The organism is Limnohabitans sp. 15K, from assembly GCF_002778285.1.
GTDB lineage: Bacteria > Pseudomonadota > Gammaproteobacteria > Burkholderiales > Burkholderiaceae_C > Limnohabitans_A.
Genome location: NZ_NESM01000005.1, coordinates 109194 through 165103, shown reverse-complemented (window position 1 = coordinate 165103; position 55910 = coordinate 109194). Strand labels below are relative to the sequence as shown.

Genomic DNA, 55910 nt, shown 5'->3' with positions numbered 1-55910 from the left:
AGGTGCAATACAGCAGGCGGCCACCTGGCTTGAGCAAGGGCCACAGGGCCTTGAGCAACATGGCCTGTGTTTGGGCCAACTGGCCACTGTCGGTCGGTCGGCGCAACCAACGCACATCGGGGTGCCGACGCACAATACCCGATGCCGTGCAAGGCGCGTCCAACAAGATGGCATCCAACAGCTGGCCATCCCACCATGCAGCGGGCTGCCCCGCATCGGCGGCTTTCACTTGGGCTTGCAAGCCTAGGCGCTGCAAATTTTGATGGATACGCTCGCAACGCGAAGCATCCACATCCAAAGCCAGCACATGGGCTTGGGGATACAACTCCAGCAAATGGCCCGTTTTTCCACCCGGCGCGGCACACGCATCCAGAATTCGCCATGCCTTTTGGGTGTCCATCTCCTGCATCAACAGGGGCGCAGCCAATTGCGCAGCAGCATCTTGAACCGACACATGGCCTGCGGCAAAACCGGGCAATTGGTTCACGGGCAAGGCTTTGCTCAACTGCAAACCTTGCGCGCCCACGGCTTTGGATGACACCCCTAGGGCGGTCAACTGGTTTTGGTAAGCAGCCACACTGTGGTGCCGGGTGTTGACCCGCAGCGTCATGGGTGCAGGTGTTTGGGCGAGCGACAAGAGCGTCTGCCAATGCAAAGGGTGGTCTGCCTGCAAACGTTCCACCCACCACCGTGGATGGTTCCATTGCGCTTGGGGGTCTGCGTCTGTGCTTTGCACCAAGGCCTCACGTTCACGCATAAAACGACGCAAACAGGCATTGACGAAACCGCTTTGTGCTTGTGTGGTGCGTTGTTGGCGTGCGGCCTCGACGGCTTGGTTGACCAAGGTATGGATGGGGTAGAGCGCCAGTTCATCGTTCCAGCAAAGTGCCAGCGCACTGCAGAGCAAGGCATCGACCGCGGGCGGTGGTGTTTTGCTGGCCAGCAGTTGACGCAAGGCCGTGGCTCGGCCCAGCTGCCGCAGGACCTGAAAACTCAGCGCTTGCACACCGGGTCGCAGCTCAGCAGGCACAGTGTCCAGCTGCGCCGTGAGCGAGCGCCCTTGGCGCATGGCTTGCACAGCAGCTGCAGTGCCTTGGAGCAATCGCCACAGCGGTGGCGACTGCCCTTGCACGGCTTGGGCATGAATGGCATCGTGTTGTTTCATGGTTGATCTCAGAGCGGTCTCAGCTGGCACTCACCGACAAATCCATTTTGGTGGCGGGCTGAAGCCCTAGACGCTTTGCCAGCCAAGCGGCGGGCTGCATGGCCAAGGCGTCGTTGTAAGTGGCCACGGCAACATGGTAAGGAATCAAGGCGGCAGGCAGTGTTTGGCGCATCCGGCTCAAAGCAATCTCCAGATCGGGCTTGACCGCTTCGTTGTCTGTCTGCAGCAATGCGCGAATTTCTAGCACCACTTTTTGGTGCAAAGCCAGTAATTGCTTTTGCCCATCAACAGCCAAAGGTTGCAAACGGGCTTGCAGCAAGGCTTCTATCAACTCGTCACAAGCCGACTGCAAGGCTTGAAGCTCGCCCTCACCTTCAGCCACACCTTCGCCCACAGGTGGGGCGACCAGCGATTGGCGCGCAGCAATGCCGCCTTGCAACCGAACCAGCAAACGCAACCAAACGGCATCGACACTGTCCCACTGCCGAACCACTTCGGCACGCAATCGCACCAAGCGGTTGTGCGCCCCGACAGCCCAAAACAAGGCGATGGCCATTAGCAAGCCAAAGATCAACGCTTCCATGCTTTCACCTTTGTTGAACCTTCACCATAAAAACAGCCCCTGACCGCGAAACGGTGCAGGGGCTGTTCACATCGTTCACCGTGCGAAGGGTGAACGCGTCACTCAGACGGCTTCGCCGGCGTCGGTGACGGTGTCTTCAGTCGACTCGCCAGCCAAGTCCGCAGCTTCCGCGTCGGCAATGGCTTTGCGTTCGGCGTCGTCCATGGCGTCCTTGACAGCACGGGCTTTGTGATAAGCCAAACCCGTACCGGCAGGGATCAAACGACCCACGATCACGTTCTCTTTCAAGCCACGGAGCTCGTCGCGCTTGCCCATGATGGCCGCTTCGGTCAACACACGGGTCGTTTCCTGGAAGGAAGCGGCCGAGATGAACGAGTCGGTCGACAAAGAAGCCTTGGTGATACCCAGCAACAAGTTGCTGAATGTCGCAGGAATCTTGCCTTCGGCTTGCAATGCGTCGTTGGTGTTGAGCATTTCGGAACGCTCCACTTGTTCACCCGAGATGTAGGTGGACTCACCAATGTTCTCGACCACCACGCGGCGCAGCATCTGACGAACAATCACTTCGATGTGCTTGTCGTTGATCTTCACGCCTTGCAAGCGGTAAACGTCCTGCACTTCATCGACGATGTAGCGGGCCAGCTCTTCGATGCCCAACAAACGCAAGATGTCTTGTGGATCGGCTGGGCCGTCCACAATGCTCTCGCCCTTATTGACCACTTGGCCTTCGTGCACCAGGATGTTCTTCTCTTTGGGGATCAGTTCATCCCAGACCTTGCCTTCAGGGTCGGTGATCTGCAAGCGGACCTTGCCTTTGGTCTCTTTACCAAACGACACCGTACCGGTGATCTCGGCCAGCATGCCTTTGTCTTTGGGCGTACGGGCTTCGAACAGTTCGGCCACACGGGGCAAACCGCCGGTAATGTCTCGGGTCTTTTGACCTTCGACCGGAATACGGGCCAGCACTTCGCCTGGGCCCACGTCCATGCCGTCGCGCACCTGGATCAGCGAGCCGATCTGGAAGCCGATGGTCACCGAATGGTCGGTACCGGGGATCTTGACTTCTTTGCCAGCGGCGTCGATCAGTTTGACCTGAGGACGGATGACCTTGGCAGCGCCACGGCGCTTGGGGTCAATGACCACCAGGGTAGACAAACCAGTCACTTCGTCCAGCTGCTTGGCCACTGTCAGGCCTTCTTCGACGTTCTCGAACTTCACCTGGCCGGCGAATTCCGTGATGATCGGGCGTGTCAATGGATCCCAATTGGCAAGAATAGTGCCGGCCTTGATGGTCTGGTCGGCTTTGATCGACAAGATCGCACCGTAAGGCACTTTGTGACGCTCGCGCTCACGGCCGTGTTCACTGATGACGATTTCGCCGGAACGGGAAATCACCACCAACTCACCCTTGGTGTTGGTCACGTAGCGCATGGTGGCATTGAAGCCGATGGTGCCGTTGGACTTGGCGTCCACACTGGAAGCCACCGCTGCACGCGAAGCCGCGCCACCAATGTGGAACGTGCGCATGGTCAGCTGAGTACCAGGCTCGCCAATCGACTGCGCAGCGATCACACCGACGGCTTCGCCGTTGTTGACCAAGCCACCACGGCCCAGATCGCGGCCGTAGCACTTGGCGCACAAACCAAAACGTGTTTCGCAAGTCAGCGCTGTGCGCACTTTGACTTCGTCCACGCCTGCAGCTTCGATTTCGTCGAGCAAGTCTTCGTCGAGCAAGACACCCGCTTCGACCAGCACAGCGCGGTTCTCTGGGTGCAACACGTCTTCGACGACGGTACGGCCCAAGATACGGTCGCGCAGCGATTCGATCACTTCACCACCTTCAACGATGGCGCGCATCAGCGAGCCGTCGGAGGTGCCGCAATCGAGCTCGGTCACGACCAAGTCTTGGGTCACGTCGACCAGACGACGGGTCAGGTAACCCGAGTTGGCTGTCTTCAAGGCCGTATCGGCCAGACCCTTACGTGCACCGTGTGTCGAGATGAAGTACTGCAACACGTTCAGGCCTTCACGGAAGTTCGCCGTGATAGGGGTCTCAATGATCGAGCCATCAGGCTTGGCCATCAGACCACGCATACCGGCCAACTGGCGAATCTGCGCTGCAGAGCCGCGGGCACCGGAGTCGGCCATCATGTAAATCGAGTTGAACGATTCCTGATCGACTTCATTGCCATGGCGGTCAATGGTGCGCTCTTTGCGGAGCTGATCCATCATCACCTTGGACACGACGTCGCCGGCTTTGCCCCAGATGTCCACCACCTTGTTGTAGCGCTCGCCAGAGGTCACGAGACCCGAGACGTATTGCTGCTCGATGTCTTTGACTTCTTTTTCGGCGGCTTCAATGATGGCTGGCTTCTCAGGTGGCACCAACATGTCGTCGATACCGATCGAGATACCGGCGCGGGTGGCCAGACGGAAACCGTTTTGCAACAGCTTGTCAGCGAACACCACAGTCTCTTTCAGACCGCACTTGCGGAAAGACGTATTGATCAGCTTGGAAATTTCTTTCTTCTTCAGCGCCTTGTTCAGGTTGGAGAAAGGCAGGCCCTTGGGCAAGATTTCCGACAACAAAGCGCGGCCCACGGTGGTTTCGACCATGGACACCGATGAAGTGAATTCACCCGTGACTTTGTCTTTGGTCCACTCGGTCATGCGCACGTTGATCTTGGCAGCCAACTCGACAGCATTGGCGTCGAGGGCGCGCTGCACTTCACCGATGTCGGAGAAGATCAGGCCTTCGCCTTTGGCGTTGATGCGGTCACGGGTCGCGTAATACAGACCCAGCACCACGTCTTGAGAAGGCACGATAGATGGCTCGCCGGAGGCAGGGAACAAGATGTTGTTCGAAGCCAGCATCAAGGTGCGGGCTTCCATCTGGGCTTCCACCGACAAAGGCACGTGAACGGCCATCTGGTCACCGTCGAAGTCGGCGTTGAAAGCCGCGCAAACGAGGGGGTGCAACTGAATGGCTTTGCCTTCAATCAGCAAGGGCTCAAACGCCTGGATACCCAAACGGTGCAGCGTAGGCGCACGGTTGAGCATCACGGGGTGCTCTTTGATGACCTCTTCCAGAATGTCCCACACCACCGGTGTACCGGCTTCAACTTCTTTCTTGGCGGCCTTGATGGTGGTCGCGATGCCCATGGCTTCGAGACGCGCAAAGATGAAAGGCTTGAACAACTCGATGGCCATCAACTTGGGCAGACCGCACTGGTGCAGCTTGAGGGTTGGGCCCACGGTAATGACGGAACGACCGGAGTAGTCGACGCGTTTGCCCAGCAAGTTCTGACGGAAACGACCGCTCTTGCCTTTGATCATGTCGGCCAAAGACTTGAGGGCACGCTTGTTGGCGCCGGTCATGGCCTTGCCGCGACGGCCGTTGTCCAGCAAGCTGTCCACGGCTTCTTGCAGCATCCGCTTTTCGTTGCGGGCAATGATTTCAGGCGCTTTCAATTCCAGCAAACGGCGCAGACGGCTGTTGCGGTTGATCACGCGGCGGTACAAGTCGTTCAGGTCGGAGGTCGCAAAGCGGCCGCCGTCCAGTGGCACCAAAGGACGCAGGTCCGGTGGCAACACGGGCAACACTTCAAGCACCATCCAGCCGGGCTTGATGCCCGACTTCTTGAAAGCTTCCAACACTTTGAGGCGCTTGGAATTCTTCTTGACCTTGAGTTCGGAGCCCGTCAAGTCACCACGCAGGCGCTCGATTTCGCTTTCGATGTCAATGCTTTCGAGCAATTCACGAATGCCCTCAGCGCCCATTTTGGCCACGAATTCGTCGCCGTACTCTTTGACTTTGGCGTCGTAGTCGTCTTCGGACATGATGCCGAATTTCTTCAGCGGGGTCATGCCGGGATCGGTCACGACATACGCTTCAAAGTACAGCACGCGTTCGATGTCGCGCAGGGTCATGTCGAGCACCAGGCCCAAACGCGATGGCAGCGATTTCAGGAACCAGATGTGGGCGCAAGGCGCGGCCAAATCGATGTGGCCCATGCGCTCGCGACGCACTTTGGTCTGTGTGACTTCAACGCCGCACTTCTCGCAGATCACGCCGCGGTGCTTGAGACGCTTGTACTTGCCGCACAGGCATTCGTAGTCTTTGATGGGGCCAAAGATCTTGGCGCAAAACAGACCATCGCGCTCGGGCTTGAAGGTGCGGTAGTTGATGGTTTCCGGCTTTTTCACTTCACCGAAAGACCACGAACGGATCTTCTCGGGCGATGCCAGACCGATGCGGATCGCATCGAAGTGGTCATCGGGCGTGAACTGTTTGAACAGGTCGAGTAGTGATTTCATGGTTTAAATCCTTTGCCTGTGAATTAAGAACGCTCGAGCTCGATGTCAAGGCCCAGCGAACGGATTTCCTTGACCAGCACGTTGAACGACTCGGGCATGCCCGCTTCGATGGAGTGTTCGCCTTTGACGATGCTCTCGTACACCTTGGTACGGCCTTGCACGTCATCGGACTTCACGGTGAGCATCTCTTGCAGAACGTAAGAGGCGCCATACGCTTCCAGCGCCCACACTTCCATCTCACCGAAACGCTGACCACCGAACTGTGCTTTACCACCCAGCGGCTGCTGCGTGACCAAGCTGTAAGGACCGGTCGAACGGGCGTGCATCTTGTCGTCCACCAAGTGGTGCAGCTTCAAGAAGTGCATGTAGCCAATGGTGGTTGGACGGTCAAAGGCATCGCCTGTGCGGCCGTCAAACAAGTTGGCTTGTGTGCGTGTGGCTGTCAGGCCCTTGGCCTTTGCCAAGTCTTCTGGGTAAGCCAGGTGCAGCATGGCGCGGATTTCTTCTTCAGCAGCACCGTCGAAGACGGGCGTGGCGAATGGGAAACCTTCTTTGAGGTTGCCAGCCATGGACAAAATTTCGTCGTCGCTCAGTTGCGACAAGTCTTCTTTGCGGCCCATGCTGTTGTACAACTGCTCGAACAACTTGCGCAGATCGGCAATCTTTTCCAGGCGCTGGGTTTCGGCTTGCAACATGTTGCCAATGCGCTGGCCAATGCCTTTGCCGGCCCAACCCAAGTGGACTTCCAGCACCTGACCCACGTTCATACGTGAAGGAACGCCCAAGGGGTTCAACACGATGTCCGCAGGGGTGCCGTCGGCCATGTAAGGCATGTCTTCAACAGGGACGATCTTGGAGACCACACCCTTGTTGCCGTGACGGCCGGCCATCTTGTCACCGGGCTGCAAGCGACGCTTGACGGCCAGATAAACCTTGACCATTTTGAGCACGCCAGCAGGCAACTCGTCGCCTTGGGTCAACTTCTTGCGCTTTTCTTCAAAAGACAAATCGAAGCTGTGACGGGTTTGCTCCAGCGAGTTCTTGATGGACTCGAGTTGCATGGCCACTTCGTCTTCCGCAGGGCGGATGTCGAACCAGTGGAACTTCTCGACCGAATCCATGTAGGCCTTGTCGAGCTTGGTGCCTTTGGCCAGTTTCTGAGGGCCGCCGTTGGCCACGCGGCCAATCAGCAATTTCTCGATACGGTCAAATGCATCGGCTTCCACAATGCGCAGCTGGTCGTTCAGGTCCAAGCGGAAACGCTTGAGTTCATCGTCGATGATCTGCTGAGCACGCTTGTCGCGCACGATGCCTTCGCGGGTGAAGACCTGCACGTCGATCACGGTGCCTTGCGAGCCCTGGTCCACGCGCAGCGAGGTGTCTTTCACATCGCTGGCTTTTTCGCCGAAGATGGCGCGCAGCAGTTTCTCTTCAGGCGTGAGGGTGGTCTCGCCCTTGGGCGTGACCTTGCCGACCAAGACATCGCCAGGTTGCACTTCTGCACCCACGTAGATGATGCCGGAGTCGTCCAGACGGCCCAGTTGCTGCTCGGACAAGTTGGGGATGTCGCGCGAAATTTCTTCGGCACCCAACTTGGTGTCACGGGCCATGACCACGAGTTCTTCGATGTGGATCGAGGTGTAGCGGTCTTCCGACACCACACGCTCAGAGATCAAGATCGAGTCTTCGAAGTTGTAGCCGTTCCAAGGCATGAAGGCGATCAGCATGTTCTGACCAATGGCGATTTCGCCCAGGTCGGTGGATGCGCCGTCGGCAATCACGTCACCCTTGGCCAGCTTGTCGCCACGCTTGACGATGGGGCGCTGGTGGATGTTGGTGTTCTGGTTGGAACGCTGGTACTTGATCAGGTTGTAGATGTCCACACCCACTTCGCCAGCCAAAGCTTCAGCGTCGTTCACGCGGATCACGATGCGGGTCGCATCGACGTAATCCACGATACCGCCACGGGTGGCTGTGACCACGGTGCCGGAGTCGACCGCTGCGACGCGCTCGATACCGGTACCGACCATGGGCTTTTCAGGGCGAAGCACAGGCACGGCCTGACGCGACATGTTCGCACCCATCAAAGCGCGGTTGGCGTCGTCGTGCTCGAGGAATGGCACCAGAGATGCCGCAACCGACACGATCTGGGCAGGCGACACGTCCATGTACTGAATGCGCTCGGCACCGCACAGGATGGATTCACCTTTTTCACGGGCAGACACCAAGTCGCCCGTCAGCTTGCCGTCTTTGTCCAAAGCCGCGTTGGCCTGGGCAATGACGTACTTGCCTTCTTCGATGGCCGACAGGTAATCGATGTTCATTGTGACTTTGCCGTCGATCACTTGACGGTACGGGGTTTCAATGAAACCGTACTCGTTCAAGCGGGCGTACAAAGCCAGCGAGTTGATCAAACCGATGTTTGGACCTTCAGGTGTCTCGATAGGGCAAACACGACCGTAGTGGGTCACGTGCACGTCACGCACTTCAAAGCCTGCACGTTCGCGGGTCAAACCACCTGGGCCAAGGGCCGAAACACGGCGCTTGTGGGTGATCTCGGCCAGAGGGTTGGTCTGGTCCATGAACTGAGACAACTGCGATGCGCCAAAGAACTCTTTCAACGCAGCCGAGATGGGCTTGGAGTTGATCAGGTCATGCGGCATGAGTGGCTCTTGCTCAGCTTGACCCAAACGCTCTTTCACAGCTTTTTCGATACGTGCCAAACCTGTGCGGTATTGGTTTTCAGCCAATTCGCCCACGCAACGCACGCGGCGGTTGCCCAAGTGGTCGATGTCATCGACTTCGCCGTTGCCGTTGCGCAGGTCCACCAAGATCTTGACCACAGCCAAGATGTCTTCGTTGGTCAAGACCATGGGGCCTGTGGAGTCTGGACGACCCACACGGGCGTTGAACTTCATGCGGCCAACGCGGGACAGATCGTATGTATCGGGGTTGTAGAACAAGCGCTGGAACAGGGCTTGCACAGCGTCTTCAGTTGGCGGCTCGCCAGGACGCATCATGCGGTAGATGGCCACGCGTGCAGCGAATTCGTCAACGGTTTCGTCGATACGCAGGGTTTGCGAAATGTACGCGCCCTGGTCGAGTTCGTTGGTATAGATGCAAGGCAAGTCTTGAATGCCTGAAGTGCGCAGCTTTTTCAGCAGCGCTTCGGTCAACTCTTCGTTGGCCTTGGCAATGATCTCGCCGGTGTCGGCTTCGACAATGCTGCGTGCGACCACACGGCCGAGCAAGTAGTCTTCTGGCACGCTGATGTGTGTGGTGCCCGATTGCTCGAGTTCACGGGTGTGACGAACGGTGATGCGCTTGTCTTTGGCCACCACCACTTTGCCGGACTTGTCGGTGATGTCAAAACGTGCCACTTCGCCGCGCAGACGCTCGGCCACAAATTCCATTTGTGCACCGCTGTCCATCAGACGGAAATTGTCGTTGACGAAGAAGTTCGCCAGGATCGACTCAGGGTTCAAGCCAATGGCCTTGAGCAGAATCGACACAGGCATCTTGCGACGACGGTCGACGCGGAAATACAAGATGTCTTTGGGGTCGAATTCGAAGTCGAGCCACGAACCGCGGTAAGGGATGATGCGGGCAGAAAACAGCAATTTGCCAGAGCTGTGGGTCTTGCCCTTGTCGTGCTCAAAGAACACGCCTGGCGAACGGTGCAACTGAGACACGATCACGCGCTCTGTACCGTTGATGATGAAAGAGCCTTTGTCGGTCATCAGGGGCACTTCGCCCATGTAGACCTCTTGCTCTTTCACTTCTTTGACCACTTTGTTTTGTGAGGTCGAGGAATCGCGGTCGTAAATGATGAGCTGAACACGCGCACGCACAGCCGACGAGAAGGTCAGACCACGGGTCTGGCATTCGCGCACGTCAAACGCTGGCTTGGCGAGGTTGTACTCGACGAATTTCATCTCCACAAAACCGTTGTGGGACACGATCGGGAAAGCAGACTCAAATGCGGCTTGTAAACCCTCGTGTGTGCGTTTGGATGAAACAACACCTGCTTGCAAGAAGGACGTGTAAGCGTCTTTTTGCATTTGCAGCAGGTAAGGAACTTCGAGCACGCTTTCGCGGCTGCCGAAACTTTTGCGGATTCGCTTGCGTTCGGTGTATGAATAGGCCATGAGATCTCCGGGCTTGATCTTTCAGAACTGATTGCTGAGCGAGTTTTTGGCTCGTTCAGCGGTCTTGGCGGCTGGCCTCTACCAGCGTTGGCGGACGATTGCGCATTGCACGCAACCCGTACCAAGGGTTTTCTGCAGTCGGGTCAGAAAACACTGGAAAGAAGACTGAGATCAATCTACTTTTCGGTGTGCTCTTCAAGCACCAAAGGCTGGAGGCCCTTTCGGGCACTCCAGCCTTGGAACAAAACCCAATTACTTGAGTTCGGCCTTGGCGCCAGCTTCTTCCAGCTTCTTCTTAGCAGCTTCAGCGTCTGCTTTAGGCAGGGCTTCTTTGACTGCTTTAGGAGCGCCGTCGACCAAGTCTTTGGCTTCTTTCAAGCCCAGACCGGTGATTTCGCGCACAGCTTTAATCACGGACACTTTGTTCGCGCCAGCTTCCAACAAGACAACGTTGAATTCTGTCTTCTCTTCAGCAGCAGCAGCACCGCCACCACCCGCTGCAGCAGGAGCTGCCATAGCGGCAGCGCTCACGCCAAACTTCTCTTCGATGGCTTTCACCAGGTCGTTGAGTTCCATGACCGTCATGCTGTCCAGCGCGGTCAAAAATGCGTCTTTATCGAATGCCATTTTTATTTCCTAACAATTGGTTAAAACACGAATGCTGGCCTTAAGCGGCAACAGCTTCGCCTTCGCCTTTTTTGGCCGCCAACGCACCCAGCACAACGGCTGTACGCGACATAGGCGACATCAACAAGCCACACAACTGGGCCAACAAAACTTCTTTCGAAGGGATGTTTGCCAATTGCTTAACGCCGTTCACGTCCAAAGCTTTGCCTGCAAATGCACCTGCACGAATGACCAACTTGTCGTTGGTTTTCGCGAAGTCAGCCACCACCTTAGCGGCAGCCACTGCATCTTCAGAGAAGCCATAGATCAGCGGACCGGTCATCTGGTCGGCGACAACTTCAAACTGCGTACCTGTCACAGCACGGCGAGCCAAGGTGTTTTTCAACACCGTCAGCGATACGCCGAGGCTGCGAGCTTTGACGCGCAGGTTGGTCATGTCAGCGACCGTGATACCACGGTATTCCGCCATCACAAGCGTTTGAGCTTTACCGGCGAGGTCGGTCACTTCGGAAATGACCGCTTCTTTCTCACTGCGATTCAGACTCAAGGTCTACTCCTTTTTATGTGTTTTTCGGGTTACCCCTGAAACACGCCTATTTGCAGCGACCAACTGTTCAGGATCTTCATCCATCTGCAGCGGGATCGCCATCTGCGTTGGCCCAAACCTTCAAGCGGACTTGAAGGTTTGTTGATTAAGCACAGCGGTGTGTGCACCAACGGTCTTGGATGGCCTGCAGTCCTTTTGCAAGGTCTGCAGCCCACCACATTGAGCAGGTTTTAAAACCCGCTCAAATTTTTATCGCCATCAAGCTGCGATGGATTGCGTGTCGACGCGAACGCCCACACCCATGGTCGAAGACACGGCCACTTTGCGCAGGTAAACACCCTTGCTGGTGGCTGGCTTGGCTTTCACCAGAGCTTCGATCAGTGCAGCCAAGTTGCCTTGCAACTTGTCTGTGTCGAATGAACGGCGACCGATGGTGCCGTGCACGATACCGGCTTTGTCAACGCGGAACTGGACTTGACCAGCCTTGGCGTTGCGCACAGCGGTAGCAACGTCAGGTGTCACAGTGCCGACTTTGGGGTTAGGCATCAGGCCACGTGGGCCCAGAATCTGACCCAAAGTACCCACAACGCGCATGGCGTCTGGAGCAGCAATGACCACGTCGAATGGCATGTCGCCCGCCTTCACGCGTGCAGCCAAATCGTCCATGCCGACCACGTCAGCGCCAGCAGCCAGCGCTTCTTCAGCTTTGGCGCCCTGGGCGAACACGGCCACGCGTGCTGTTTTACCGGTGCCATTGGGCAACACGACAGCGCCACGAACGACTTGGTCAGATTTCTTGGCATCAATGCCCAATTGAACGGCCACGTCGATGGACTCGTCAAACTTGGCAGTGGCGCATTCTTTGACCATGGTCAAAGCATCGGACAGAGCGTACAGCTTCAGGCTGTCGACTTTACCCACGAGGGCTTTTTGTTTCTTGGTGAGCTTGGACATTTACACGCCCTCCACATTCACGCCCATGGAACGGGCAGTACCAGCGATGGTGCGAACGGCTGCGTCCATGTCGGCAGCAGTCAGATCTTTCATCTTGGCTTTGGCGATTTCTTCCAGTTGAGCGCGAGTGATCTTGCCCACTTTTTCCAAACCTGGTTTGGTCGAAGCTTTGTCCAACTTCAGTGACTTCTTGATCAAAGTGGCCGCTGGCGGCGTTTTGATGATGAAGGTGAAGGATTTGTCTGCAAACGCAGTGATGACCACTGGCAATGGCAGGCCCGGCTCAACGCCTTGGGTCTGGGCGTTGAACGCCTTGCAGAATTCCATGATGTTCAAACCACGTTGACCCAATGCTGGACCGATGGGTGGTGATGGATTGGCTTTACCAGCTGGCACTTGCAGCTTGATGAAGCCGACGATTTTTTTCGCCATGCTTTTCTCCTTGCGGGTTTTAACGCTCAAAACCTATTGGTTCTGGGCTCCCCGGGGTTAACGACTCTGAGATATTGTCAGGCGCCGAGTCGGGTAGCGCCAAACAGAGAACTGAGAAAAACCGATCAGGTTTTTTCGACTTGCCCGAACTCCAACTCAACAGGTGTCGCACGGCCAAAAATAGTGACCGAAACACGCATTTTGTTGCGCTCGTAATTGACTTCTTCCACCGTACCGTTGAAGTCGGTGAACGGGCCTTCTTTGACGCGGATGTATTCACCCACTTCAAACTCGACCTTGTGACGCGGCTTGTCCGTGCCTTCTTGCATCTGGCTCACGATTTTCTGGACATCGGCTTCAGAAATAGGGGCCGGACGGTTTTTGGCACCACCCACAAAGCCTGTGACTTTGTTGGTGTGCTTGACCAGGTGCCAAGTTTCGTCGTCCATGACCATTTCCACCAGCACGTAGCCGGGGAAAAATTTACGCTCAGTGGTGCGCTTTTGACCGTTTTTGACTTCCACCACTTCTTCAGTGGGCACCAAAATGCGACCAAACTTGGTTTCCATGCCAGAACGCGCAATGCGTTCAATGATGTTGCGCTCAACCGCTTTTTCCATGCCGGAATAAGCGTGGACCACATACCACTTCAGATCTGGATTGGTCGAAGAGCCCGCCATGGGGGCGTTGACTACAGCATCGTTCATTATTTTTTCCACCCAAGAATCAGATCGTAGAAAACCCATTCCAGAGTTTTGTCGGTAAGCCACAAAAACAGTGCCATCACCACCACAAAAGCAAAAACGTAAGCCGTGATTTGAATGGCCTCTTTACGCTCAGGCCAAACAACCTTCTTGACTTCACGCACAGCATCTCGTCCGAAAGCGATCAATTGACGGCCGGTTTCAGAAGTGAAGAAGACCGCCACTGCGGCAACCAAGCCCACCAGCAAGCCAGCCCACTGAACCAGCCCACCTCGGCTCGCCAGCATGTAAAAGGCCACGAGCGAACCAATGACCAGCACGCAGGCCATGGCCACGCGAAACTTGTCACCCGCAGCATTCACAGTTTGAACTTCAGACGTTGCCATACGGCTTGCAACCTTTGTTGAGCCCTCGATGAACGAAGACCCTTATCAGACAAGGAAGCCCGCTAGGGTCTAGCGGGCTTGAAAATCCACCTTTTTAGGTGGCAGGGGCAGTAGGAATCGAACCTACAACCTTCGGTTTTGGAGACCGACGCTCTGCCAATTGAGCTATACCCCTACAGAAAATTGTTTAAGCAATGATCTTGGCAACAACGCCAGCGCCTACCGTGCGGCCACCTTCGCGGATGGCGAAGCGCAAGCCTTCTTCCATCGCAATGGGGTTGATCAACTTCACAGTGATCGACACGTTGTCACCAGGCATCACCATCTCTTTGCCTTCTGGCAATTCGATCGCGCCGGTCACGTCAGTCGTACGGAAGTAGAACTGAGGACGGTAGTTGTTGAAGAAAGGCGTGTGACGGCCACCTTCGTCTTTGGACAAGACATAGATCTCGCCCGTGAAGTGGGTGTGGGGCTTGATCGAGCCTGGCTTGCACAGCACTTGGCCGCGCTCGACGTCTTCGCGCTTGGTGCCGCGCAACAAGATGCCGACGTTGTCGCCAGCTTGACCTTGGTCGAGCAACTTGCGGAACATCTCAACGCCTGTGCAAGTGGTCTTGACGGTATCTTTGATACCCACGATTTCGATTTCTTCGCCGACTTTGACGATACCGCGCTCGATACGGCCAGTCACCACAGTGCCGCGACCTGAGATGGAGAACACGTCTTCCACGGGCATCAAGAAGGCACCGTCCACTGCGCGGTCAGGCGTAGGGATGTAGGTGTCCAAAGCAGCAGCCAGCTTCATGATGGCTTCTTCGCCCAATGGGCCTTTGTCGCCTTCCAGGGCCAGCTTGGCAGAACCTTGAATGATCGGGGTGTCGTCGCCTGGGAAGTCGTACTTGGACAACAACTCGCGCACTTCCATCTCGACCAGTTCCAACAACTCAGCGTCGTCCACCATGTCGCACTTGTTCAAGAACACGATGATGTAAGGCACGCCAACTTGACGGGCCAACAAGATGTGCTCGCGGGTCTGAGGCATTGGGCCGTCAGCAGCGGAGCAAACCAAGATAGCGCCGTCCATCTGGGCAGCACCGGTGATCATGTTTTTCACATAGTCAGCGTGGCCTGGGCAGTCCACGTGGGCGTAGTGACGGTTTTCTGTTTCGTACTCGACGTGAGCGGTGTTGATCGTGATACCACGAGCCTTCTCTTCGGGAGCTGCGTCGATCTGGTCGTACGCTTTGGCAGCACCGCCGAACTTGGCAGCCAACACGGTGGTGATGGCGGCAGTCAGGGTGGTTTTGCCGTGGTCAACGTGACCGATGGTGCCCACGTTGACGTGGGGTTTGGTCCGTTCGAATTTCTCTTTTGCCATATCTTCGACTCCGAAAAGTAGTGGTCAACAACCAAGACAGAGGGCGCACAACTTGCATTGCGCGCCCCAAAACTGGTGCCCTTGGCGGGAATCGGACCCGCGACCTCTCCCTTACCAAGGGAGTGCTCTACCACTGAGCCACAAGGGCAAAACTTCTAACAAACTCAAGCAATTGACTGGAGCGGGAAACGGGAATCGAACCCGTGTCATTAGCTTGGAAGGCTAAGGTTCTACCATTAAACTACTCCCGCACTGATTGCGCTGCACGAGTGGATGCAACGCCAATGCTTGGAACCATTTCCAAATGCTCTCGTCAACCGCCCAAAGGCAGTTTGCTGGTGGAGGAGACTGGATTCGAACCAGTGTAGGCGTAAGCCAACAGATTTACAGTCTGCCCCCTTTAGCCACTCGGGCACCCCTCCAGAAGCGAGTCTTAGATTATGCCATCTTTTTGTGACGCGCCGCAAGTCACTCGAACATTTTTACCACTGAACCTTTTTTTCATGGCGCGCACTCCAAAATTGATCGGCTTGCTTGAAGTGTCCGCAACCCAAAAAAGGCAAGGGCAAACGCAAAGCCGATAAAGGCGAGGGGTGATTGGCTTGCAAAACCAAATGACGGCGCAGCACATCTGTGGCATCGATCAGCGGTTTTTTGGTCTGTGCATGTGCACCCCAGAGCATGAACACCACGGGGTGTTCGCACTTGGCGACCGCGCAGATCAGCGCATCGGTCAATGCCTCCCAACCCCACCGGGCATGGGTGGCAGCTTGTCCTTCTTCAACGGTCAGGCACGTATTCAAGAGAAGCACGCCTTGGCAGGCCCAATGCGTCAAAGAACCGTTTGCAGGGGCAGGAACGCCCAAACTTTGCTGCAATTCTTTGAAAATATTGCGCAAACTTGGCGGCAACCGCACACCTGGCGCCACCGAAAAGGCCAAACCCTCGGCTTGGCCAGGACCGTGGTATGGGTCTTGACCCAAAATCACCACCCGAACTTGCTGCAAAGATGTCAATCGCAAGGCCCTGAAAGGATCAGGCGGATAGACGGTCTTGCCTGAGCTGACCGCTTCGCTCATACGGGCCGACAACGCGGCACCCACGGGCGATGCCAAAAAGCCGGTCACCAAGGGCTTCCAACCCTCATCCAATGTGTGCAACTCCGGAGGCCAGTTCTGCAAACAGGGCGAGCCCATGGGTTCGCCCTCAAGACCCAAAGTCAACTGGCCAGGAGGTTTTGGCATCAGGCAAAGAGTGTGGCCAAGGCCTCGCCAGGTTCTTTGGCACGCATAAACGCCTCACCCACCAAAAACGCGTGAACTTGGGCATCGCGCATGCGCTGTACGTCAGCGGCCGTTTGGATCCCACTTTCGGTCACCAGCAAACGGTCTGCAGGCACGTCAGGCAACATGTCCAGGGTGGTCTGCAAGGAAACCTCAAAGGTTTGGAGGTTGCGGTTGTTGATGCCGACCAAGCGTGTTTTCAACTTCAAGGCCCGCGAGAGCTCTTCGCGGTCATGGACTTCCACCAACACGGCCATGTCCAAGCTGCGGGCCACCGCTTCCATGTCGGCCATTTGGCCATCATCCAAGCAGGCTGCAATCAGCAAAATGGCATCAGCCCCCATGGCCCTGGCTTCATAGACTTGATAGGCATCGATCATGAAGTCTTTGCGAAGCACCGGCAGATCGCAACTGGCGCGGGCTTGCTTGAGGTAATCCACACTGCCCTGAAAGAACTGCTTATCGGTCAGCACCGACAGGCAGGCGGCGCCGTATTCGGCGTAGCTTTGGGCAATGTCGGCGGGAATGAACTCGGCGCGCAGCACGCCTTTGGACGGGCTGGCTTTTTTGATCTCAGCGATCACAGCCGCTTGGCCTTCCGCGATTTTGGCGCGCATGGCCCCCTCGAAGTCACGCGTCAGTACGCGGCTTTCGGCATCGGCCCTGACCACGGCCAGAGGCTTTTGTTTCAGGGCAGCGGCCACTTCTTCGCGTTTGACGGCGACGATTTTGTCGAGGATGTCACTCATGGTTTTTCCCAGCCCGGGCTCAATGGCACCGATTTTCAAAATTCAAAAAAGAAAACGCTCAAAACGATCGAAGACGCTTTGGCACGGATCACGATCCGTTTGCGTTCTGGCCAAAGGCCACAAACTGCGCCAACTTGGCTTTGGCCGCACCCGACTCAATGGCCACACGCGCACGTGACAAGCCATCGGCGATGCTGCTGGCCACATTGGCCGCGTACAAGGCCGCGCCCGCATTGATCATGACGATGTCACGCGCCGCACCGGGCTCATTGTCCAGCACGCTGCGCAGCATGGCCATGGATTGTTCGGGCGTGTCCACTTTCAGGGCCCGGTTGCTGGCCATGGTCAAGCCAAAGTCTTCCGGGTGGATTTCGTATTCGGTGATCTGGCCGTTTTTCAACTCCCCCACCAAGGTGGCTGCGCCCAGGCTGATTTCGTCCATGCCGTCGCGGCCATACACCACCACCGCGTGTTCAGCCCCCAAACGCTGCAAAGCCCGGACCTGAATGCCCACCAAGTCGGAATGGAACACCCCCATCAGGATGTTGGGGGCGCTGGCAGGATTGGTCAGAGGACCTAAGATGTTGAACATGGTGCGCACCCCGAGTTCTTTGCGCACCGGAGCCACATTTTTCATGGCCGGATGGTGGTTGGGCGCGAACATGAAACCGATGCCCACTTCGTCGATCGAACGTGCAATTTGCTCGGGCGAGAGGTGGATGTTGCCACCCAGTGCTTCCACCACATCGGCGCTGCCCGATTTGCTGCTGACGCTGCGCCCCCCGTGTTTGGCCGTCTTGGCCCCTGCTGCTGCTGCCACAAACATGGCGCAGGTCGAGATGTTGAAGGTGTGCGCGCCGTCACCACCTGTGCCCACGATGTCCACCAAGTGGGTGGGGTCAGCCACATGCACCTTGGTAGAGAACTCACGCATCACTTGGGCGGCCGCCGTGATTTCGCCAATGGTTTCCTTTTTCACACGAAGTCCCGTCAGCAAGGCCGCCGTCATGACCGGCGACAACTCGCCCTTCATGATCATGCGCATGATGTGGAGCATTTCGTCGTGAAAAATCTCACGGTGCTCGATGGTGCGTTGAAGTGCTTCTTGGGGTGTGATGGGCATGGCGTCGTCCTTGCGGGTGATCGTGATCATGAAATGGGGCTTAGATTCGGGCAATAAAAAGGTGTTCTGACTGCTGGCTTCAGTAAATTCCTGAGCTGACGAGGGGCGTGGTGGTGTTCGCCGCCGTTTGAGCCATGAAGCGGCGAATGCAAGCCACAGCATGGTCAACGTCTGCGGCATTCACGCCCAAGTGCGTCACAAAGCGCAAGCCAATCAAACCTGTGGCCAAAACGCCTTCGGCTTTCAAAGCCTCCAGCAGCGCCGGGCCTCGCCCATCCGCCACATCCACAAACACAATGTTGGTTTGTGCCGAACGGACGCTCAGGCCGGGCACGCCCTGCAGGCCTTGGGCCAACCGCTGCGCCAGGGCATGGTCATCGGCCAGGCGTTCCACATGGTGCTCCAGCGCGTGCAAAGCTGCAGCGGCCAAAATGCCGGACTGGCGCAATCCGCCGCCCAGCACCTTGCGCCATCGCAACGCCTTGGCCATCAGCTCACGCGAGCCGCACAAGGCCGACCCCACGGGAGCGCCCAAACCCTTGCTGAAACACACGGAAACGCTGTCAAAGTGGTCCACGATGCGGCGCACACTGGCCGTGACCGTGCTGCCTTCGGCTTGTGCCACGGCCGCATTGAACAGGCGTGCGCCATCCAAGTGCACGGCCAAGCCATGCTGCCGAGCAAGCCCTGTGGCTTGCGCCAAGTAGTCTTGCGACATGACGTGGCCGTTCCAAGTGTTTTCAAAGGCCAACAGACGGGTGCGTGCAAAGTGGCAATCGATGGGTTTGATGGCTGCGGCGATGTCTGCCAGCGACATTTCACCGGCAGCGTTTTGCGCCAAGGGCTGAGGTTGAATGCTGCCCAGCACCGCTGCCCCCCCGCCTTCGTAGCGGTAGGTGTGTGCGTTTTGGCCCACGATGTACTCATCGCCCCGCTCGCAATGCGCCATCAAGGCGCACAGGTTGCTCTGCGTGCCCGAAGGCATGAACAAGGCCGCCTCTTTGCCCGTGATCTGCGCGATGCGTGTCTGCAAGGCATTGACTGTGGGATCGTCGCCAAACACATCGTCGCCCAAATGGGCATTCAACATGGCCTGGCGCATCGCCGCCGTGGGCTGCGTGACGGTGTCGCTGCGCAAATCAATCATGGCTGCTCCAGAAAGTTCTTGAGCATGGCATGGCCATGCTCGGTGAGGATGGATTCCGGGTGGAACTGCACGCCTTCGATGTCGAGCTCGGTGTGGCGCACGCCCATGATCTCGCCATCGTCGGTCCAGGCTGTGACTTTCAGGCAAGGTGGGCAAGTCGCACGCTCAATCGCCAGCGAGTGATAACGGTTGACTGTGAATTTCTCGGGCAAGCCCGCAAACACACCTTCTTGCCTGGTGGTGATGACGCTGGTCTTGCCATGCATCAGCTCTTGCGCACGCACGATCTTGCCGCCAAAGGCTGCACCAATGCTTTGGTGTCCCAGGCACACACCCAGAATGGGCAGTTGGCCCGCAAAGTGCTGGATTGCAGCCACAGAAATGCCAGCCTCGGCTGGCGAGCAGGGGCCCGGCGAGATCACCAGGCGATCGGGTTGCCGCGCGGCAATGCCTTCAAGGGTGATTTCGTCGTTGCGAAACACCTCAACGTCCGCGCCCAATTCGCCAAAATACTGCACGATGTTGAAGGTGAAAGAGTCGTAGTTGTCGACCATCAGGAGTTTGATTTTTTTCGCCATGATCACTCCAAGCCTTCTTCAACCAACTCGCTAGCCCGCAACAAGGCACGGGCCTTGTGCTCAGTCTCGCGCCACTCCATCTCGGGCACCGAATCGGCCACCACCCCGGCAGCGGCCTGCACATACAGGGTTTGGTCCTTGATGACGGCGGTGCGGATGGCAATGGCCACGTCCATGTCTCCCGCATAACTGATGTAGCCACACGCTCCGCCGTAGATACCACGCTTGACTGGCTCGAACTGGTCGATCAGCTCCATGGCGTGCACTTTGGGTGCTCCGGTCAGGGTACCCGCCGGGAACGTGGCTTTGAGTACATCCATGTTGCTCATGCCTTCGTTCAGCAGTCCTTCGACGTTGCTCACGATGTGCATCACATGGCTGTAGCGCTCGACCACAAAGGCCTCCGTCACCTTCACAGAGCCAATTTGGGCGATGCGGCCAATGTCGTTGCGCGCCAAGTCGATCAACATCACATGCTCGGCCCGCTCTTTCGGGTCGTTGATCAACTCTTGCTCAGCCGCCTTGTCTTTTTCCGGCGTCGCACCACGTGGGCGTGTGCCTGCCAGGGGGCGAATGATGACTTTGGCACCCTCGTCGGTTTGCTCCTGTCGCACCAGAATTTCTGGGCTGGCCCCAACCACATGGAAGTCGCCGAAATTGTAAAAATACATGTAAGGGCTGGGGTTGAGCGAACGCAACGCCCGGTACAAGGACAGCGGACTTTCGGTGTAGCGTTTTTTGATGCGTTGCCCCACTTGCACCTGCATGAAGTCACCGCCTGCGATCAGCTCTTTGGCTTTTTCAACAGCCGCGATGTAATCAGCCTTGGCAAAGTCCCGCTCTGCCGGGTAAGACTGGCTGGCTTTGACCACGGGTGCGCTGACCGAGTATTTGAGCTGCTCTTTCAGGTCACGCAAGCGTCTTTTGGCGCCGACATAGGCCTCTGGTGTGGCAGGGTCGGCGTAAACGATCAGGTAGAGCTTGCCCGACAGGTTGTCGATCACGGCCAGTTCTTCGCATTGCAGCAGCAAGATGTCTGGCGTGCCCAAGGTATCGGGCGGGCAGGATTTTTCGAGTTTTTTCTCGATGTAGCGTACGGCGTCGTAGCCAAAGTAGCCCGCCAGACCGCCGCAGAAACGGGGCAGCCCCGGGCGCAAGGCCACTTTGAAACGCTTTTGGTACTGCTCAATGAAGTCCAAAGGGTTGCCCACGACAGTTTCAACAACATCGCCATCGCGCACCACCTCGGTCTTTGCCTCGGCACCAAAACCACTGGCACGCAACAAGGTACGGGCCGGCAGTCCTATGAAGCTGTAGCGGCCAAAACGCTCGCCGCCCACCACCGACTCGAGCAAGAAGCTGTATTGGCCGTTGTCTTTGGTGTGGGCCAGCTTGAGGTAAAGCGACAAGGGTGTTTCCAGGTCCGCAAAGGCTTCCAACATGAGTGGAATGCGGTTGTAGCCTTGGCTGGCCAGGCTTTTGAATTCAAGTTCGGTGATCACAGGCTAACGCCTCCAAAGTGCTCGGCGACCTCTGCAGAGGTGCTTTTCATTCATCCAGGTGTCCGGTCAAGGCCGGGCGCGGGTGCGGGCGGGCCGCACGGTCGATGGGGGTCAGGCTGGCCGACGCCAGGGCCAGGCTCCCCGGCCTTCCACATGGGAATGGCTCGGCAGGCAGGCTGCGCTGGAGATGTATGAAAGGGTGAACATGTTGTTGGAAGTGTAGCAAAGCCTGGGTCAGCGCATCGCCGCGCCCATGCGAGCCGGTAAATCGGCCAAGGTGTCTAACCAAGCGGCGGCGGGTGTGTCTTGCACGGGCTGGCCATGGTTGTAACCATAGGTCACCAGCACCACCGGGCAGCCCGCTGCGTGTGCGGCTTGCGCATCATTGCTGGAGTCCCCCACCATCAAGGTGCGCGCAGGCGACGTCCCCAGCGCTTCACAGGTCTTCAGCAAAGGCAACGGGTCGGGCTTTTTGCGCTCAAAACTGTCGCCACCAAACATGGGACAAAAAAAAGACGTCAAGGCCTTGTCTTTCAGCAAGGCTTGGGCAAAGGCCAAAGGCTTGTTGGTCAGGCAGGCCATTGGCATGCCTTTGGCTGACAAGTCATTGAGAACGTCCATCACGCCAGGGTAGACATTGGCAAACTGACCGTTGATGGCCAAATAGTGGTGCTGGTAACGCTGCCAAGCCCGGTCAAACAAGGCGTCTACCGTCAAGGCTGCACAGGCTTGCCCTGCACCCTTGACTTCAGGACGGGCGATTTGATGCGCAAGCAGGCTGCGGATCAGATGCTCCGAGCCCTTGCCGATCGTTTGCTCGATCAAGGCGTCCGACACAGGTGGCAAATCCAGATCGGCCATGGTGCGGTGCAAGGCGACTTGAAAGTCTCCCAAAGTGTTCACCAAGGTGCCGTCCAGGTCAAAAATGACCGCTTCGATGTCCGTCAAATCTTGCAAATTGGGCATAGCGTCCGTTCAAACTGAGCCCAAAGCCACACGCATCTGGTCGATCACAGCTTTGTAATCGGGCTTGCCAAAAATCGCACTGCCCGCCACAAAGGTGTCAGCACCGGCATCGGCCACGCGGCGGATGTTGTCTGCTTTGATGCCGCCGTCGACCTCCAGGCGAATGTCTCGGCCGCTGCGCTCGATCCACTGGCGCGCCAATTCGACCTTGCGCAAAGCAGAATCGATGAAGCTTTGGCCGCCAAATCCGGGGTTCACGCTCATGATCAGGATGAGGTCAATCTCATCGATCGTCCACTCCAGCACATCCAGAGTCTCTGCGGGGTTGAACACCAGGCCAGCCTTCACGCCCTTGTTCTTGATGGCCTGGATGCTGCGGTGCACATGCGCGCTGGCATCCGGGTGAAAACTGATGAGGTCAGCGCCCGCTTCGGCAAACGAAGCCGCCAGCGCATCCACCGGCGAGATCATCAAGTGCACATCGATCGGCACAGCCACCCCTTCAGCCGTTTTGGCATGAGGCTTCAGCGCTTGGCAAATCATGGGCCCAAACGAGAGGTTGGGCACGTAATGGTTGTCCATCACGTCAAAGTGGATCCAGTCGGCACCGGCGTCGATGACGCTTTTGACTTCTTCGCCCAAGCGAGCGAAATCAGCCGAGAGGATGGAAGGGGCAATGCGGTAGGTCGTCGTCATGCTCGAATTGTCGCAGTTAACATGCGCCCATGACCTCCTACAACGTTCAAATTGATGTGTCGCCCCAATACATTGCCGACCAAAGTCAACCGCTCCAAGGTATTTTCTCTTTCAGCTACACAGTCACGGTGACCAATACGGGCACCACACCGGTGCAACTGATTTCCCGTCATTGGGTCATTCAGGACGAGCGCGGTCACACCGATGAAGTCAAAGGATTGGGCGTCGTAGGCCAACAGCCTTTGCTGCGCCCCGGTGAGGCTTTCCAGTACACCAGTGGCTGCCGCCTGCGCGCACCCAGCGGGACCATGCAAGGCAGCTATTTCTTTGTGGCGGAGGATGGTCATCGCTTTGATGCCCCCATTGCGACTTTTGTTTTGGAGTCTTCTTCCTCGGGCTTGTCAGGCCGCACACTGCACTGAAAACCAGCTTACAGCTTGCGGTTAAGCTTGTGCCATGGGTGAATTTGACCTGATTGAACGTTATTTCAAACGACCTGCACTGCGTGCGGACGTCGGTGTTGGAGACGATTGCGCCGTGTGGACGCCCCGCTTGGGCCATCAGCTTGCTTTTTCGGCCGACATGCTGGTAGAAGGTCGGCATTTTCTGTCAACTGTGAACCCACACCATCTGGGTCACAAATCCCTGGCGGTGAACCTGAGCGACTTGGCCGCTTGTGGCGCGACCCCCCAAGCTTTTTTGTTGTCCTTGTCTTTGCCTCGGGCAGATGAGGCCTGGCTGGCTGGCTTTTCCAAGGGCTTGTTGGAATTGGCCGACCTGCACGCTTGTGAATTGATAGGTGGTGACACCACACAAGGCCCCTTGAACATTGCCATCACCGTGATGGGCGACACACCTCAAGGTCAAAGCATCTTGCGCAGTGGCGCACAAGTGGGCGATGACCTGTATGTCAGCGGTCACTTGGGTGATGCGCGCTTGGCCCTTGAAGCTTTTCGGGGCACCATCAGCTTGCCTCAAGCCGCTCTGGACCTAGCCAGGCTTCGCATGGAATGCCCTACGCCCCGCATCGCTTTAGGCCACGCACTTCGTGGGATTGCCAACGCCATGGCAGACATCAGCGATGGCCTTGTCGGTGATTTGGGGCACATTCTCAACGCCAGCCGTGTGGGGGCCGAAATTGACACCTCTGTTGCAGCAGCTCTGATGCAAACGGGCCAACTCTGGTCTTGCCCTGAAGACTTGGCCATGACCTGTGTGCTGTCGGGCGGCGATGATTACGAATTGGTGTTCAGCGCTTCACCCTCTGTGGCTGATCAAGTGTTGATGGCCTCTGAAGCGTCGGCCACGCCCGTCACACGCATCGGCCGCATCACCGATTCACAGCGTTTGGTTTTGCTGGGCCTTGATGGTCAACCCGTCACCCTGCCACTTCAATCTTTCGACCACTTTGCCTGACAACGAACTCCAGCATGGACACTTCTGATTTTCGGGCGCAGATCAAACCCACCGCTGCTTTCATGCTGTCGCACCCCGCCCATGCGGTAGCTTTGGGCTTTGGCTCAGGTCTTGCACCCAAAGCGCCCGGTACGGTGGGAAGTCTGTGGGGATGGGCCTCTTGGCTTTTGATTCAACAGTACCTGTCATGGCCCGCACAAGTCGGCATCATTGCTTTGGGGCTTTTGGCAGGATGGTGGGCCTGCACCGTGACTGCACGCCATATGGGCGTCAGCGATCCTGGATCCATTGTTTGGGATGAAGTGGTCGCCATATGGTTGATCTTTTTTTTGATCATGCCCACGAGTTTCAGTGGACAACTGATGGCATTCGCTTTGTTTCGTTTTTTTGATGCCATCAAACCTGGTCCGGTGGCGTGGGCAGATCAGTTGTTCAAGGGTTTCGGCTGGCGAGGCGGCTTGGGAATCATGTGGGACGATTTGGTCGCTGCCTTTTGCACATTGCTGACGATTGCACTTTGGAGATCGTTTTGAATCCACTGCCTTTTCAACTCTTGGCTGAACGGCTCAAACAACGGCGGTGGATGCTCGCCACTGCCGAAAGTTGCACAGGCGGACTGATTGCCAGTCGTTGCACAGATTTGGCAGGGTCCAGCACCTGGTTTGACCGGGGTTTTGTGACCTATTCAAATGTGTCCAAACACCAAATGCTTGGCGTTCCAGAAGCCATGCTTGCGCAGCATGGGGCAGTCAGTGAGCCTGTCGCGAAGGCCATGGCCTTGGGGGCTGTGTACCGTTCAACTGCTGCGATTTCAGTCGCCGTGACAGGCGTTGCCGGTCCGAGCGGTGGAAGTCCAGAAAAGCCTGTTGGAACCGTGTGGCTGGCGTGGTGCATCAATGGTTGTGTGCACACCGAATTGATGCACTTCTCTGGCAACCGTGACCAAATCAGGGAAGCCACCACGTCACACGCGATTGATGGCTTATTGAAACGGATTCCGCCTAGCCATGAAGCGTTAGCCTGAAACGAAAAAACCCTCCGAAGAGGGTTTTTTGATTTTCAAGTGAATTTGAAAAATTGGTTGCGGGGGCCGGATTTGAACCAACGACCTTTGGGTTATGAGCCCAACGAGCTACCAGACTGCTCCACCCCGCGGTATCTTTGAATTATACCTTACTCAGCTGCTGTTTCAGCAGAAGAATCAGCGCGATCCACCAATTCAACCAAAGCCATCGGTGCGTTGTCACCCACGCGGTAACCCATTTTCAGGATACGTGTGTAACCACCAGGACGCTTGGCAAAACGTGGGCCCAGCTCGGCAAACAATTTGACGACGCTGTCACGGTCACGCAGGCGGTTGAAAGCCAAGCGCTTGTTGGACAAGCTGTCTTCTTTGGCCAAAGTGATCATCGGCTCAATGACGCGACGCAGCTCTTTGGCTTTAGGAAGTGTTGTTTTGATGACTTCATGCTCAATGAGCGAGTTCATCATGTTTTGCAGCATCGCAAGGCGGTGCGAGCTGGTGCGGTTCAATTTGCGGAGGCCGTGTCCGTGACGCATGGTGCTTACCTTTCTTTATTAAACAGACAGCCGTATCAGGTACTGCCCGTGCACACCCCGGTTTGATCCGGGAACTTTCTATTATCGCTTTTCCAGACCAGCTGGCGGCCAGGCTTCGAGCTTCATGCCCAAAGTCAAACCACGAGAAGCCAGAACTTCTTTGATTTCGTTGAGTGACTTGCGACCCAGGTTAGGGGTCTTGAGCAACTCGTTCTCGGTACGCTGGATCAGGTCACCGATGTAGTAAATGTTTTCTGCTTTGAGGCAGTTGGCCGAACGCACAGTGAGTTCGAGCTCGTCCACAGGGCGCAGCAAGATCGGGTCGAAGCTGCCAGCACCACCGCGTTGAGCAGGCTCATTGAAAGCAGACAATTCGCTGCCTTCAAGCTGTGCGAACACAGCGAGTTGTTCAACCAAAATCTTGGCCGAAGAACGCACAGCATCTTCAGCAGTGATCGCACCGTTGGTTTCGATTTCGATGACCAGCTTGTCCAGGTCGGTACGCTGCTCAACACGTGCGCTTTCAACGGTGTAGCTCACGCGCTTGACCGGAGAGAAAGAAGCGTCGAGAACAATACGGCCCAAAGCCTTGGTAGGCTCATCGGCAAAACGGCGCATGCTACCGGGCACATAGCCACGGCCTTTTTCAACCTTGATCTGCATGTCCAACTTGCCACCGTGTGACAAATTGGCAATGACGTGCTCAGGATTGACGATTTCGACATCGTGCGGCGTCTGGATGTCGGCAGCAGTGACAGCACCTTCGCCGTCTTTGCGCAGACTCAAAGTGACTTCGTCGCGGTTGTGGAGTTTGAAAACCACACCTTTGAGGTTCAACAGGATGTTCACCACATCTTCTTGAACACCATCAATGGAGGAGTACTCGTGCACAACACCGGCGATGGTCACTTCTGTGGCGGAATAACCCACCATAGAAGACAACAAAACGCGACGCAACGCGTTGCCGAGTGTGTGACCATAACCACGCTCGAAAGGCTCCAACGTGACTTTGGCACGGTTGGCGGCCAACTGTTCGACTTGGATGGCTTTGGGTTTCAACAGATTGGTTTGCATTCAGACTTCCTCTCAATACCCCCGGTACGTTACACCGGTAAGGCTGATGAAGCACCCGGTGCAGCCTGTTAAGACTACCCGGGAACGATTGAAACGACTCAGAATTAACGCGAGTACAGTTCGACGATCAACGATTCGTTGATGTCTGCAGCGAATTCATCACGATCAGGAACCTTCTTGAAGGTGCCTTCTGCCTTGTCGGCGTTGACTTCAACCCAAGCAGGCATGCCCACTTGCAAAGCCAGTTGCAAAGCTTCAACCACACGGTTTTGCTTTTTGGATTTTTCACGAACAGCCACCACGTCACCGGCCTTGACCAAGTACGAAGGAATGTTCACGGATTGACCGTTCACGGTGATGGCTTTGTGAGAAACCATCTGACGTGCTTCAGCGCGAGTGGAGCCAAAGCCCATACGGTAAACCACGTTGTCCAGACGGCACTCCAGCAGACCCAACAAGTTGGAACCGGTGTTGCCCTTGCGGCGATCGGCTTCCGCAAAGTAGCGGCGGAACTGCTTCTCCAAGACGCCATACATGCGCTTGACTTTTTGTTTTTCACGCAATTGCAGACCGTAGTCGGAAGTGCGCTGACCCGAAGTGCGACCGTGTTGGCCTGGCTTGGTGTCAAATTTGGACTTGTCTGCGATCGAGCGACGTGCGCTCTTCAGGAACAAATCGGTGCCTTCACGGCGTGAGAGTTTGGCCTTGGGGCCGAGGTAGCGTGCCACTGGATTTTCCTTTTATACAACTGCCGCATCAGAAATGCGGGAGCCAGGCGATGCAAGCATGGCCTGGCGGTGGGCTTGGTTTGAAATTAGATACGACGACGCTTTTGTGGGCGGCAGCCGTTGTGCGGGACCGGTGTCACATCGGCAATCGATGTGATACGGATACCCAATGCACCCAGGGCACGAACCGAGGACTCACGACCTGGGCCTGGACCCTTGATCTCGACGTCCAAGTTTTTGATGCCTTGTTCTTGAGCAGCACGACCAGCCACTTCTGAAGCAACCTGAGCTGCAAAAGGTGTTGACTTGCGTGAACCCTTGAAGCCTTGGCCACCCGACGAAGCCCAAGACAATGCATTGCCTTGGCGATCGGTGATGGTGATGATCGTGTTGTTGAACGACGCGTGAACGTGTGCAATACCGTCAGCAATGTTCTTGCGAACCTTCTTACGGACACGTTGTGATGCGCTATTTGATTGTGCTTTTGCCATAGTGGTCTCTCAATCCTGCTTATTTCTTCAGAGCCGCTGCGCCTTTGCGCGGACCCTTGCGAGTGCGTGCATTGGTACGTGTGCGCTGACCACGCATGGGCAAGCCACGACGGTGACGGAAACCGCGGTAGCAACCGATGTCCATCAAACGCTTGATGTTCATGGTGGTTTCGCGGCGCAGGTCACCTTCAATGGTGAAGACTGCGATTTGATCGCGGATTTTTTCGAGATCAGCGTCCGTCAGATCTTTGATCTTTTTGGAATAAGCGATGCCAGAAGCCTCGCAAATTTGTCGAGCCCGGGTGCGACCAATACCGAAGATGGCTGTCAAGCCAATTTCAGCATGTTTGTGCGGCGGAATGTTGATGCCAGCGATACGTGCCATTTTCGTCCTCTAAAACTAATTCAATCAGCCTTGACGCTGCTTGTGACGTGGATCTGTACAGATCACACGAACAACGCCTTTACGGCGAATGACTTTGCAGTTACGGCAAATTTTTTTCACCGAAGCAGAAACTCTCATGGTTCTCTCCTAAAACTCATCGATACCCAGACTTCTCAGACCAGGTGAAAAATATGGCCTTGCACAAAATGCGCAAGGTTCTTTACCAAACTTCGAACAAGTCACTCAAGACTTGAAACTCGCCTTCTTCAAAAGCGAATCGTACTGTTGTGACATCAAGTAGTTTTGTACTTGAGCCATGAAATCCATGGTCACAACAACAATGATCAGAAGGGATGTGCCGCCAAAGTAAAACGGAACATTGTATTTCAGAATCAAAAACTCAGGCAACAAACACACGAATGTGATGTATGCAGCGCCAACAGCCGTCAAACGCAAAAGGATCTTGTCGATGTACTTCGCTGTCTGCTCACCTGGCCGAATACCCGGAATGAAAGCACCGCTTTTCTTCAAATTCTCTGCAGTTTCACGGCTATTGAAAACCAACGCTGTGTAAAAGAAACAGAAGAAAATGATCGCCGCGGCATAAAACATCACATAGACGGGTTGTCCAGGTGCCAATGCGTTAGCCACATCTTTGAAGAATCGAACCACAGCACTCTCAGATGATCCCGAGCTGAACCATCCAATGAGGGTGGCAGGCAACAAAATGATCGAAGAAGCAAAGATCGGCGGAATCACCCCAGCCATGTTCAGCTTCAAAGGCAGATGCGACGATTGCCCACCATAAACCTTGTTACCAACCTGACGGCGTGCGTAATTCACCAAAATCTTGCGCTGTCCACGCTCTACAAACACCACGAAGTAGGTGACCAAAGCCACCACCACAATGATCAAAATAGAGATCAATGGGTTCATAGCACCCGTGCGAACCAACTCGAACAAACCACCCAAGGCACTCGGCAGTCCTGCTGCAATACCGGCAAAAATCAGGATTGAAATGCCATTGCCCAAACCGCGCTCAGTGATTTGCTCACCCAACCACATAAGGAACATGGAGCCTGCCGCCAAACTCACCACGGCAGTCATCCGAAATCCCATGCCAGGATTGATCACCAAACCAGCCGACGCCTCAAGGGCCACAGCGATACCAAACGACTGAAATACAGCCAAGCCCAAGGCACCGAATCGTGTGTACTGGGTGATTTTTCGTCTCCCAGCTTCACCTTCTTTTTTCATTTGCTCAAACGAGGGCAAAACGTACGTCAACAACTGCATCACGATGGATGCAGAGATGTACGGCATGATGCCCAACGCAAAAATAGTGAACCGGGACAGTGCGCCACCGGAAAACATATTGAACAAATTCAAAATGCCGCCTTGCTGACCATTGAACAACTGCTTGAGCTGCTCAGGATCAATGCCTGGCACAGGAATGTGTGCGCCCGCACGGTAAACCACCAGCGCAAGCAACAAAAACAGAAGGCGGCGACGCAAATCGCCGAACTTGTCTGCTTTAGCTGTTGAATTAGCGCTGGTTGCCACAGTGTTTCTCGCTTATGAACATTCAGGCAACAGAGCCGCCAGCAGCCTCAATGGCCACCTTGGCACCAGCAGTCGCGCCAATACCTGTCAATTTGACAGCTTTGGTCAACTCACCTGTGTTGATCACTTTGACCACTTTGGCCATTTGCGAAACCAGACCAGCTTGCTTCAATGTCAAGACGTCCACTTCTGCCAAGTCCAAACGGGACAAGGTGGTCAGTGTGATTTCTGCGTTGTACTTCAGCAAATGTGATTTGAAACCACGCTTGGGCAAACGGCGCTGCAAAGGCATTTGACCGCCTTCAAAACCCACCTTGTGGTAGCCGCCTGAACGTGACTTCTGACCTTTGTGACCACGGCCGGCGGTTTTACCCAAACCCGAACCGATGCCACGGCCCACGCGACGTGGCGCGTGCTTAGAGCCTTCTGCGGGCTTGATGCTATTGAGTTCCATCATTCGCCTCTTAGAGAACTTTGACCAGATAGCTGATCTTGTTGATCATGCCGCGCACTGCAGGCGTGTCTTGCAACTCGCTCACAGAATTCAGCCTGCGCAAGCCCAGACCACGCACGGTGGCGCGATGGGACTCTTTGGTGCCAATTGGGCTACGGACCAATTGGACTTTCACTGTAGATTGTGTCGTCATGTTCGTTCTCCGGTTCAGCCGAACAACTCTTCAACCGACTTGCCACGCTTGGCGGCCACGTTGGAAGCTGTTGTGCAATTGGACAAAGCGTCCAAGGTGGCACGAACCATGTTGTAAGGGTTAGACGAACCATGGCTCTTGGCCACGATGTCGGTGATGCCCACCACTTCGAACACAGCGCGCATAGGACCACCAGCGATGATGCCGGTACCTTTTGGCGCTGGTGCCATCATGACGCGAGCTGCGCCATGGTGACCGTAAACGGCGTGGTGAATCGTGCCATTCTTGAGGTGCACTTTGGCCAAGTTGCGACGGGCTTCTTCCATCGCTTTTTGCACAGCCGCTGGCACTTCTTTCGATTTGCCTTTGCCCATGCCCACTTTGCCATCGCCATCACCGACCACGGTCAAGGCTGCGAAACCGAGAATACGGCCGCCCTTCACCACTTTGGTCACGCGGTTGACCGCGATCATCTTTTCGCGGAGACCGTCTTCAGGACCGTCGCTCTGCGGTTTTGCTGTAAATTTAGCCATTTGTAACTCCGATCCGTTTAGAACTGCAGACCTGCTTCACGGGCTGCTTCGGCCAAAGCCTTGACACGACCGTGGTAAGCGAAACCTGCGCGGTCGAAGGCGACCTTCTCAACGCCAGCAGCTTTTGCTTTTTCAGCAATGCGCTTGCCAATCACTGTGGCCGCAGCGGCATTGCCGCCTTTGCCAGTAGCGCCCAAGGCCGTGCGCACTTCGGCTTCGGCTGTTGATGCGCTGGCCAACACTTTGGTACCACAGCCAGAGATAACGCTGGCGTAGATGTGCAGGTTGGTACGGTTCACTGTCAAACGCGCCACGCCTTGCTGTGCAATGCGGATGCGTGTTTGGCGTGCACGACGGAGACGCTGCTCTTTCTTGGTCAACATGATGCAGCTCCTTATTTCTTCTTAGTCTCTTTGATCGTGATCTTCTCATCCGAATAACGGATGCCCTTGCCTTTGTAAGGCTCAGGAGGACGAACAGCACGGATCTCAGCAGCAATTTGGCCAACACGTTGACGGTCAGCACCTTTGATCACGATTTCAGTCGCGGTTGGGGTGGCTACCGTGATGCCCGCAGGCATGTCGATGTTGACAGGGTGTGAATAACCAACAGCCAGGTTCAATTTGGCGCCAGAAGCAGCCGCTTTGTAACCCACGCCCACCAAGTTCAACTTCTTCTCGAAGCCCTTGGTCACGCCAGTCACCATGTTGTTCACCAGCTGACGCATGGTGCCGCTCATGGCATTGGCTTCGCGTGAATCATTGGCCGGAGCAAAACTCAATTTGCCGCCGTCGTTGGTCACAGTTACCAGCATGTTGGCGTTGATGGCCAACTGACCACCCGTACCCTTCACACTGATTTGATCTTGTTTGATGGACACATCCACGCCAGCGGGGATGGTCACAGGCATTTTTCCTACTCGGGACATTCTTTTTCTCCCTTTAAGCGACGTAGCACAGCACTTCGCCGCCGACACCGGCTGCACGCGCTTTGCGATCGGTCATCACACCTTGAGGTGTGGTGACGATGGCCACGCCCAAGCCGTTTTGGACTTGAGGAATAGCATCACGGCCTTTGTACACACGCAGGCCAGGACGGCTCACGCGCTCAATACGTTCGATGACCGGACGGCCAGCGTAGTACTTCAGGGCGATTTCGAGGGTGGCTTTGCCATCTTCGGTTTTGACTTGGAAGCCATCAATGTAGCCTTCATCTTTCAGCACTTGGGCAATGGCGACCTTCACTTTGGATGAAGGCACCATCACGGCGGCTTTGGCCACCATCTGTGCATTACGGATGCGGGTCAACAGATCGGCAATAGGATCACTCATGCTCATGTTGTTATCTCCTGCCGATTACCAGCTGGCCTTGGTCACGCCCGGAATGTTGCCTGCGAAGGCTAATTCACGGATCTTGGCGCGACCCAGACCAAATTGACGGAACGTACCGCGTGGGCGACCGGTGATTTCACAGCGGTTGCGTTGGCGGGTCGGGTTGGCGTTGCGTGGGAGCTTTTGCAGGCCCAGACGGGCAGCTGCACGCTCTTCATCGCTGCGCTTGAAATCGTTGGCGATGGCTTTCAGTTCCGCATATTTTTTTGCGTACTTGGCTGCCAATTTTTCACGCTTGAGCTCACGCTCGATCAAAGCTACTTTAGCCACGTGACACCTCAGTTCTTGAAGGGGAAGCGGAAAGCTGTCAAGAGTGCTTTGCACTCTTCGTCAGACTTGGCCGTTGTGGTGATGCTGATGTTGAGACCGCGCAAGGCATCGACCTTGTCGTACTCAATTTCAGGGAAAATGATCTGCTCTTTGACGCCTATGTTGTAGTTACCACGGCCATCGAATGCACGACCAGAGATACCACGGAAGTCACGAACGCGAGGCAAAGCCACGGTCACGAAACGGTCCAGGAATTCATACATCTGAACGCCACGCAAAGTCACCATGCAACCGATAGGTTGTTGCTCACGGATCTTGAAGCCGGCAATCGCTTTCTTGGCCTTGGTCACCACAGGCTTTTGGCCTGCGATCTTGGTCAAGTCGCTCACAGCGTGGTCCATGACTTTCTTGTCAGCGACCGCTTCAGATACACCCATGTTCAAGGTGATCTTGGTGATGCGAGGAACCTGCATAGGCGACTTGTAGCCAAACTTGGCTGTCAACTCGGCAGCGATTTTCTCGCGGAAGATTTGTTGCAAACGTGCCATGCTCATGCCACCTTGATTTCTTCGCCGCTGGATTTGTAAACGCGAACGCGCTTACCATCAGCTTGCAGCTTGACGCCCACGCGATCAGCCTTGCCAGTTGCGACGTTGAAAATCGCCACATTGGATTGGTGAATCGGCATGGCCTTTTCGATGATGCCGCCAGTTGTGCCCTTCATAGGGTTTGGCTTGGCGTGCTTTTTAACGATGTTGATGCCATCGATCAGCAGGTGAGAATCGGTTGCACGGGCAGTTACTTTGCCGCGCTTGCCTTTGTCCCGACCTGTGATGACGATGATTTCATCGCCTGTGCGAATCTTGTTCATGGCGCGTCCTTACAGTACTTCAGGAGCCAAGGACACGATCTTCATGAACTTCTCGGTACGCAGTTCACGCGTGACCGGGCCGAAGATGCGGGTGCCAATAGGCTCCAACTTGGCATTCAGCAACACAGCTGCGTTGCCATCGAATTTGATGAGGGAGCCATCGCCACGGCGGATGCCTTTGGCAGTGCGAACCACCACAGCGCTATAGATCTCGCCTTTTTTGACGCGACCACGCGGGGCGGCTTCTTTGATGCTCACTTTGATGATGTCGCCAACACTTGCATAGCGACGCTTAGACCCGCCGAGCACCTTAATGCACAGCACGGACTTGGCGCCGGTGTTGTCGGCCACATCCAACCGAGATTCTGTCTGGATCATTTCTTTGTTCCCAACTTGTATTTCTTGCCAGCCAGCTTTGCAGCCATCCAACAGAAATCAGTCTTGGACCCGTCATTCACACCGCGAACCACTCGCAGCGCTTCAGTTTGGGCAGATAACTACGCCTTTTGCAAGGCGAAGCCCACTATTATGTCTGAAAAGACAGGGGTACGCAACACCTTTGTGAAATTATTTGCCTATTTCGGTGTTCTCAGTCCTTAAATCGCGCCCAAGTCACTTGTTCCGCGGTCATGTCCTCTTGGCTTACCCTCTGAAAAAGCGACAATGGCCCCAATTCTTTCATTTCCAGTCGAATTCTCTATATATGTCCACCTTCAGCAACACCCTGGCATTCATCGGCGGCGGCAACATGGCCAGCGCCATCATCGGCGGTTTGATTCGCCAGGGCATGAAACCAGAACAGATCCTTGTTGTGGAGCCTTTTGCGGAGACCGCAGCAAAACTCCTGTCGGATTTCGGCATCACAGCATTGAGTGCCGCTGACCCCTCTTTGTCCCGCGCTGACTTGGTTGTTTGGGCGGTTAAACCCCAGGTTTTCAGCGAAGCCGCAGCACCCGTCATGCCTTTTACGCGTTCTGCACTTCATCTGTCTGTCGCTGCTGGCATTCGCACCGACAGCATTTGTCGCTGGTTAGGCACCAACCGCGTGGTGCGCTGCATGCCCAACACACCCGCACTGGTGGGTCAAGGCATGACCGGATTGTTCCCCTGCCCTACCGTCACGCTGGCAGACCAAGCCTTGGTTGAACGCGTCATAAGCACCACAGGGAAATTTCTGTGGTTGCAGCAAGAGTCTCAGCTGGATGCAGTGACCGCGCTTTCGGGTTCCGGTCCTGCCTATGTGTTTTACTTCCTGGAAGCGATGACCGAAGCAGGTGCCAGCATGGGCCTGAGCGCTGCGCAAGCCTACCAATTGGCAGTGGCCACTTTCTCCGGCGCATCTTCTTTGGCAGCGGCATCGACCGAGCCGGCCGAGGTGCTGCGCCAACGCGTGACGTCCAAGGGCGGCACCACCTACGCAGCCATCACGGCGCTGGAGACTTCGGGCGTTAAAGCATCTTTTGTCAAAGCCATGCACGCGGCTGAGGTGCGCGCACGGGAACTGGGCGATGAGTTTGGCAAAGCCTGACGCGCGCCCTCACACGGGGTGTCAACTCAGCGGTAAGACAAGGCCACGCCCAGAAACACACTGAAGCCCAACCAGTGGTTCAAGCGAAAAGCCTTGAAGCAGCCCTCGCGTGTGCGATCCTTAATCAAGAAAACATGCCAGAGCACTTGGGCCAAAGCGCCCATCAGCCCCAAGCCAAACCACTGGCCGCGTTGTGACGCATCCAGCAACACGGCCCACACCGTCAAATAAGCCGCGTAAAAGCCGGCAATGGCCAGTACATCCCAGCGACCCAAAGTGATGGCCGAAGTCTTCATGCCGATTTTCAAATCGTCATCCCGGTCGACCATGGCGTATTCGGTGTCATAGGCCAAAACCCAAAACAAGTTACCCAAAAGCAAGCCCCAAGCCAATGGCGGCACACTCCCCTGCACAGCGGCAAAAGCCATCGGGATGCCAAAACTGAAAGCCACGCCCAACACCGCTTGCGGCATCGACACATGGCGTTTGGCATAGGGGTACAACAGGGTGACGGCCAAGGCGGCGAACGACCACTGAATGGTGGCCGCATTGGTGGTCAGCACCAAAGCAAACGCACACAGCGCCAGCACCACACCCACAGCCAGCGCCTCTTTGACGCCGATTCGACCACTGGTCACCGGGCGGTTCGCCGTGCGTTTGACGTGTTTGTCAAAGTCACGGTCCGCCACATCGTTGACGCAACACCCCGCGCTGCGCATGAGGATGGTGCCCAACGTGAACACCGCGATCAAGTGCCAACCGGGAAACCCGCCAGCGGCCACCCATAAAGCCGCCAGAGACGGCCACAACAAAAGCAACCAACCCGCAGGCCGGTTCCAGCGGATCAGGTCCAGGTAAAGCTTGAGTTTGGTGGCCACGGAAAACCCCTCAAGACAAACGCGTCACACCAGGCAGTGGACAGGCATAAATGGCGTTGCGCACAGCGGCAATGGCTTCGTATCGGGTGAAGCTGCGACGCCAAGCCAACACCACACGCCGCGTGGGCGGCTTGCCCCCCGCAGGGTCCACGATGGGCAAATAACGCACAGGCGAATCGTGGTGACCGCCCGAGCGCTTGTGCACGGGCTTGAGGTCGGGCACCGACAGGCGAGGCACCAAGGTCACGCCCATGCCTGCGGCCACCATGTGCTTGATGGTTTCGAGCGATGAGCCTTCGAACGTCTTGCGGATCCCATCGGCCTGGCTGGCATAACGGGCAAACTCGGGGCACACCTCCAGCACATGGTCGCGAAAGCAATGGCCTGCGCCCAGCAGCAGCATGGTTTCGTTTTTCAGCTGCTCGGTGGTGATGGACTTCTCTTGGGCCAAAGGATGGCTCAAAGGCAGTGCAGCCATGAAGCTCTCGTCGTACAAAGGGGCCACCGCCAGCCCTGACTCGGGAAAGGGTTCGGCCAAAATAGCACAGTCCAGCTCACCTGTGCGCAGCATCTCAAGCAAGCGCACGGTGAAATTTTCTTGCAGCATCAAAGGCATCTGCGGGATGTCGGTGATGATCTGGCGCACCAGGTCGGGCAGCAAATAAGGCCCGATGGTGTAGATGACACCCAGCCGCATGGTGCCTGCCAAGGGGTCTTTGCCGCGCTTGGCGATTTCTTTGATCTCGGCGGCTTGCTCCAGCACGCTTTGCGCTTGGCGAATGATTTCTTCGCCCAGCGTGGTGACCGACACCTCGCTCGCGCTGCGCTCAAACAGCTTGACCTCCAGCTCTTCTTCCAGCTTCTTGATGGCCAACGAGAGCGTGGGCTGCGACACGAAGCAAGCCTCGGCCGCCTTGCCAAAGTGCTTTTCACGGGCCACGGCCACGATGTATTTGAGTTCGGTCAGGGTCATGGGGGTTATTTGAACATCAAGCTTTCAAATACTCGGATTTCCCGCCCAACCAACGGCCAATGTGGCGTTCGGCCAAATAAGCGTGCTGGTCGAGCATGTGCGGCGCCAGGGCACGCGCCCAGTCCAACAAATGCCCGTCGGTTTCCAGATCGGCAAAGCGCAGCAAAGGCGCACCCGACTGCCGCGCACCCAAAAACTCACCCGGCCCGCGGATTTCCAAGTCGCGCCGGGCGATCTCGAAACCGTCATTCGTCTCGACCATGGCCCGCAGGCGTTCACGGGCCGTCTCACTCAAACGCCCCCCCTCCGGCGTGCCATAGAGCAGCACGCAGGCCGATGCGGCTGCACCGCGTCCCACACGACCGCGCAACTGATGGAGTTGGGAGAGGCCAAAACGCTCGGCATGCTCGATCACCATCAGTGAGGCATTGGGCACGTCCACCCCCACCTCGATCACCGTGGTGCTGACCAGCACACCCATCACGCCTGCGGTGAAGAGTTCCATCACCGCTTTCTTTTCGGCCACAGGCATGCGCGAATGCAGCAGGCCGACCATCACGCCCGGCAGCGCTTCGCTCAGGTCGGCATGGGTCTGGGTGGCGTTGGTCAGGTCCAGCGCTTCGCTTTCTTCAATCAAGGGGCACACCCAGTACACCTGCCGTCCCTCTTGCAGCTGCGCCCCAATGCGCGAGACCACTTCGTCACGGCGGTGGTCCGACACCACGCGGGTCACGATGGGCGTGCGCCCAGGCGGCAGCTCGTCGATCACCGACACATCCAAGTCGGCGTAATAACTCATGGCCAACGTGCGCGGAATGGGCGTGGCCGTCATCATCAGCATGTGCGGCTCCATGCCATCGGCCTGCATCTTGCCGCGCAAGGCCAGACGCTGCGCCACGCCAAAGCGGTGCTGCTCGTCGATGATGGCCAGCGCCAGATTCTTGAACTTGACGTGTTCTTGAATGACCGCGTGCGTGCCCACCACCAGCGCGGCTTCGCCCGACTCGATCAGCGCCAGCATGGCGGCGCGTTCTTTTTTCTTTTGGCTGCCAATCAGCCAAGCGACTTTGACGCCCAAAGGCTCCAGCCAGCCCACCAGTTTGGCAAAGTGCTGGGTGGCCAAGATTTCGGTCGGCGCCATCAGGGCGCATTGCCAGCCCGCGTTCACCGCCACCATGGCCGCCAAGGCTGCCACCACGGTCTTGCCCGCGCCCACATCGCCTTGCAGCAAGCGGTGCATCGGCACATTGCGGTCCAAGTCTTTGGCAATTTCTTGGCCCACACGCTTCTGAGCGTTCGTCAGTCCAAAGGGCAAAGCGGCCAGCAACTGGCCATACAAACCATGGGCTTTGAGCTTCAAGGCCGGGGCGCGCAACAAATCGCGCTCGCGTTTGGCGGTGAGCTGCGACAGCTGCTGGGCCAGCAACTCTTCACACTTCAGGCGAATCCAGGCCGGGTGGCTGCGGTCTTCCAGCGCGGCCAGCGACACATCGGGCGTGGGGTGGTGCAAAAAACGCAAAGCATCTCGCAGCGACCAAGCACCTCGCGGGTCAGGCCAAGCGATGCCCGCAGGCATGGTCTCGCTCAGGTCGGCATGGTTCAAGCCCGTGATGACGGCACGGCGCAAATAAGCTTGCGCCAAGCCTGCCACCGTCGGGTAAACGGGCGTTAAAGCCTCTGCCAAATTACCGCCAGCGGCCTTGAAAGTCGGGTGCATCATGGTCAGGCCCATGAAGCCGCCCTTGACTTCGCCCCGCGCCCGGATGCGGTTGCCCACCGCCAGCGCCTTTTGGTGCGAAGGGTAAAAACTGAAAAACCGCATCACGCAGGTGTCTGAGCCGTCGTCTACCGTCACCAGCAGCTGGCGGCGCGGCCGCATCGTGATCTCGCAGGCCGTGACCGTCGCTTCGATCTGTGCCACATCGCCTTCACGGGCATCCACCAGCTTGACGATGCGGGTCTCGTCTTCGTAGCGCAGCGGCAGGTGCAGCGCCAGATCGATGTCACGCCTCAAGCCGAGCTTGATCAGCGCCTTTTGGGGGGCGCTGAGGGTTTTGGCAGCAGTTTTCGCTGCCGGAGGGATTGGCTTGGCTGGCATGGCTTGATTGTGACGCGAGAAGCTCAGCGTGAAATCGCTCTTTTCCCTTTGCCTTCCTCGACATATTGATCGACCTCGAACCAGATGAATCGATGGCATCTTCCTTGTTCGACAAACAAATTCTTATTTATCAATACGATTATTTTTTAGTATTTTTTAATTAATTTATAAGTAAAATATGTTTTTAACTTTCAAATTTAAACACCATGAAAACCCTCTTCTTCATCGCATCTCTCGCCGTGCTCATCAGCAGCGGCTGTGCCACGCGCCCTGAAAGCATCTCAGCCTCTTTTGTTTCGCATGAAAAATACATGGGTCAAGATTGCACACAGCTGGCTCTTCAAATGTCAGAGGCACGCAGCCAATTGGCCAAGTTCTCATCCTTGCAAGACAGCAAAGCCAATGTAGATGCCGCAACCGTCTTTTTGGTACTGATTCCTGCCAGCAAATTGTCAGGTGACCACGCAGGTGATGTCGCAAAGTTCAAAGGTGAAGTTGAGGCTGTTGAGACCGCTCTTATCAAAACAGGTTGCAAGAAATAAGCTTGCCGAGACCCTGTGGAAAGGTCATGAGAAAATCATGGCTTTCCAATTAGGAGGGGCCTGTTAAGCCCTGCACCATGACATCTTTCCCCGCCCCCCGCGAATTCACCTTGAGTGACTTCGACTTCGAACTCCTCCCCGAACTGATTGCCCAGCACCCTGCCGCCCAGCGCAGCAGCTCGCGTTTGCTGGATGGCTCCGCAACCACCATCGTCGATCGCATCTTCAACGAACTGCCCAGCCTGCTGAATAAGGGCGATCTGCTGGTGTTCAACGACACCAAGGTCATCAAGGCGCGCATCTTTGGCGAGAAGGCATCTGGCGGCAAGTTGGAGTTGCTGATTGAGCGTGTATTGCCCGGTCACCAAGTGGTAGCGCACATGAAAGTGAGCAAGAAGCCCCTTTTGGGCGGAAAGATGTACTTGGCCGGAGGCGCTCGTCAGGGCGGTTTTGATGCCGTCTTGCTCGGTCGCTGGCCCGATGAAAACGGCCAGCTGTTTCACCTGCAGCTGAGCGACGAGCCGCACGCCTTGATGGAAAAGCACGGCGTGGTGCCACTGCCCCCTTACATTGAACGACCAGCGGGCACGGCCGACCATGCCGACACCGCAGAAGACGCGCGGCGTTATCAGACTGTGTTTGCGCGTGCGCCTGGCGCAGTGGCCGCGCCTACGGCGGCGCTGCATTTTGACGATGGGGTTTTGTCAGCCCTGGCCGCACGCGGCGTGCACACCGCCAGCGTCACGCTGCATGTGGGCGCAGGCACCTTCCAGCCGGTCAAGACTGAAAACATTGCCGAGCACACCATGCACAGCGAGTGGTACGAAGTGCCCGAGGCCACGCAGCAGGCGATTGCCGAGTGCAAAGCGCGGGGCGGCAAGGTTTTGGCAGTGGGCACCACCACCGTGCGCACGCTGGAGTCTTGGGCCAAGTTCGGCCACGCCAGTGGCGACACCCAAATCTTCATCACACCGGGGTTCGAGTTCCAAGTGGTGGACCACCTGATCACCAACTTCCACCTGCCCAAAAGCACGCTGATGATGTTGGTGAGCGCCTTTGCGGGCTACGAGCACATCATGGCGCTTTACCGCCACGCGATCGCGAACCAGTACCGCTTCTTCAGCTATGGCGATGCGATGCTGCTGACGCGAACACAACAGGCCTGAAGCGCCACCCCACTCCTACAATCCCTGCCATGCTCCAATTCGACCTGCTCAAAACCGACCCCTCCAGCCACGCCCGCCGCGGCACGCTGACCCTGAACCATGGCGTGGTGCAAACGCCCATCTTCATGCCCGTAGGGACCTATGGCACCGTCAAAGGTGTGATGCCGCGCAGCCTGCACGAGATGGGCGCGCAAATCATTTTGGGCAACACCTTTCACCTGTGGATGCGCCCAGGGCTCGACATCATGAAAGGCTTTGGCGGCTTGCACCAATTTGAGAAATGGGACAAACCCATCTTGACCGACTCGGGCGGGTTTCAGGTCTGGTCGCTGGGCGACATGCGCAAGATCACCGAAGAAGGCGTGACCTTCGCCAGCCCCGTGAACGGCGACAAGCTCTTCATGTCGCCCGAGGTGAGCATGCAGATCCAGACCATCCTGAACTCGGACATCGTGATGCAACTCGACGAGTGCACGCCTTACGAGACCAAAGGTCACTTGACAACCGAAGCAGAAGCCCGCAAGTCGATGGAGATGAGCCGCCGCTGGGCCGTGCGCTCGAAAGACGAGTTCGCCCGCCTGGAAAACCCCAATGCGCTGTTTGGCATCGTGCAAGGCGGCATGTTCGAGAACCTGCGCCAGGAATCACTCGATGCGCTGGTGGAGATGGACTTTCCGGGTTACGCCGTGGGTGGCGTGAGCGTGGGCGAGCCCAAAGACCTGATGCTGCAGATCATGGCGCACACCCCGCACCGTCTGCCTGCCCACAAGCCGCGCTACCTGATGGGCGTGGGCACGCCCGAGGATTTGGTGCAAGGCGTGGCCGATGGTGTGGACATGTTCGACTGCGTGATGCCCACCCGCAATGCTCGCAACGGCACGGTGTTCACCCGCTTTGGTGACCTGAAGCTGCGCAACGCCCGCCACAAAAACGACCCGCAACCACTCGACACCAGCTGCACCTGCCATGCCTGCGCGGGAACGTCTGGCGTGTCGTGGGACAACGGTGGCCGCGAGGGTTTCAGCCGCGCTTACATGCACCACCTGGACCGCTGCGGCGAAATGCTCGGCCCCATGCTGACCACCATCCACAACCTGCACTACTACCTGAACCTGATGCGCGAAGTGCGCGAGTCACTCGACGCGGGACAGTTCACGCAGTTCCGGGCTCAGTTCAAGAGCGAGCGCGCACGCGGGGTCTGAGCCCCAGAAGCGCGGCCGGGTTCAAATCTGCACCCGCGTGCCCAGTTCGACCACGGCGTTGTCGGGCAAGCGGAAGAACTCCACCACGCCGCCTGCATTGCGGTTCATGGCGGCGAACAGCTTTTCGCGCCACTGCGCCATGCCTGTGCCAGGTGTGGACACCACGGTTTCGCGGCTGAGGAAATAGGTGGTCTCAAACGCGGAGATGTTCAGCCCATGGGCTGCGCAACCGGTCAGGGCCTGAGGTATGTCAGGGTTGTTCATGAAGCCGTAGCGCACCACCACGCGCCAGAAGTGTTGGCCGAGTGGCTCCACCTGCAAACGGTTCTGCTCGGACACCCAAGGCACTTCGTCAAACAGCACGGTGAGGATCACGTTTTTCTCGTGCAAAACCTGGTTGTGCTTGATGTTGTGCAGCATGGCTTGCGGCACCGTCTCAGGATTGGCCACTGGGTAGACCGCCGTGCGTGGCACGCTGTGCGGCGGATGGGCTTCCAGCATCTCGATGAAGGCGTTCAACTCCAAACCGTCTTGCCGGATGGTCTCAACCAGCAACTCGCGGCCACGCGCCCAGGTGGTCATGAACAGGAACAGCATCAAGCCCATGGCCAGCGGGAACCAGCCGCCGTCCCACAGCTTGATGGCGCAACCTGCGAACAAAAACAAGTCCACCACCAGGAAAAAGCCCGTGGCCCCCAGCGCCAGCGCCAAAGGCATCTTCCAGACTTTGTAGACCACAAAAAACGTCAGTGCTGTGGTGATGGCCATGGTCAGCGTGACGGCAATGCCATAGGCACCGGCCAGCGCCGACGAGCTTTTGAACGCCAGCACGGCCAGCACCACGCCCACCAGCAAAGCGCGGTTGACCGCCGGGATGAAAATTTGGCCCGACTCTTTTTCTGAGGTGAAGTGGATGTCCATGCGCGGCAAAAAACCCAACAAGATGGCTTGCCGTGTCATGGAATACGCGCCCGAAATCACCGCCTGCGAAGCGATGATCGCCGCCAGCGTGGACAGTACCACCGCGCCCACCATCCAGGACTCGGGAAACATGCGGTAGAAGGGGTTCTCCAGTGCGGAGGGGTCTTGCATCAGCAAAGCGCCTTGGCCCATGTAGTTCAGTGCCAAGCCGGGCAACACCAAGGTCGTCCAGGCCAATTGGATGGGCTTGCGCCCAAAGTGGCCCATGTCGGCGTACAGCGCTTCCGCACCCGTCAAGGCCAAGACAATGGCACCCACAGCAGCCAACACCAGCGGACCGCGCTCGATCAAAAAGTGCCAGGCGTGCACTGGGTTGAGGGCCTGCAAGATGGCAGGCTCGCGTGCGATGTGCACCACACCTAATGCCCCCAGGGTCACGAACCACAGCACGATCACTGGACCAAAAAAGCGCCCCACCGAATGCGTGCCAAAGCGTTGCACGGCAAACAAGCCCAGCAACACCACCACAGACAGAGGCACCACATAAGGCGTCATCGCGGGCGTGATGATTTCGATGCCTTCGATCGCGCCAATGACCGAAATCGCGGGGGTGATGATGCTGTCGCCATAAAACAGCGTGGCGCCAAACAAGCCCAGCAAAAGCAAGACCTTGCGCAAACGCGGCGAGTCCTGCACGGCACGCGCCGCCAAGGCAGTCAGCGCCAAGCCGCCGCCTTCGCCCCGGTTGTCGGCCCGCAGGATGAGGATCACGTATTTGAGCGTGACCACCAGCATCAGGGCCCACAAGATGACGGACACCACGCCAATGATGTTGTGCGCATTGAGCGCCACCCCGGTGTGCGGCGCAAACACCTCTTTGACGGTGTACAGCGGGCTGGTGCCGATGTCGCCATAGACCACGCCCAGCGCGGCCAGCGTGAGTGCGCCCAGTCCATGACGGGCGTTGTGAGCAGACCCCTGGGGATCGGAAGAAGACACAGCAGAAGCAGACATGTCGGGTGCCAATAGTGAACGAAGCCACAGCTTGCCTGGGTGCGCATCAGGAACGCATAAGTGAGCATCAGTGCGCATCAGGCCCTGGATGCGCCCGTGACCTTGAGTTCAGTCCTCTGCTTCGGCCAATTTGTAGCCCACACCCGGCTCGGTCAGCAGCCAACATGGCTCGGCCGGAACGGCTTCGAGCTTGGCCCGCAATTGGCCCATGTACAGGCGCAAGTAGTGCACCTGGTCCACATGCTCTGCCCCCCACACATCCAGCAGCAGCTGGCGGTGCGTGACCACTTGACCCGCTTGGCGAGCCAGGCGGGCGAGCAGCTTGAATTCGGTCGGCGTCAAGCGCACCGCCTGCCCATGCAGCTGCACCGTGTGCCGCGCCAGATCGATCTGCAAGCCGCCCACCTCGTAATGCGTCACCGGGGTCTGCACTTGCACGCCTCGATGTCGCAAGCTCACACGCATGCGGGCCAGCAATTCCTGAACGCTGAAGGGTTTGACCAGGTAGTCGTCGGCCCCGGCGTCCAGCAGGCGCACTTTGCCCGCATCGTCGTGGCGGGCCGAGATCACCAGCACGGGCAAACTGCGGTGCTGGCGAACCCAGGCCAGCAGCTCACTGCCATCGGCATCGGGCAGACCCAGATCCAGCACCACCAGGTCAAACGGTTGCGGGTGGTGCACCAACAGGGCCAGGGCATCGGCGCAACTGCCCGAACCGGTGACGGCGTAGCCCTCGGTCTCGAGTGCCGACTGCAGCGTCTGGCGCAGTGCCCGGTCGTCCTCCACCAACAGCACATGCATGCTCATGCGTCGGACTCCTCGGATTGCGCCACAGGTTGGCTCCGCAAGGGCATGTGCAAGCGCACCACGGTGCCGCCACCCTCTCGCGCCTGGATCCAGATTTTTGCCTCGTGCGCTTTGGCCACCGCGCGGCACAGCGCCAAGCCCAGCCCCATGCCACGGCGGGCCATGGCGTCTTGGTTCGGGTCGGGGCGCTCGGCACTTTGCATGCGGAAAAACGGATCAAAAACTTTGTCGTGCCACTCGGGGGGGATGCCCACGCCCCGGTCCATCACAGCCATCTCGATGGCCCCGTCCACTTGCCGCGCCTGCAGTCGCACGGGCGCGTCGGCCGGGCTGTAGTGGATGGCGTTGTCCACCAGGTTTTCAAACAACTGCACCAGCAAGATGGGCTCGCACCACAGCAAGGGCAAACCTGGCGGCACATCGGCCTGCAAGGTGCGTTCAGGGTAGCGTCTGCGGGCCGAGGCCAACACCACGCCCCAGAGTTCTTCAACCGACTCCCAGCTGCATTGCAAAGGCGCGTCCAGGCCATCCAGCCGCGCCAGTTGCAAGGTGTGGGTGGTCATGCGGTGCAAATGCCCCGCCTCGGCCAGGATGGTCTGGGCTTGCTGTTCTGTGCGCGGGTCATGCACCTGCGCGGCCTGCTGCGCCATGGCCGAAGCGGCTCCGGTGATGGTGGCCAGCGGTGTGCGGTAGTCGTGCGAAATGGCCGCCAGCAAAGTGTTGCGCAACTGCTGGGTCTGCAAATGTTCGTGGGCCTGCTGCGCTTGCTGGCGCGACTGCAGGCGCTCGATCTCATCCGCCAGAAGCCGGGCCAAATTTTGCAAAGCGGCCAGTGCCACGGGCGGCTCGCGCACAGGCTCGGGGTCCAGCGCCAGCGCACCGATCACGCGCACCCCGGCGCGCAAAGGCAAGACCAACGCAGACAGGTTCTCATACCGCCCTGTGCCCGGACCGATGGCGCTTTGCTCCTGAATGCAGGCGACCAGCTGCTGCCGCAAGGCCGTTGGGGGTTCGGTCTGAGCGGCTGGACCGAACCACGCGTCGCCCAGTTCGGGCCGCTGCAGCAGCAAGGAGACGGCGCACCCGGTCCAGTCGGACAGCAGCGCCTGGGCCACGCGCACTTGATCGGGCACGCTGGCTGCTTGCTGCAGTTGCGTGGCCAGCGTTTGCTGGCGCCGCGCCTGCTCGGCCACCTGCTCTTGCATCAGGGCGTGGCTGCGCAAGCGGGCCATGAGGACGCTGATCACGCTGCTGGTGCACAGCAGCGTCACCAGCAGCAACACATCTTGGTGCAGCTCGACATGGAAAGTGAAGCGCGGCGGCACGGCAAACCAATTGAACCAGGCCACCGCGGCGGCCGACACCACCACCGACACGGCCGCCGACAACCAAAAGCTGGCCAGCGTGCTGCACAGCACCAGCAGCAAAGCCAGATTGCCCAGGCTCCAGACGCCATCGAGCGCCACCATGAGCACGGCAAAAACCGCCCAGATGGCGATGGCAGGCCAGAAAGAAAGAATGCGTTTCACGGGAAAGGTGTGTGCCATGTCCGCTCAGATTAGCAGGCCGGGCATCTGGAAAGCATAAGGAGCCGATGCACCTTCGAACGCATGTGTCGATGGCACGAACCTCCAGCGCACGATTTGGAACGGGAAAACACAAGCTTTCAGCATTTCATCCTTGCAAATCATGGAATGAAACTCCATAATTGCAAGGATGTTTAAACGCCATTTACAAGCTTTACTGAGTGAAGAACTCCAGTTTTCACCGGCCGTGGCCTTGCTCGGCCCCCGGCAGGTGGGCAAAACCACCTTGGCACTGGAAGTGGCGCGCAACATCCCACACGTCTATCTCGACCTGGAATCCGAACGGGATCGCAGCAAGCTGGCCCAAGCCGAGTTGTATCTGGAAAGTCATTTGGACAAGCTGGTGATTCTGGACGAAGTGCACCGGGCACCGGGCTTGTTTCCGGTGCTGCGCGGCTTGATTGACCAAGCCAGGCGAATGTGCCAGACATCCGGGCAGTATTTGTTACTGGGCTCGGCCAGCCTGGATGTGCTGCATCAATCGGGGGAAACACTGGCCGGTCGTACCGCTTATCTGGAGCTTGGCACCTTGAATGTGCTGGAGACGGGGCAGGAAACCACGGACGCCTTGTGGCTGCGGGGTGGTTTTCCGGAAAGCCTGACCGCTCCCAGCGATGACCGCAGCCTGCGCTGGCGAGAAAATTTCATCCGCACCTATCTGGAGCGGGACATTCCTCAATTTGGGCCACGCATCGCCGCTGAAACACTGCGCCGCTTCTGGACCATGCTGGCCCACCATCAAGGCGGCATGCTCAACGTGGCCCAGCTGGCACGCAATCTGGGTGTAGATGCCAAAACAGCGCAAAGTTACATCGACCTGTTGTGTGACTTGCTGCTGGTGCGTAGGCTCGCTCCTTGGTACACCAACACCGGCAAACGCTTGGTCAAGGCCCCCAAAATCTATGTGCGTGACAGTGGTCTGGTGCATGCGCTGCTGAACATCGAGTCCAAAGAAAGTTTGCTTTCGCACATGGTTGTGGGCGCCAGTTGGGAGGGGTATTGCATTGAAACCCTTCTGGCTTGCGTGCCTGCGGGTGTCACTGGCTACTTTTACAGAACGAGTGGTGGCGCGGAAATTGATTTGCTACTGGCCTGGCCGGGCGGTGAACTCTGGGCCATCGAGATCAAACGCAGCAGCGCCCCCAAAGTGGAGCGCGGCTTTCACAGTGCCTGCAACGATCTGAAGCCCAGCCAAAAATGGGTGGTCTACCCGGGACAGGAGTCCTACCCCCTTGCGTCAGACATTCAGGCCATTTCGCTGCATGGCCTGTGCCAGAAACTGAGCCTCAATCGGTCGTGAACACCGTCAGCACCCCGGTGTAGCCATACAGCTGCTTGCGCGCAATCTCGCCAGCGGCAAAAAACCCCACCAGCGGCACATCGCCCAAGGCATGTCGAATGATCTGCATCTCGGCGCTGGGCCCGCCAAAGTGCGGGCCACCGCGCCCGGTGCAGCTCACGTAGACTGCGCCCGCAATGCGCTGACCTGCTTGGGGCACCGTGGGCACCGGGTCGTCGCTCAGGGCGTTGATGGCCTCGATGGACAGCATCTCGGGTTCCAACGCTTCGCGGATTTCGGCGCACACCCGCACCAAATCGGCGCGGGCCGCTTGGACATCGCGCTTGCAAAACGTGAGCAGCATGCCGGGTTCCAGGTGCTCGGCGATCGCGACACCTTGGCGCAAAGGGTCCAAGCCAATGATGTGGCGCACCCGCACATCGCTGCCCAAGTTGCCCGCTCGGCCCACGCCCGAATGCCCGGGTGCACTCAAGCCCACCAGCGTAGAGCGAACCACCGCAATGGCTTTTTGTGGGTCTTTCAGACTGATGTTGAGGTCACTCAGCAGCGCATCCAGCGCAGGATCACCTGCCAGCTTGAGGACCACATGGCCTTCGGATTCGGTGATCTCTCTCTCGGGCGCTACCGGCTGGCAGCCCTGCGTGACGCGCGACAACAAGGCCACATCAGGCGCAAATGCCACACCGCTCAAGCCACCTTCCAGCACACCGCCGTGCACCTCTTGGCCGCCAGCGTCTTCGGCCCGCACCGCAAACTGCACACTGCGGGTTCGGCTGGCACTGAGGCCCCCAAACAAATAGCCTTGTTGCGTGCGTTCAGCCATCTCGCCAATCAGCTCGGCCAAATCGGGCGTGTTCGGGTCGGCATGCACCAAAGCGGCATCGGCCCAACCCGAAGGCAAGGGCGAGACACCCGAAAACACGCGGTATTGCTCTGGCGTCAGGTCGCACAACATGAGCGCCATGGCGGGTTCGTCAAAGTACTCGGCGTTGTTCACCGCCACACCAATGCCCACGGTGCCCGCCCAATCGGGCACCTGGGGCAAGGCCTGGCGCAGGTGGTCCAGCAGGGCTTGCGCTTCGGGTGCGTAGTGGTCGGTGATGTAAAGCAGCCCCAAGCGGGGCTGGCTGGCGTAGTCGGGCAAGCTCATTTGGGCCTGCAGCTGGGCCAGCACCAAACCTGCAGCCATGCGCCACTGGGGATGGGTGGCGTGACCGTAGGGGAAAAGCTTCATGGTGTTTTGCGCTTAGAGACGGCCTTGCGGGGCGCAGATTTGGCGACCGGTTTGGTTTTGGCCGGAGTGGCTTTTTTTACCGTAGATTTATTTGCTGTGGGGTTTTTAGCAGCAGCCTTTTTGGCTGCCGGGGATTTGGCACTGCCTGCTGCCGTGCTGGCACCCTTGGCCGTCATGCCCGTCTTCAGTGCTTCCGCGGCCACGTCTTTGACGGCGGCAGCGGCAATGTTTTGAAACTGCTGGGTCAATGCGCCCCACCACTGCATCGGATCGACGGCGGGTTTGGCCGAAGCTGACCCAGCAGATGGGGGTTCTGGCTGATCAGGTGCCGACTGAACGGGTTCTGGCTCCGGTGCAACTTTCGGTGCAACGGGTTGTGGCGCGGCAGCCTGCGGCTCAGGTGCAGGTGACGGTGCAGATGTGGATCCGGGCGCTTTTGCTGTGAAGGCCTTGGCCAAATCCGCCATGCTCACATTCATGGTCTGCAGTGTGGACAGCGTCATCTTTTGCACTTCCATCGCCTGGATGGTGGCCTTGAGCGCTGTGGTGTTTTGCTCGAGCCAAAACAGCACCGACTTCAACTCTTGAATGCGTTTGTCAATGTCTTCGATGCTGAGCGTGGGCGCCACCCAGCTGGCCATACCGGGCATCCCAGCGGCCGCAGCGGGCTGGGCTTGGGCTGAGGTTTTGGACAGATTTTGTAAAAAGTCAAAGCCCGGCACAAATTGGCCAAAACCAAAGGCAGAAGGTTCGCTCATGGCAGTTCCTTGGAAAGTGTTCTGCAAAGCTTACCCGAAGAGTCTTTTACCCCTCCACAAACACCCTCGCCTTGCGCGGTGTCAGCACCAAGGTTTCGCCTTCTTTGAAGTCCTGTTGGCGGTATTGCGATGCCGACAGCTGGGCTTCGATGATGGCGTCTTTGCCAAACATGCCTGCTTCCACGGGCTCGAGCTCCAGCCGGGCCACAGGTCCCACCACGATGGCGCGGGTCAGTTTGGCCACAATGCCCGTGTTGGCAGCACCCGGCGTGTAGCGGGTCACATCCAGGTCGTGTGGACGCACATAGGCAAAAGCCTTGGCGTCTTGCACTTGGCCATGTTCCGGCGTGTCCAAACGAATGGCGTGTTGGTCGGCACCGATGAGCATTTCGCCTTCGTGCGCACGGCCATGGAACAGGTTCACATCGCCCAAAAAGCCATACACAAAAGGGCTGGCCGGGTGGTCCCACACATCTTGTGGCGAACCGATCTGCTCGATGTTGCCTTTGTTCATCAGCACCACGCGGTCGGCCACTTCCAGGGCTTCTTCCTGGTCGTGCGTCACAAAAATGCTGGTCACATGCAACTCGTCATGCAAGCGGCGCAACCAGCGGCGCAGTTCTTTGCGCACCTTGGCATCCAAGGCACCAAAAGGCTCATCCAGCAGCAGCACTTTGGGCTCCACCGCCAAGGCGCGGGCCAAGGCAATGCGCTGGCGCTGCCCGCCCGACAGCTGTGAGGGGTAGCGGTCAGCCAACCAATCAAGCTGCACCAGGCCCAGCAACTCGTGCACTTTGCGTTTGATTTCGGCTTCTGGTGGGCGCTCTTTGCGCGGCTTGACGCGCAGGCCAAAGGCGACGTTCTCGAACACCGTCATGTGGCGGAACAAGGCGTAGTGCTGAAACACAAAGCCCACTTGGCGCTCGCGCACATGCACATGCGTCGTATCAGCACCACTGAAGGCGATGGTGCCTTGGTCGGCTGTTTCCAGGCCCGCGATGATGCGCAGCAGCGTGGTCTTGCCGCAGCCCGATGGGCCCAGCAGCGCGACCAGTTCGCCCGACTCGATGTCGAGGCTGACATTGTTCAGCGCAGTGAAGTCGCCAAACTGCTTGTTGACGTTACGGATTTCGATGCTCATGGTTCAAATGCTTTCCGTCGGGTTCAGACGAGGGCGTCAGGGGTCGATGCCAAAGGACGCTCAGGGGGCGTGTCGGCCGAGGCTTTCATGTCTTTTTCGTGCTGCCACTCGATCACCGACTTGATGAGCAAGGTGACCAGCGCCAGCAAGGCCAGCAAAGACGCCACGGCAAAGGCCGCCACCGACTGGTACTCGTTGTACAAAATTTCTACATGCAGTGGCATGGTGTTGGTTTGGCCGCGGATATGGCCCGAGACCACCGACACCGCACCAAACTCGCCCATGGCCCGGGCATTGCACAAGATGACACCGTAAATCAGGCCCCACTTGATGTTGGGCAGCGTCACATACCAAAAGGTCTGCCAGCCTGTGGCGCCCAACACGATGGCGGCTTGTTCTTCGTCATTGCCTTGCGCTTGCATGAGCGGAATCAGCTCGCGTGCAATGAAAGGAAAGGTCACAAACACCGTGGCCAAAATGATGCCAGGCACGGCAAAAATGATTTTGATGTCGTGGGCCTGCAACCAAGGTCCAAACCAGCCCTGCGCACCGAACATCAGCACATAAATCAGACCGGCCACCACGGGCGAGACCGAAAACGGCAAGTCCACCAAGGTGGTCAGCACCGACTTGCCTTTGAACTCGTATTTGGCAATGGCCCAAGCGGCCGCCACACCAAACACCAGGTTCATGGGCACCGCAATCGCAGCGGTGATCAGCGTCAGGCGAATGGCCGACCAGGCATCGGGCTCCTTGAGGGCTTCGAGGTAAGCATCCAGGCCTTTGCGCAAAGCTTCGGTGAACACCGCCGCCAAGGGCAAAACCAAAAACAAAAACATGAAAGTCAGGGCCAGCCCGATCAGGCTGTAACGGATCCAGCGAGCCTCGGTGGTGCCCGCCTGGACTTTCTTGGAGGTCATGGCGGTGCTCATACGGGTGCTCCTGATCGGCGGCGTTGCCATGTTTGCAAGGCGTTGATGATCAACAGCAAGACAAAAGAAAAGACCAGCATGACCAAGGCCACCGCAGTGGCCCCTGCGTAGTCGTACTGCTCGAGCTTGCCGATGATGATGAGGGGCGTGATTTCAGAAATCATGGGCATGTTGCCCGCGATGAAAATGACCGAGCCGTATTCCCCAATGGCCCGCGCAAATGCCATGGCAAAGCCGGTGAGCAGCGCAGGCGCGATCGACGGGAAGATCACCTTGGTGAAGGTCTGCCAGCGCGTGGCGCCCAGACATGTGGCGGCTTCTTCGAGCTCTTTTTCAGTGTCTTCGAGCACAGGCTGAACGGTTCGCACCACAAACGGCAGGCCGATGAAAATCAGCGCGATCACCACGCCATTGGGGTTGAAGGCCAGCACAATGCCCAGCGGCTCCAGGTATTGACCGACCCAGCCATTGCCCGCCAAAAGCGCGGTCAGCGAAATGCCCGCCACTGCCGTGGGCAAGGCAAAGGGCAAATCCACCAGCGCATCCACGATCTTTTTGCCGAAAAAGTCGTACCGCACCAGCACCCACGCCACCAGCAAGCCAAACACCACATTCACCAGCGCGGCAATCAGCGATGCGCCAAAAGTCAGTCGGTAAGACGCCATGACCCGTGGGCCGGTGACGGCGGTGACGAACTGGTCCCACGTCAAGGTGAAGGTTTTGAAGACCAGCGCCGACAGGGGGATCAGCACGATCAGACTCAGATAAAAAATCGTGAAGCCCAGGGTCAAATTGAACCCGGGCAACACCTTGGCTGGCGCCCGCCGTTTGGCTGGCGCCGCAATGGGCAATGCGGTCATGGGAGAAACTTATTTGACGGTGTAGAGCTTGTCGAACTGACCACCGTCGTTGAAATGCACCTTTTGGGCATCTGCGAAAGAGCCGAACACCTCGTTCACGGTGAACAGCTGCAAAGGCTTGAAGGTCTTGCTGTGTTTCTTCAACACCGTTTGCGAACGGGGGCGCAGCGCATGCTTGGCCGCGATTTCTTGGGCTTCTTCTGAATAGAGGTAATCCAGATAGGCCTTGGCCAACTCGCCTGTCCCTTTTTTGGCCACAGTTCGTTCCACCACGGCCACGGGGTTCTCCGCCACGATGCTGATGGACGGGTGCACGGCATCGACCTTGCCCGCACCAAATTCATTGTCCACCGACACCACTTCAGATTCAAACGTTACCAGCACATCGCCTTGGTTGCGTTGCAAGAAGATGGTGGTGGCGTCACGCCCGCCTTTGGCCAACACGGGGACGTTCTTGTACAGCTTGCTCACGAATTCGGCCGCGTCTGCATCCGAGCCGCCCTTCTTCTTCACATAGCCCCAGGCCGCCAGATAAGCCATGCGGCCATTGCCACCGGTTTTGGGGTTGACCACGATCACCTTGATGCCGGGCTTGATTAGATCGTCCCAATCCTTGATGCCTTTGGGGTTGCCGTTGCGCGTGAGGAACAGCATGGTCGAAGTGGTGGGCGATGCGTTTTGCGGGAACCGCTTGTTCCAGTCTTTGGCCACCAAGCCGGTGCTGGCCAAAAAGTCCACATCGGTGGTGGTGTTCATGGTCACCACATCGGCGTCCAAGCCGTCGTTCACAGCGCGAGCCTGTGCGCTGGAGCCGCCATGGGCCTGGTCAATCTTGATGTCCTTGCCCGTGGTCTTTTTGTAATGCGCCACAAAAGCGGCGTTGTAGTCCTTGTAAAACTCGCGCGCTACGTCATACGAAGCATTGAGCAGGGTCTGGGCGCTGACCGACAGACCCGACAGGGCCAAAACCGTCGCCAAAGTGATGCGGGAGAGTTGTTTCATGCGGTGTCCAATCGGTTGCAAATAAAACGGAAGAGCGCGATTGTGGAAGTCTTGCCTTTAATCTCAAACGAATCATTTGTAGTTTGCTTATATGGATATCAAGATATAGAGACCCATTTGCAAACCGCAGCCGATCATTTCTTGGTGTAAATCTGGTCGAAGCTGCCGCCATCGGCAAAGTGGGCTTTGTCGGCTTTTTCCCAGCCGCCAAAGGCCTGGTCGATGGTGAACAGGTTCAATTTGGGGAACTGTTTGGCGTATTTGGCCTGGGCCTTGGGCGAGATTGGGCGGTAGAAGTGTTTGCCTGCGATGTCTTGGCCTTCGTCGGTGTAGAGGTATTCCAGATAGGCCTGGGACACAGCGCGGGTACCTTTGCGGTCCACGTTTTTGTCGACCACGGTCACAGCGGGCTCGGCCAGGATGCTGATGGAGGGGTACACCACGTCCACCTTGTTGCCGAATTCTTTTTCCAACAAGTTGGCTTCGTTTTCCCAAGAGATGAACACATCACCCTGGTTGCGCTGTGCGAAGGTGATGGACGAGCCCCGGGCACCCGTGTCCAGCACCGGCACGTTTTTGTAGAGTGCGGCCACAAAGTCTTTGGCTTTGTCGTCACTGCCCAATTTGCGCTTGGCGAATTCCCAGGCGGCGAGGTAGTTCCAGCGGGCACCGCCCGATGTTTTGGGGTTGGGTGTGATGACGCTGATGCCGGGCTTGACCAGGTCGTCCCAGTCTTTGATGCCTTTGGGGTTGCCTTGGCGCACCACCAGCACGATGGTCGAAGTGTAGGGCGAGCTGTTGTGCGGCAGACGCTTTTGCCAGTCTTTGGGAATCAGGTTGCCGTTTTTGTGCAGCGCGTCGGTGTCACCGGCCAGCGCCAGCGTGGCGACGTCGGCATCCAGGCCGTCGATGATGGAACGGGCTTGTTTGCCCGAGCCACCGTGCGACTGCTTGAAGCTCAGCTCTTGGCCTGTTTTGGCTTTCCAGTGGGCGGCAAAGGCCTTGTTGAATTCGACGTACAGCTCGCGGGTCGGGTCATAAGACACGTTGAGCAGGCTGACAGGGGCTTGGGCCTGGGCGCTCAGCGCGGTCAAGCCGATAGCGGCGAAGGCCAGGAGATGGAAAAAGCGGCGATGGGTTTTCATGAGGATCCAGAACATTCGCATCAGAATTTGATGGAATGGATTCTGGAAGCCAACCTTTAAAACTCAAAGAACTGTTTTGTCATTTTCAAATGACTTAACCATCTATAGAGCGCTTGGGCTATGAAAAACCCAGGCATCGGCCATCCCAAAGATCACCGCTTAAGCTGAAATCCGCGCCCTGCGCTTTCGCACCTCAAATGGGTGCAGGTCAATGCTTGTGCTGTCCGTGTGCCGCCTCTTGCGGCATGCCCGAACTCACAGGCACCGTGATTTGCTGCTGGGTTTCCACGCCCTTGGCGTCTTTGAAGGTCAAGGTCAAAGCCAAGCTGCCGTCTTTCATCAGCGGGGCCTTCAGGTCCATCAACATCAGGTGGTAACTGCCGGGTTTGAGTTCAACCGCTTGTTTGGCGGGCAAGTCCAGCGCAGGCAGGGCACGCATTTTCATGACACCACCGTCCATTTTCATTTCATGGATCTCGGCCACGCCAGCCACAGGGGTGGACACTGCCACCAGTCGGGTGGCCTGGGGTGCGGTGAGCTTCATGAAAGCCCCTGTGGCTTTTTGGCCCTGCACCGTGGCACGCGCCCAGGCGCCATCGACCTTGACCT

The 55910-nt window shown here is 57.4% G+C and carries 59 protein-coding genes and 5 tRNA genes (2 of these 64 cut by a window edge); 9 read left to right on the top strand and 55 right to left on the bottom strand.

Annotation, left to right across the window (positions count from 1 at the left end; genetic code table 11):
- From rsmB to rpe, 23 genes are all read right to left on the bottom strand, one after another.
- On the bottom strand, window positions 1-1165 hold the 5' portion of the coding sequence (rsmB, locus tag B9Z40_RS15490) for a 16S rRNA (cytosine(967)-C(5))-methyltransferase RsmB (protein WP_100174251.1). Its footprint begins 191 nt before the window's first position; only the first 1165 of its 1356 coding nucleotides appear in the window; it begins with the start codon at window positions 1163-1165; its stop codon lies beyond the left edge, outside the window.
- 19 nt (window positions 1166-1184) lie between these two features.
- Window positions 1185-1748 carry a hypothetical protein gene (locus tag B9Z40_RS15485; protein WP_100174250.1) on the bottom strand — a complete coding sequence of 188 codons (564 nt, stop codon included), beginning with the start codon at window positions 1746-1748 and terminating at the stop codon, window positions 1185-1187.
- 102 nt (window positions 1749-1850) lie between these two features.
- Complete coding sequence (gene rpoC / locus B9Z40_RS15480) at window positions 1851-6065, bottom strand: DNA-directed RNA polymerase subunit beta' (protein WP_100174249.1); 4215 nt, start codon at window positions 6063-6065, stop codon at window positions 1851-1853.
- Between the two features lie 23 nt (window positions 6066-6088).
- Window positions 6089-10213 (bottom strand): DNA-directed RNA polymerase subunit beta, encoded by a 4125-nt coding sequence (gene rpoB / locus B9Z40_RS15475; protein ID WP_100174248.1) that lies wholly within the window; start codon window positions 10211-10213, stop codon window positions 6089-6091.
- Window positions 10214-10465: 252 nt separating this feature from the next.
- Window positions 10466-10840, bottom strand: a complete 375-nt coding sequence (gene rplL, locus B9Z40_RS15470; protein ID WP_100174247.1) for a 50S ribosomal protein L7/L12 — start codon at window positions 10838-10840, stop codon at window positions 10466-10468.
- 40 nt (window positions 10841-10880) lie between these two features.
- Window positions 10881-11387: a 50S ribosomal protein L10 gene (gene rplJ / locus B9Z40_RS15465; RefSeq protein WP_100120359.1), complete on the bottom strand. Its 507-nt coding sequence runs from the start codon at window positions 11385-11387 to the stop codon at window positions 10881-10883.
- Between the two features lie 258 nt (window positions 11388-11645).
- Window positions 11646-12341 (bottom strand): 50S ribosomal protein L1, encoded by a 696-nt coding sequence (gene rplA, locus B9Z40_RS15460; RefSeq protein WP_100174246.1) that lies wholly within the window; start codon window positions 12339-12341, stop codon window positions 11646-11648.
- Window positions 12342-12773: a 50S ribosomal protein L11 gene (gene rplK / locus B9Z40_RS15455; RefSeq protein ID WP_100174245.1), complete on the bottom strand. Its 432-nt coding sequence runs from the start codon at window positions 12771-12773 to the stop codon at window positions 12342-12344.
- A 125-nt stretch (window positions 12774-12898) separates the two neighbouring features.
- Window positions 12899-13480 (bottom strand): transcription termination/antitermination protein NusG, encoded by a 582-nt coding sequence (gene nusG, locus B9Z40_RS15450; protein ID WP_019430861.1) that lies wholly within the window; start codon window positions 13478-13480, stop codon window positions 12899-12901.
- The gene (gene secE, locus B9Z40_RS15445; RefSeq protein WP_100174244.1) at window positions 13480-13863 is read right to left on the bottom strand and encodes a preprotein translocase subunit SecE; all 384 of its coding nucleotides are present in this window, start codon (window positions 13861-13863) and stop codon (window positions 13480-13482) included. Before secE ends, nusG begins: the two co-directional genes overlap by 1 nt.
- Before the next feature lie 99 nt (window positions 13864-13962).
- Window positions 13963-14038, bottom strand: a tRNA-Trp gene (locus B9Z40_RS15440).
- Between the two features lie 12 nt (window positions 14039-14050).
- A complete protein-coding gene (gene tuf / locus B9Z40_RS15435) occupies window positions 14051-15241 on the bottom strand; it encodes an elongation factor Tu (protein WP_100174243.1) in 1191 nt (396 codons plus the stop codon).
- A 73-nt stretch (window positions 15242-15314) separates the two neighbouring features.
- A tRNA-Thr gene (locus B9Z40_RS15430) sits at window positions 15315-15389 on the bottom strand.
- 29 nt (window positions 15390-15418) lie between these two features.
- Window positions 15419-15492: transfer RNA gene (locus B9Z40_RS15425), tRNA-Gly, on the bottom strand.
- A gap of 85 nt (window positions 15493-15577) precedes the next feature.
- Window positions 15578-15663, bottom strand: a tRNA-Tyr gene (locus B9Z40_RS15420).
- A 60-nt stretch (window positions 15664-15723) separates the two neighbouring features.
- Window positions 15724-16485 (bottom strand): uracil-DNA glycosylase, encoded by a 762-nt coding sequence (locus tag B9Z40_RS15415; protein WP_100174242.1) that lies wholly within the window; start codon window positions 16483-16485, stop codon window positions 15724-15726.
- Window positions 16485-17273 (bottom strand): indole-3-glycerol phosphate synthase TrpC, encoded by a 789-nt coding sequence (trpC, locus tag B9Z40_RS15410; RefSeq protein WP_100174276.1) that lies wholly within the window; start codon window positions 17271-17273, stop codon window positions 16485-16487. The genes B9Z40_RS15415 and trpC overlap by 1 nt, the downstream gene beginning before the upstream one ends.
- An 88-nt stretch (window positions 17274-17361) precedes the next feature.
- Complete coding sequence (gene trpD, locus B9Z40_RS15405; protein WP_100174275.1) at window positions 17362-18396, bottom strand: anthranilate phosphoribosyltransferase; 1035 nt, start codon at window positions 18394-18396, stop codon at window positions 17362-17364.
- A gap of 79 nt (window positions 18397-18475) precedes the next feature.
- Complete coding sequence (gene ltaE / locus B9Z40_RS15400) at window positions 18476-19543, bottom strand: low-specificity L-threonine aldolase (protein WP_100174241.1); 1068 nt, start codon at window positions 19541-19543, stop codon at window positions 18476-18478.
- Entirely contained in the window at window positions 19540-20121 is a 582-nt protein-coding gene (locus tag B9Z40_RS15395; RefSeq protein ID WP_199172580.1) for an aminodeoxychorismate/anthranilate synthase component II, read from the bottom strand. The genes ltaE and B9Z40_RS15395 overlap by 4 nt, the downstream gene beginning before the upstream one ends.
- A 2-nt stretch (window positions 20122-20123) precedes the next feature.
- Entirely contained in the window at window positions 20124-21623 is a 1500-nt protein-coding gene (gene trpE, locus B9Z40_RS15390; protein WP_100174239.1) for an anthranilate synthase component I, read from the bottom strand.
- A 234-nt stretch (window positions 21624-21857) separates the two neighbouring features.
- Window positions 21858-22589, bottom strand: a complete 732-nt coding sequence (gene gph / locus B9Z40_RS15385) for a phosphoglycolate phosphatase (protein ID WP_100174238.1) — start codon at window positions 22587-22589, stop codon at window positions 21858-21860.
- Window positions 22590-22598: 9 nt separating this feature from the next.
- On the bottom strand, window positions 22599-23285 hold the full coding sequence (rpe, locus tag B9Z40_RS15380) for a ribulose-phosphate 3-epimerase (RefSeq protein WP_100174237.1): 687 nt from the start codon (window positions 23283-23285) through the stop codon (window positions 22599-22601).
- Window positions 23286-23314: 29 nt separating this feature from the next.
- Between rpe and apaG the strand changes: the two genes are divergently transcribed.
- The 4 genes from apaG to B9Z40_RS15360 are packed head-to-tail and all read left to right on the top strand — an operon-like array spanning window position 23315 to window position 25725.
- Window positions 23315-23707 (top strand): Co2+/Mg2+ efflux protein ApaG, encoded by a 393-nt coding sequence (apaG, locus tag B9Z40_RS15375; RefSeq protein ID WP_100174236.1) that lies wholly within the window; start codon window positions 23315-23317, stop codon window positions 23705-23707.
- Window positions 23708-23741: 34 nt separating this feature from the next.
- Window positions 23742-24701: a thiamine-phosphate kinase gene (gene thiL / locus B9Z40_RS15370; RefSeq protein WP_100174235.1), complete on the top strand. Its 960-nt coding sequence runs from the start codon at window positions 23742-23744 to the stop codon at window positions 24699-24701.
- A 14-nt stretch (window positions 24702-24715) separates the two neighbouring features.
- Window positions 24716-25234: a phosphatidylglycerophosphatase A gene (locus B9Z40_RS15365; RefSeq protein WP_100174234.1), complete on the top strand. Its 519-nt coding sequence runs from the start codon at window positions 24716-24718 to the stop codon at window positions 25232-25234.
- Window positions 25231-25725 carry a CinA family protein gene (locus B9Z40_RS15360; protein ID WP_369823476.1) on the top strand — a complete coding sequence of 165 codons (495 nt, stop codon included), beginning with the start codon at window positions 25231-25233 and terminating at the stop codon, window positions 25723-25725. The genes B9Z40_RS15365 and B9Z40_RS15360 overlap by 4 nt, the downstream gene beginning before the upstream one ends.
- Before the next feature lie 54 nt (window positions 25726-25779).
- Here B9Z40_RS15360 and B9Z40_RS15355 read toward each other — a convergent pair.
- The 18 genes from B9Z40_RS15355 to rplN form a co-directional block, all read right to left on the bottom strand.
- Window positions 25780-25856, bottom strand: a tRNA-Met gene (locus B9Z40_RS15355).
- Between the two features lie 18 nt (window positions 25857-25874).
- Window positions 25875-26261 (bottom strand): 50S ribosomal protein L17, encoded by a 387-nt coding sequence (rplQ, locus tag B9Z40_RS15350; RefSeq protein ID WP_100174232.1) that lies wholly within the window; start codon window positions 26259-26261, stop codon window positions 25875-25877.
- An 81-nt stretch (window positions 26262-26342) separates the two neighbouring features.
- On the bottom strand, window positions 26343-27335 hold the full coding sequence (gene rpoA, locus B9Z40_RS15345) for a DNA-directed RNA polymerase subunit alpha (protein WP_100174231.1): 993 nt from the start codon (window positions 27333-27335) through the stop codon (window positions 26343-26345).
- Between the two features lie 104 nt (window positions 27336-27439).
- Entirely contained in the window at window positions 27440-28063 is a 624-nt protein-coding gene (gene rpsD / locus B9Z40_RS15340) for a 30S ribosomal protein S4 (RefSeq protein ID WP_100174230.1), read from the bottom strand.
- Between the two features lie 86 nt (window positions 28064-28149).
- A complete protein-coding gene (gene rpsK, locus B9Z40_RS15335) occupies window positions 28150-28554 on the bottom strand; it encodes a 30S ribosomal protein S11 (protein ID WP_019429279.1) in 405 nt (134 codons plus the stop codon).
- 19 nt (window positions 28555-28573) lie between these two features.
- A complete protein-coding gene (rpsM, locus tag B9Z40_RS15330) occupies window positions 28574-28939 on the bottom strand; it encodes a 30S ribosomal protein S13 (RefSeq protein ID WP_019429278.1) in 366 nt (121 codons plus the stop codon).
- 24 nt (window positions 28940-28963) lie between these two features.
- On the bottom strand, window positions 28964-29077 hold the full coding sequence (gene rpmJ, locus B9Z40_RS15325; protein ID WP_028820150.1) for a 50S ribosomal protein L36: 114 nt from the start codon (window positions 29075-29077) through the stop codon (window positions 28964-28966).
- Between the two features lie 105 nt (window positions 29078-29182).
- Entirely contained in the window at window positions 29183-30502 is a 1320-nt protein-coding gene (secY, locus tag B9Z40_RS15320) for a preprotein translocase subunit SecY (protein ID WP_100174229.1), read from the bottom strand.
- 22 nt (window positions 30503-30524) lie between these two features.
- Complete coding sequence (gene rplO / locus B9Z40_RS15315; protein ID WP_100174274.1) at window positions 30525-30956, bottom strand: 50S ribosomal protein L15; 432 nt, start codon at window positions 30954-30956, stop codon at window positions 30525-30527.
- A 10-nt stretch (window positions 30957-30966) separates the two neighbouring features.
- Window positions 30967-31149: a 50S ribosomal protein L30 gene (gene rpmD / locus B9Z40_RS15310; RefSeq protein ID WP_100174228.1), complete on the bottom strand. Its 183-nt coding sequence runs from the start codon at window positions 31147-31149 to the stop codon at window positions 30967-30969.
- A 14-nt stretch (window positions 31150-31163) separates the two neighbouring features.
- The gene (gene rpsE, locus B9Z40_RS15305; RefSeq protein ID WP_100174227.1) at window positions 31164-31682 is read right to left on the bottom strand and encodes a 30S ribosomal protein S5; all 519 of its coding nucleotides are present in this window, start codon (window positions 31680-31682) and stop codon (window positions 31164-31166) included.
- 17 nt (window positions 31683-31699) lie between these two features.
- Window positions 31700-32065, bottom strand: coding sequence for a 50S ribosomal protein L18 (rplR, locus tag B9Z40_RS15300; RefSeq protein ID WP_100174226.1), 366 nt, complete (start codon window positions 32063-32065; stop codon window positions 31700-31702).
- An 11-nt stretch (window positions 32066-32076) separates the two neighbouring features.
- Window positions 32077-32610, bottom strand: coding sequence for a 50S ribosomal protein L6 (gene rplF / locus B9Z40_RS15295; protein ID WP_100174225.1), 534 nt, complete (start codon window positions 32608-32610; stop codon window positions 32077-32079).
- 13 nt (window positions 32611-32623) lie between these two features.
- Window positions 32624-33019 (bottom strand): 30S ribosomal protein S8, encoded by a 396-nt coding sequence (rpsH, locus tag B9Z40_RS15290; RefSeq protein WP_062407198.1) that lies wholly within the window; start codon window positions 33017-33019, stop codon window positions 32624-32626.
- Window positions 33020-33037: 18 nt separating this feature from the next.
- On the bottom strand, window positions 33038-33343 hold the full coding sequence (gene rpsN / locus B9Z40_RS15285) for a 30S ribosomal protein S14 (RefSeq protein ID WP_100174224.1): 306 nt from the start codon (window positions 33341-33343) through the stop codon (window positions 33038-33040).
- A gap of 8 nt (window positions 33344-33351) precedes the next feature.
- Window positions 33352-33891, bottom strand: a complete 540-nt coding sequence (rplE, locus tag B9Z40_RS15280) for a 50S ribosomal protein L5 (protein ID WP_100174273.1) — start codon at window positions 33889-33891, stop codon at window positions 33352-33354.
- 2 nt (window positions 33892-33893) lie between these two features.
- The gene (rplX, locus tag B9Z40_RS15275) at window positions 33894-34214 is read right to left on the bottom strand and encodes a 50S ribosomal protein L24 (protein WP_100174223.1); all 321 of its coding nucleotides are present in this window, start codon (window positions 34212-34214) and stop codon (window positions 33894-33896) included.
- Between the two features lie 9 nt (window positions 34215-34223).
- Complete coding sequence (rplN, locus tag B9Z40_RS15270; protein ID WP_019427444.1) at window positions 34224-34592, bottom strand: 50S ribosomal protein L14; 369 nt, start codon at window positions 34590-34592, stop codon at window positions 34224-34226.
- Between the two features lie 325 nt (window positions 34593-34917).
- Between rplN and proC the strand changes: the two genes are divergently transcribed.
- Window positions 34918-35742 (top strand): pyrroline-5-carboxylate reductase, encoded by an 825-nt coding sequence (proC, locus tag B9Z40_RS15265; RefSeq protein WP_100174222.1) that lies wholly within the window; start codon window positions 34918-34920, stop codon window positions 35740-35742.
- 26 nt (window positions 35743-35768) lie between these two features.
- Here the strand turns inward: proC and ubiA are convergent, their stop codons facing one another.
- Genes ubiA through recG form a run of 3 tightly spaced genes read right to left on the bottom strand, consistent with a single transcriptional unit; the run spans window position 35769 to window position 39691 of the window.
- The gene (gene ubiA, locus B9Z40_RS15260) at window positions 35769-36620 is read right to left on the bottom strand and encodes a 4-hydroxybenzoate octaprenyltransferase (RefSeq protein ID WP_100174221.1); all 852 of its coding nucleotides are present in this window, start codon (window positions 36618-36620) and stop codon (window positions 35769-35771) included.
- 10 nt (window positions 36621-36630) lie between these two features.
- Window positions 36631-37593, bottom strand: a complete 963-nt coding sequence (locus B9Z40_RS15255; protein WP_100174220.1) for a LysR substrate-binding domain-containing protein — start codon at window positions 37591-37593, stop codon at window positions 36631-36633.
- Between the two features lie 16 nt (window positions 37594-37609).
- Window positions 37610-39691 (bottom strand): ATP-dependent DNA helicase RecG, encoded by a 2082-nt coding sequence (gene recG, locus B9Z40_RS15250; protein WP_100174219.1) that lies wholly within the window; start codon window positions 39689-39691, stop codon window positions 37610-37612.
- A gap of 206 nt (window positions 39692-39897) precedes the next feature.
- Between recG and B9Z40_RS15245 the strand changes: the two genes are divergently transcribed.
- The 3 genes from B9Z40_RS15245 to tgt all read left to right on the top strand — a co-directional run bounded on the left by B9Z40_RS15245 (window position 39898) and on the right by tgt (window position 42601).
- Window positions 39898-40233 carry a hypothetical protein gene (locus B9Z40_RS15245; RefSeq protein ID WP_100174218.1) on the top strand — a complete coding sequence of 112 codons (336 nt, stop codon included), beginning with the start codon at window positions 39898-39900 and terminating at the stop codon, window positions 40231-40233.
- Window positions 40234-40310: 77 nt separating this feature from the next.
- Entirely contained in the window at window positions 40311-41399 is a 1089-nt protein-coding gene (queA, locus tag B9Z40_RS15240) for a tRNA preQ1(34) S-adenosylmethionine ribosyltransferase-isomerase QueA (protein WP_100174217.1), read from the top strand.
- A 29-nt stretch (window positions 41400-41428) separates the two neighbouring features.
- The gene (gene tgt / locus B9Z40_RS15235; protein ID WP_100174216.1) at window positions 41429-42601 is read left to right on the top strand and encodes a tRNA guanosine(34) transglycosylase Tgt; all 1173 of its coding nucleotides are present in this window, start codon (window positions 41429-41431) and stop codon (window positions 42599-42601) included.
- A 21-nt stretch (window positions 42602-42622) separates the two neighbouring features.
- Here the strand turns inward: tgt and B9Z40_RS15230 are convergent, their stop codons facing one another.
- The 3 genes from B9Z40_RS15230 to B9Z40_RS15220 form a co-directional block, all read right to left on the bottom strand.
- The gene (locus B9Z40_RS15230; protein WP_100174215.1) at window positions 42623-44536 is read right to left on the bottom strand and encodes a potassium transporter Kup; all 1914 of its coding nucleotides are present in this window, start codon (window positions 44534-44536) and stop codon (window positions 42623-42625) included.
- A gap of 108 nt (window positions 44537-44644) precedes the next feature.
- Window positions 44645-45343, bottom strand: coding sequence for a response regulator (locus B9Z40_RS15225; RefSeq protein WP_100174214.1), 699 nt, complete (start codon window positions 45341-45343; stop codon window positions 44645-44647).
- Window positions 45340-46872, bottom strand: coding sequence for an ATP-binding protein (locus tag B9Z40_RS15220; RefSeq protein WP_158238110.1), 1533 nt, complete (start codon window positions 46870-46872; stop codon window positions 45340-45342). The genes B9Z40_RS15225 and B9Z40_RS15220 overlap by 4 nt, the downstream gene beginning before the upstream one ends.
- A 187-nt stretch (window positions 46873-47059) precedes the next feature.
- Between B9Z40_RS15220 and B9Z40_RS15215 the strand changes: the two genes are divergently transcribed.
- Window positions 47060-48229 carry an ATP-binding protein gene (locus B9Z40_RS15215; RefSeq protein WP_100174212.1) on the top strand — a complete coding sequence of 390 codons (1170 nt, stop codon included), beginning with the start codon at window positions 47060-47062 and terminating at the stop codon, window positions 48227-48229.
- Here the strand turns inward: B9Z40_RS15215 and B9Z40_RS15210 are convergent.
- From B9Z40_RS15210 to B9Z40_RS15175, 8 genes are all read right to left on the bottom strand, one after another.
- Window positions 48216-49463 (bottom strand): FIST N-terminal domain-containing protein, encoded by a 1248-nt coding sequence (locus B9Z40_RS15210; protein WP_100174211.1) that lies wholly within the window; start codon window positions 49461-49463, stop codon window positions 48216-48218. The genes B9Z40_RS15215 and B9Z40_RS15210 overlap by 14 nt on opposite strands.
- Window positions 49460-50221, bottom strand: coding sequence for a PhaM family polyhydroxyalkanoate granule multifunctional regulatory protein (locus B9Z40_RS15205; protein WP_100174210.1), 762 nt, complete (start codon window positions 50219-50221; stop codon window positions 49460-49462). The genes B9Z40_RS15210 and B9Z40_RS15205 overlap by 4 nt, the downstream gene beginning before the upstream one ends.
- A gap of 46 nt (window positions 50222-50267) precedes the next feature.
- Window positions 50268-51362, bottom strand: a complete 1095-nt coding sequence (locus tag B9Z40_RS15200) for a sulfate/molybdate ABC transporter ATP-binding protein (protein WP_100174209.1) — start codon at window positions 51360-51362, stop codon at window positions 50268-50270.
- Window positions 51363-51385: 23 nt separating this feature from the next.
- Window positions 51386-52294, bottom strand: coding sequence for a sulfate ABC transporter permease subunit CysW (gene cysW / locus B9Z40_RS15195; protein ID WP_100174208.1), 909 nt, complete (start codon window positions 52292-52294; stop codon window positions 51386-51388).
- The gene (gene cysT, locus B9Z40_RS15190; RefSeq protein ID WP_100174207.1) at window positions 52291-53154 is read right to left on the bottom strand and encodes a sulfate ABC transporter permease subunit CysT; all 864 of its coding nucleotides are present in this window, start codon (window positions 53152-53154) and stop codon (window positions 52291-52293) included. The genes cysW and cysT overlap by 4 nt, the downstream gene beginning before the upstream one ends.
- Window positions 53155-53163: 9 nt before the next feature.
- Window positions 53164-54156, bottom strand: a complete 993-nt coding sequence (locus tag B9Z40_RS15185; protein ID WP_100174206.1) for a sulfate ABC transporter substrate-binding protein — start codon at window positions 54154-54156, stop codon at window positions 53164-53166.
- Between the two features lie 134 nt (window positions 54157-54290).
- Window positions 54291-55301: a sulfate ABC transporter substrate-binding protein gene (locus B9Z40_RS15180; RefSeq protein ID WP_100174272.1), complete on the bottom strand. Its 1011-nt coding sequence runs from the start codon at window positions 55299-55301 to the stop codon at window positions 54291-54293.
- A 208-nt stretch (window positions 55302-55509) separates the two neighbouring features.
- On the bottom strand, window positions 55510-55910 hold the 3' portion of the coding sequence (locus tag B9Z40_RS15175; RefSeq protein WP_100174271.1) for a copper chaperone PCu(A)C. It continues 70 nt past the right edge of the window; the window shows 401 of its 471 coding nt (coding positions 71-471); its start codon lies off the right edge, out of view; it ends in the stop codon at window positions 55510-55512.

Excerpts from the sequence above, each read along its gene's own strand:
- B9Z40_RS15485 (WP_100174250.1), bottom strand. The coding sequence starts at position 1,748 with ATGGAAGCGTTGATCTTTGGCTTGCTAATGGCCATCGCCTTGTTTTGG.
- rpoC (WP_100174249.1), bottom strand. The coding sequence starts at position 6,065 with ATGAAATCACTACTCGACCTGTTCAAACAGTTCACGCCCGATGACCAC.
- rpoB (WP_100174248.1), bottom strand. The coding sequence starts at position 10,213 with ATGGCCTATTCATACACCGAACGCAAGCGAATCCGCAAAAGTTTCGGC.
- rplL (WP_100174247.1), bottom strand. The coding sequence starts at position 10,840 with ATGGCATTCGATAAAGACGCATTTTTGACCGCGCTGGACAGCATGACG.
- rplA (WP_100174246.1), bottom strand. The coding sequence starts at position 12,341 with ATGTCCAAGCTCACCAAGAAACAAAAAGCCCTCGTGGGTAAAGTCGAC.
- rplK (WP_100174245.1), bottom strand. The coding sequence starts at position 12,773 with ATGGCGAAAAAAATCGTCGGCTTCATCAAGCTGCAAGTGCCAGCTGGT.
- nusG (WP_019430861.1), bottom strand. The coding sequence starts at position 13,480 with ATGAACGATGCTGTAGTCAACGCCCCCATGGCGGGCTCTTCGACCAAT.
- secE (WP_100174244.1), bottom strand. The coding sequence starts at position 13,863 with ATGGCAACGTCTGAAGTTCAAACTGTGAATGCTGCGGGTGACAAGTTT.
- tuf (WP_100174243.1), bottom strand. The coding sequence starts at position 15,241 with ATGGCAAAAGAGAAATTCGAACGGACCAAACCCCACGTCAACGTGGGC.
- B9Z40_RS15415 (WP_100174242.1), bottom strand. The coding sequence starts at position 16,485 with ATGCCAAAACCTCCTGGCCAGTTGACTTTGGGTCTTGAGGGCGAACCC.
- trpC (WP_100174276.1), bottom strand. The coding sequence starts at position 17,273 with ATGAGTGACATCCTCGACAAAATCGTCGCCGTCAAACGCGAAGAAGTG.
- trpD (WP_100174275.1), bottom strand. The coding sequence starts at position 18,396 with ATGCCCATCACACCCCAAGAAGCACTTCAACGCACCATCGAGCACCGT.
- ltaE (WP_100174241.1), bottom strand. The coding sequence starts at position 19,543 with ATGATTGATTTGCGCAGCGACACCGTCACGCAGCCCACGGCGGCGATG.
- B9Z40_RS15395 (WP_199172580.1), bottom strand. The coding sequence starts at position 20,121 with ATGGCGAAAAAAATCAAACTCCTGATGGTCGACAACTACGACTCTTTC.
- gph (WP_100174238.1), bottom strand. The coding sequence starts at position 22,589 with ATGCCCAATTTGCAAGATTTGACGGACATCGAAGCGGTCATTTTTGAC.
- rpe (WP_100174237.1), bottom strand. The coding sequence starts at position 23,285 with ATGACGACGACCTACCGCATTGCCCCTTCCATCCTCTCGGCTGATTTC.
- apaG (WP_100174236.1), top strand. The coding sequence starts at position 23,315 with ATGACCTCCTACAACGTTCAAATTGATGTGTCGCCCCAATACATTGCC.
- thiL (WP_100174235.1), top strand. The coding sequence starts at position 23,742 with ATGGGTGAATTTGACCTGATTGAACGTTATTTCAAACGACCTGCACTG.
- B9Z40_RS15365 (WP_100174234.1), top strand. The coding sequence starts at position 24,716 with ATGGACACTTCTGATTTTCGGGCGCAGATCAAACCCACCGCTGCTTTC.
- rplQ (WP_100174232.1), bottom strand. The coding sequence starts at position 26,261 with ATGCGTCACGGACACGGCCTCCGCAAATTGAACCGCACCAGCTCGCAC.
- rpoA (WP_100174231.1), bottom strand. The coding sequence starts at position 27,335 with ATGCAAACCAATCTGTTGAAACCCAAAGCCATCCAAGTCGAACAGTTG.
- rpsK (WP_019429279.1), bottom strand. The coding sequence starts at position 28,554 with ATGGCAAAAGCACAATCAAATAGCGCATCACAACGTGTCCGTAAGAAG.
- rpsM (WP_019429278.1), bottom strand. The coding sequence starts at position 28,939 with ATGGCACGTATCGCTGGCATCAACATTCCGCCGCACAAACATGCTGAA.
- rpmJ (WP_028820150.1), bottom strand. The coding sequence starts at position 29,077 with ATGAGAGTTTCTGCTTCGGTGAAAAAAATTTGCCGTAACTGCAAAGTC.
- rplO (WP_100174274.1), bottom strand. The coding sequence starts at position 30,956 with ATGGAACTCAATAGCATCAAGCCCGCAGAAGGCTCTAAGCACGCGCCA.
- rpmD (WP_100174228.1), bottom strand. The coding sequence starts at position 31,149 with ATGACGACACAATCTACAGTGAAAGTCCAATTGGTCCGTAGCCCAATT.
- rpsE (WP_100174227.1), bottom strand. The coding sequence starts at position 31,682 with ATGGCTAAATTTACAGCAAAACCGCAGAGCGACGGTCCTGAAGACGGT.
- rplR (WP_100174226.1), bottom strand. The coding sequence starts at position 32,065 with ATGTTGACCAAGAAAGAGCAGCGTCTCCGTCGTGCACGCCAAACACGC.
- rplF (WP_100174225.1), bottom strand. The coding sequence starts at position 32,610 with ATGTCCCGAGTAGGAAAAATGCCTGTGACCATCCCCGCTGGCGTGGAT.
- rpsH (WP_062407198.1), bottom strand. The coding sequence starts at position 33,019 with ATGAGCATGAGTGATCCTATTGCCGATCTGTTGACCCGCATCCGTAAT.
- rplE (WP_100174273.1), bottom strand. The coding sequence starts at position 33,891 with ATGGCACGTTTGCAACAAATCTTCCGCGAGAAAATCGCTGCCGAGTTG.
- rplX (WP_100174223.1), bottom strand. The coding sequence starts at position 34,214 with ATGAACAAGATTCGCACAGGCGATGAAATCATCGTCATCACAGGTCGG.
- rplN (WP_019427444.1), bottom strand. The coding sequence starts at position 34,592 with ATGATCCAGACAGAATCTCGGTTGGATGTGGCCGACAACACCGGCGCC.
- proC (WP_100174222.1), top strand. The coding sequence starts at position 34,918 with ATGTCCACCTTCAGCAACACCCTGGCATTCATCGGCGGCGGCAACATG.
- B9Z40_RS15255 (WP_100174220.1), bottom strand. The coding sequence starts at position 37,593 with ATGACCCTGACCGAACTCAAATACATCGTGGCCGTGGCCCGTGAAAAG.
- recG (WP_100174219.1), bottom strand. The coding sequence starts at position 39,691 with ATGCCAGCCAAGCCAATCCCTCCGGCAGCGAAAACTGCTGCCAAAACC.
- B9Z40_RS15245 (WP_100174218.1), top strand. The coding sequence starts at position 39,898 with ATGAAAACCCTCTTCTTCATCGCATCTCTCGCCGTGCTCATCAGCAGC.
- queA (WP_100174217.1), top strand. The coding sequence starts at position 40,311 with ATGACATCTTTCCCCGCCCCCCGCGAATTCACCTTGAGTGACTTCGAC.
- tgt (WP_100174216.1), top strand. The coding sequence starts at position 41,429 with ATGCTCCAATTCGACCTGCTCAAAACCGACCCCTCCAGCCACGCCCGC.
- B9Z40_RS15230 (WP_100174215.1), bottom strand. The coding sequence starts at position 44,536 with ATGTCTGCTTCTGCTGTGTCTTCTTCCGATCCCCAGGGGTCTGCTCAC.
- B9Z40_RS15225 (WP_100174214.1), bottom strand. The coding sequence starts at position 45,343 with ATGAGCATGCATGTGCTGTTGGTGGAGGACGACCGGGCACTGCGCCAG.
- B9Z40_RS15215 (WP_100174212.1), top strand. The coding sequence starts at position 47,060 with ATGTTTAAACGCCATTTACAAGCTTTACTGAGTGAAGAACTCCAGTTT.
- B9Z40_RS15210 (WP_100174211.1), bottom strand. The coding sequence starts at position 49,463 with ATGAAGCTTTTCCCCTACGGTCACGCCACCCATCCCCAGTGGCGCATG.
- B9Z40_RS15205 (WP_100174210.1), bottom strand. The coding sequence starts at position 50,221 with ATGAGCGAACCTTCTGCCTTTGGTTTTGGCCAATTTGTGCCGGGCTTT.
- B9Z40_RS15200 (WP_100174209.1), bottom strand. The coding sequence starts at position 51,362 with ATGAGCATCGAAATCCGTAACGTCAACAAGCAGTTTGGCGACTTCACT.
- cysW (WP_100174208.1), bottom strand. The coding sequence starts at position 52,294 with ATGAGCACCGCCATGACCTCCAAGAAAGTCCAGGCGGGCACCACCGAG.
- cysT (WP_100174207.1), bottom strand. The coding sequence starts at position 53,154 with ATGACCGCATTGCCCATTGCGGCGCCAGCCAAACGGCGGGCGCCAGCC.
- B9Z40_RS15185 (WP_100174206.1), bottom strand. The coding sequence starts at position 54,156 with ATGAAACAACTCTCCCGCATCACTTTGGCGACGGTTTTGGCCCTGTCG.
- B9Z40_RS15180 (WP_100174272.1), bottom strand. The coding sequence starts at position 55,301 with ATGAAAACCCATCGCCGCTTTTTCCATCTCCTGGCCTTCGCCGCTATC.